This window comes from Motilibacter deserti (assembly GCF_011250635.1).
In the GTDB taxonomy this organism is placed as follows: Bacteria; Actinomycetota; Actinomycetes; order Motilibacterales; family Motilibacteraceae; genus Motilibacter_A; species Motilibacter_A deserti.
Map to the genome: position 1 here is coordinate 229 of NZ_JAANNP010000005.1, position 43,344 is coordinate 43,572.

At 75.5% G+C, this 43,344-nt stretch carries 42 protein-coding genes, 1 tRNA gene and 1 rRNA gene; 29 read left to right on the top strand and 15 right to left on the bottom strand.

Going from position 1 to position 43,344, the window contains the following annotated elements; all coding sequences use genetic code 11:
- Window positions 1–59 precede the first annotated feature (59 nt).
- The 5 genes from rrf to G9H71_RS10595 all read left to right on the top strand — a co-directional run bounded on the left by rrf (window position 60) and on the right by G9H71_RS10595 (window position 4,831).
- A 5S ribosomal RNA gene (rrf, locus tag G9H71_RS10575) occupies window positions 60–176 on the top strand.
- A gap of 1,122 nt (window positions 177–1,298) precedes the next feature.
- Complete coding sequence (locus G9H71_RS10580; RefSeq protein WP_231134599.1) at window positions 1,299–2,450, top strand: tetratricopeptide repeat protein; 1,152 nt, start codon at window positions 1,299–1,301, stop codon at window positions 2,448–2,450.
- A 106-nt stretch (window positions 2,451–2,556) separates the two neighbouring features.
- A complete protein-coding gene (locus G9H71_RS10585; protein ID WP_166281561.1) occupies window positions 2,557–2,925 on the top strand; it encodes a single-stranded DNA-binding protein in 369 nt (122 codons plus the stop codon).
- A 446-nt stretch (window positions 2,926–3,371) separates the two neighbouring features.
- Window positions 3,372–3,815: a tetratricopeptide repeat protein gene (locus tag G9H71_RS10590; RefSeq protein ID WP_166281563.1), complete on the top strand. Its 444-nt coding sequence runs from the start codon at window positions 3,372–3,374 to the stop codon at window positions 3,813–3,815.
- Window positions 3,812–4,831, top strand: coding sequence for an HAD-IIA family hydrolase (locus G9H71_RS10595; protein ID WP_231134600.1), 1,020 nt, complete (start codon window positions 3,812–3,814; stop codon window positions 4,829–4,831). The genes G9H71_RS10590 and G9H71_RS10595 overlap by 4 nt, the downstream gene beginning before the upstream one ends.
- 81 nt (window positions 4,832–4,912) lie before the next feature.
- On the opposite strand, the gene G9H71_RS10600 is transcribed toward G9H71_RS10595, so the two are convergent.
- A complete protein-coding gene (locus tag G9H71_RS10600; RefSeq protein ID WP_166281565.1) occupies window positions 4,913–5,251 on the bottom strand; it encodes an SCP2 sterol-binding domain-containing protein in 339 nt (112 codons plus the stop codon).
- A 147-nt stretch (window positions 5,252–5,398) separates the two neighbouring features.
- Here G9H71_RS10600 and G9H71_RS10605 point away from each other — a divergent pair, with 147 nt between their 5' ends.
- From G9H71_RS10605 to G9H71_RS10700, 20 genes are all read left to right on the top strand, one after another.
- A complete protein-coding gene (locus G9H71_RS10605) occupies window positions 5,399–6,259 on the top strand; it encodes a hypothetical protein (RefSeq protein ID WP_166281567.1) in 861 nt (286 codons plus the stop codon).
- Window positions 6,260–6,554: 295 nt separating this feature from the next.
- A complete protein-coding gene (locus G9H71_RS10610) occupies window positions 6,555–7,370 on the top strand; it encodes a TlyA family RNA methyltransferase (protein ID WP_166281569.1) in 816 nt (271 codons plus the stop codon).
- The gene (locus tag G9H71_RS10615) at window positions 7,367–8,287 is read left to right on the top strand and encodes an NAD kinase (RefSeq protein ID WP_331272896.1); all 921 of its coding nucleotides are present in this window, start codon (window positions 7,367–7,369) and stop codon (window positions 8,285–8,287) included. Before G9H71_RS10610 ends, G9H71_RS10615 begins: the two co-directional genes overlap by 4 nt.
- Window positions 8,288–8,296: 9 nt before the next feature.
- Window positions 8,297–10,060 carry a DNA repair protein RecN gene (recN, locus tag G9H71_RS10620; RefSeq protein ID WP_166281571.1) on the top strand — a complete coding sequence of 588 codons (1,764 nt, stop codon included), beginning with the start codon at window positions 8,297–8,299 and terminating at the stop codon, window positions 10,058–10,060.
- 183 nt (window positions 10,061–10,243) lie between these two features.
- Entirely contained in the window at window positions 10,244–11,431 is a 1,188-nt protein-coding gene (gene steA / locus G9H71_RS10625; RefSeq protein ID WP_166281573.1) for a putative cytokinetic ring protein SteA, read from the top strand.
- On the top strand, window positions 11,428–12,387 hold the full coding sequence (locus G9H71_RS10630) for a copper transporter (protein WP_166281575.1): 960 nt from the start codon (window positions 11,428–11,430) through the stop codon (window positions 12,385–12,387). Before steA ends, G9H71_RS10630 begins: the two co-directional genes overlap by 4 nt.
- Window positions 12,384–13,244: a hypothetical protein gene (locus G9H71_RS10635; RefSeq protein ID WP_196791967.1), complete on the top strand. Its 861-nt coding sequence runs from the start codon at window positions 12,384–12,386 to the stop codon at window positions 13,242–13,244. Before G9H71_RS10630 ends, G9H71_RS10635 begins: the two co-directional genes overlap by 4 nt.
- The gene (gene murJ, locus G9H71_RS10640) at window positions 13,241–14,860 is read left to right on the top strand and encodes a murein biosynthesis integral membrane protein MurJ (protein ID WP_166281577.1); all 1,620 of its coding nucleotides are present in this window, start codon (window positions 13,241–13,243) and stop codon (window positions 14,858–14,860) included. The genes G9H71_RS10635 and murJ overlap by 4 nt, the downstream gene beginning before the upstream one ends.
- Window positions 14,853–15,962: a glycosyltransferase gene (locus G9H71_RS10645; RefSeq protein WP_166281557.1), complete on the top strand. Its 1,110-nt coding sequence runs from the start codon at window positions 14,853–14,855 to the stop codon at window positions 15,960–15,962. The genes murJ and G9H71_RS10645 overlap by 8 nt, the downstream gene beginning before the upstream one ends.
- A 55-nt stretch (window positions 15,963–16,017) precedes the next feature.
- On the top strand, window positions 16,018–17,715 hold the full coding sequence (locus tag G9H71_RS10650) for a CTP synthase (protein ID WP_166281579.1): 1,698 nt from the start codon (window positions 16,018–16,020) through the stop codon (window positions 17,713–17,715).
- Complete coding sequence (locus G9H71_RS24480) at window positions 17,712–18,353, top strand: NUDIX domain-containing protein (protein ID WP_166281581.1); 642 nt, start codon at window positions 17,712–17,714, stop codon at window positions 18,351–18,353. The genes G9H71_RS10650 and G9H71_RS24480 overlap by 4 nt, the downstream gene beginning before the upstream one ends.
- Before the next feature lie 77 nt (window positions 18,354–18,430).
- Window positions 18,431–19,546 (top strand): alanine dehydrogenase, encoded by a 1,116-nt coding sequence (ald, locus tag G9H71_RS10660; RefSeq protein ID WP_166281583.1) that lies wholly within the window; start codon window positions 18,431–18,433, stop codon window positions 19,544–19,546.
- Between the two features lie 89 nt (window positions 19,547–19,635).
- Complete coding sequence (gene xerD, locus G9H71_RS10665; RefSeq protein ID WP_166281816.1) at window positions 19,636–20,538, top strand: site-specific tyrosine recombinase XerD; 903 nt, start codon at window positions 19,636–19,638, stop codon at window positions 20,536–20,538.
- A 230-nt stretch (window positions 20,539–20,768) separates the two neighbouring features.
- The gene (locus tag G9H71_RS10670; RefSeq protein ID WP_166281585.1) at window positions 20,769–22,136 is read left to right on the top strand and encodes a PP2C family protein-serine/threonine phosphatase; all 1,368 of its coding nucleotides are present in this window, start codon (window positions 20,769–20,771) and stop codon (window positions 22,134–22,136) included.
- A 180-nt stretch (window positions 22,137–22,316) separates the two neighbouring features.
- On the top strand, window positions 22,317–23,279 hold the full coding sequence (locus tag G9H71_RS10675; RefSeq protein ID WP_166281587.1) for a ParA family protein: 963 nt from the start codon (window positions 22,317–22,319) through the stop codon (window positions 23,277–23,279).
- A complete protein-coding gene (locus G9H71_RS10680; RefSeq protein ID WP_331272898.1) occupies window positions 23,276–24,196 on the top strand; it encodes a segregation and condensation protein A in 921 nt (306 codons plus the stop codon). Before G9H71_RS10675 ends, G9H71_RS10680 begins: the two co-directional genes overlap by 4 nt.
- A 25-nt stretch (window positions 24,197–24,221) precedes the next feature.
- Window positions 24,222–24,881: an SMC-Scp complex subunit ScpB gene (gene scpB / locus G9H71_RS10685; RefSeq protein ID WP_166281589.1), complete on the top strand. Its 660-nt coding sequence runs from the start codon at window positions 24,222–24,224 to the stop codon at window positions 24,879–24,881.
- A 34-nt stretch (window positions 24,882–24,915) separates the two neighbouring features.
- Entirely contained in the window at window positions 24,916–25,644 is a 729-nt protein-coding gene (locus G9H71_RS10690) for a pseudouridine synthase (protein WP_166281591.1), read from the top strand.
- A 111-nt stretch (window positions 25,645–25,755) separates the two neighbouring features.
- Window positions 25,756–26,118, top strand: a complete 363-nt coding sequence (gene aroH / locus G9H71_RS10695) for a chorismate mutase (protein WP_166281594.1) — start codon at window positions 25,756–25,758, stop codon at window positions 26,116–26,118.
- Window positions 26,119–26,146: 28 nt separating this feature from the next.
- Window positions 26,147–27,226, top strand: coding sequence for a prephenate dehydrogenase (locus G9H71_RS10700; protein WP_166281820.1), 1,080 nt, complete (start codon window positions 26,147–26,149; stop codon window positions 27,224–27,226).
- A 45-nt stretch (window positions 27,227–27,271) separates the two neighbouring features.
- Here G9H71_RS10700 and G9H71_RS10705 read toward each other — a convergent pair whose 3' ends face one another.
- From G9H71_RS10705 to G9H71_RS10720, 4 genes are all read right to left on the bottom strand, one after another.
- The gene (locus G9H71_RS10705; RefSeq protein ID WP_166281596.1) at window positions 27,272–27,862 is read right to left on the bottom strand and encodes a DUF4142 domain-containing protein; all 591 of its coding nucleotides are present in this window, start codon (window positions 27,860–27,862) and stop codon (window positions 27,272–27,274) included.
- A gap of 112 nt (window positions 27,863–27,974) precedes the next feature.
- Entirely contained in the window at window positions 27,975–28,640 is a 666-nt protein-coding gene (locus tag G9H71_RS10710; protein WP_166281598.1) for an NUDIX domain-containing protein, read from the bottom strand.
- On the bottom strand, window positions 28,637–29,020 hold the full coding sequence (locus G9H71_RS10715) for a DUF4406 domain-containing protein (RefSeq protein WP_166281600.1): 384 nt from the start codon (window positions 29,018–29,020) through the stop codon (window positions 28,637–28,639). Before G9H71_RS10715 ends, G9H71_RS10710 begins: the two co-directional genes overlap by 4 nt.
- A 10-nt stretch (window positions 29,021–29,030) precedes the next feature.
- Entirely contained in the window at window positions 29,031–29,816 is a 786-nt protein-coding gene (locus G9H71_RS10720) for a DeoR/GlpR family DNA-binding transcription regulator (RefSeq protein WP_166281602.1), read from the bottom strand.
- Between the two features lie 117 nt (window positions 29,817–29,933).
- Between G9H71_RS10720 and cmk the strand changes: the two genes are divergently transcribed.
- The 3 genes from cmk (at window position 29,934) to G9H71_RS10735 (ending at window position 32,282) form a co-directional block, all read left to right on the top strand.
- On the top strand, window positions 29,934–30,650 hold the full coding sequence (gene cmk / locus G9H71_RS10725) for a (d)CMP kinase (protein WP_166281604.1): 717 nt from the start codon (window positions 29,934–29,936) through the stop codon (window positions 30,648–30,650).
- Complete coding sequence (gene der, locus G9H71_RS10730) at window positions 30,647–32,128, top strand: ribosome biogenesis GTPase Der (protein ID WP_331272901.1); 1,482 nt, start codon at window positions 30,647–30,649, stop codon at window positions 32,126–32,128. Before cmk ends, der begins: the two co-directional genes overlap by 4 nt.
- Before the next feature lie 80 nt (window positions 32,129–32,208).
- A tRNA-Pro gene (locus G9H71_RS10735) sits at window positions 32,209–32,282 on the top strand.
- A 55-nt stretch (window positions 32,283–32,337) separates the two neighbouring features.
- Here the strand turns inward: G9H71_RS10735 and G9H71_RS10740 are convergent.
- From G9H71_RS10740 to G9H71_RS10785, 10 genes are all read right to left on the bottom strand, one after another.
- Complete coding sequence (locus G9H71_RS10740) at window positions 32,338–33,600, bottom strand: hypothetical protein (protein ID WP_166281606.1); 1,263 nt, start codon at window positions 33,598–33,600, stop codon at window positions 32,338–32,340.
- Window positions 33,597–34,310, bottom strand: coding sequence for a lysophospholipid acyltransferase family protein (locus G9H71_RS10745; RefSeq protein WP_331272902.1), 714 nt, complete (start codon window positions 34,308–34,310; stop codon window positions 33,597–33,599). The genes G9H71_RS10740 and G9H71_RS10745 overlap by 4 nt, the downstream gene beginning before the upstream one ends.
- On the bottom strand, window positions 34,307–35,119 hold the full coding sequence (locus tag G9H71_RS10750) for a phosphatidate cytidylyltransferase (RefSeq protein ID WP_166281608.1): 813 nt from the start codon (window positions 35,117–35,119) through the stop codon (window positions 34,307–34,309). Before G9H71_RS10750 ends, G9H71_RS10745 begins: the two co-directional genes overlap by 4 nt.
- Window positions 35,116–35,730 carry a CDP-alcohol phosphatidyltransferase family protein gene (locus G9H71_RS10755; protein WP_166281610.1) on the bottom strand — a complete coding sequence of 205 codons (615 nt, stop codon included), beginning with the start codon at window positions 35,728–35,730 and terminating at the stop codon, window positions 35,116–35,118. The genes G9H71_RS10750 and G9H71_RS10755 overlap by 4 nt, the downstream gene beginning before the upstream one ends.
- Window positions 35,731–35,778: 48 nt before the next feature.
- Window positions 35,779–36,480, bottom strand: coding sequence for an SMI1/KNR4 family protein (locus tag G9H71_RS10760; protein WP_166281612.1), 702 nt, complete (start codon window positions 36,478–36,480; stop codon window positions 35,779–35,781).
- A gap of 58 nt (window positions 36,481–36,538) precedes the next feature.
- On the bottom strand, window positions 36,539–36,925 hold the full coding sequence (locus tag G9H71_RS10765; protein WP_231134601.1) for a MerR family transcriptional regulator: 387 nt from the start codon (window positions 36,923–36,925) through the stop codon (window positions 36,539–36,541).
- Window positions 36,925–38,421: a SulP family inorganic anion transporter gene (locus tag G9H71_RS10770; protein WP_166281614.1), complete on the bottom strand. Its 1,497-nt coding sequence runs from the start codon at window positions 38,419–38,421 to the stop codon at window positions 36,925–36,927. Before G9H71_RS10770 ends, G9H71_RS10765 begins: the two co-directional genes overlap by 1 nt.
- Window positions 38,422–38,534: 113 nt before the next feature.
- Window positions 38,535–39,686, bottom strand: coding sequence for a PP2C family protein-serine/threonine phosphatase (locus G9H71_RS10775; RefSeq protein WP_166281616.1), 1,152 nt, complete (start codon window positions 39,684–39,686; stop codon window positions 38,535–38,537).
- A gap of 108 nt (window positions 39,687–39,794) precedes the next feature.
- On the bottom strand, window positions 39,795–40,970 hold the full coding sequence (locus G9H71_RS10780) for a zinc-dependent alcohol dehydrogenase (RefSeq protein WP_166281618.1): 1,176 nt from the start codon (window positions 40,968–40,970) through the stop codon (window positions 39,795–39,797).
- On the bottom strand, window positions 40,967–41,389 hold the full coding sequence (locus tag G9H71_RS10785) for a hypothetical protein (protein ID WP_166281620.1): 423 nt from the start codon (window positions 41,387–41,389) through the stop codon (window positions 40,967–40,969). Before G9H71_RS10785 ends, G9H71_RS10780 begins: the two co-directional genes overlap by 4 nt.
- A 183-nt stretch (window positions 41,390–41,572) precedes the next feature.
- Between G9H71_RS10785 and G9H71_RS25050 the strand changes: the two genes are divergently transcribed.
- Window positions 41,573–43,344 (top strand): IPT/TIG domain-containing protein (locus G9H71_RS25050; protein ID WP_196791968.1); only part of this gene is annotated, 1,772 nt, incomplete at its 3' end.

A 43,344-nucleotide genomic window follows, 5' to 3' on the forward strand; every position in this document is an offset into this window, starting at 1 on the left:
GCGCCCGGGCGACCGGGCAACACGCGGGGGCCGCGAGGGGTGTGTGTGTCTCGCCGTGTTACGGCGGCCATAGCGGCAGGGAAACGCCCGGTCCCATCCCGAACCCGGAAGCTAAGCCTGCCAGCGCCGATGGTACTGCCCGCGACAGCGGGTGGGAGAGTAGGACGCCGCCGGACGTCTTTGATAAGACGGCTGTGCCCCCGCACCCCCCTAGGGTGACGGGGGCACAGCCATATCACCCCCCACACCACATGCCGGCTGACGAACCGGGAATCCTCGACGTCAGAGCAGCGTCGAACGAAGGGCACCCCACGATGGCTGGGTTCGAGGACCGTGGCGAGCAGGACCGCGCTGGCGACGGGCAGGGTGGCCGTCCGACCGGGCGCGGAGGCCAGCCGCGGGACGGCCGCGACGGCCGCGGCGGCCGCGGCGGCCGCGACGGCCGCGGCGGAGCGGGCTCGGGCGGCGGACGACCCGGCGCCGGGCAGGGGTGGCCGCGGGGACGCGAGTCGTCGGCGGGCGGGCCTGTGGCCCGTGGGGGCTCCCGCTCGTCCGACGGCCAGGCGCCCAGTGGCGGCGCCGGCCGTCGGACCGACAGGGACGGCTCGGGTAGGGGCGGCGCCAATCGTGATCGCTCCGGCGGCGCCGGCTACCGGGACCAGCCTTCCGTTGGTGGTTCCTCCCGGCAGCGGGGCTCGGATGGCGGGTCGTACCGTGACCGGCCTTCGGGTGGTGGCGGGTCGTACCGTGACCGGCCCTCGGGTGGTGGCGGGTACCGCGGCCGTTCCGACGATTCGCGCCCGGGGCGCGACCGCGCCGAGGGCTCCGGGCCCTTCCGCTCCGGTGGTAGCAGCTTCGGGACAGGCGGGTACCGCGGCCAGCAGGATTCCGGACGTGGTCGCGCCGAACGTCCGGAGACTGGTGGGCGCGGTGACAGCCGCCCGTGGGGACGGAGTGACCGGCCGTCGCGCTCAGGAGAACGTCAGGACGAGGCCCGAGGGCCACGCGAGCGTTCGCCGCGGCAGGCTGCACCGCGTGACGGTGCGCCGGGCGAGCAGCGCGGGTACCGCGACCGCGGGCTTCGCCAGGGGAGCGGCCGGCCTGACCGCAGTGGGGCTGACCGCAGTGGGACTGACCGCGGTCGTGCGGCCAGCGGAAGCGGCCGCCGTCCCCAGCCGTCCTCGGGGCGCCCGAACAGGGACTCGACGGCGGACCGGCCTCGGGTGCAGCGGCGTACGACAGCGCCGCCGCCCCCTCCGCTGCCTGACGACATCACCGGGCAAGAGCTGCCGCGTCCGGTGCTCGCCGAGCTGTCGACCCTGCCCTCCGGCGTCGCGACGACCGTGGCGCGCCACTTGGTGGCCGCCGGCCAGCTGCTCCACGAGGACCCCGAGACGGCGTACGCGCACGCCGTCGCTGCCCGCGAACGTGGCTCGCGCGTCGCGGCCGTTCGTGAGGCCGCCGGGCTGGCGGCGTACGCGGCGGGACGCTACGCCGAGGCGATGCCCGAGCTGCGCACTGCCAAGCGGCTGACGGGCCTGCCCGACCTGCTCCCGGTGATCGCAGATGTCGAGCGCGGGCTCGGCCGCCCCGAGCGGGCTCTCGAGCTCGCGGTCAGCCCGGAGGCGGACCGGCTGGACGCCGCGGGCCGGATCGAGCTGCGCATCGTCGCGGCGGGCGCACGCCGCGACCTCGGGCAGCTCGACGCGGCGGTGCTGACTTTGCAGGTGCCGGAGGCGCTGCGGTCGACGCGGCTTGCCTACGCCTACGCCGACATGCTGCTGAGCGCGGGGCGGCGTGACGAGGCGCGGGACGCGTTCGCGCGAGCCGCCGCCCTCGACACCGAGGGGGCGACCGACGCTGCCGCGCGGCTCGACGAGCTCGACGGCGTGGACTTCATCGACGTGCTCGATGAGGACGCCGACATCGATGACGCGGGTGAGGCGGCTGCTGGTCCCGACGACGCCGAGCGCCCGTCCTCGGAGGTGGCGCCGGCCGTCGGTCCGGGGGCGAGTGCTGCCCGTGACGCGGCACCGGCGCTCCGCGAGACGGCGTCGGACCTCGGCGAGGCGGCGTCGGGCCTCCGCGAGACGGCGTCGGACCTCGGCGAGGCGGCGTCGGACGTCGGCGAGGCGGCGTCGGGCCTCGGCGAGACCGACGAGGCGGCCTCGGACGACGATGTCCTCGACGCTACGCCGGAGCGGCCGGTCGACGTCGCACCAGAGCGGCCGGTCGACGCTGTGCCGGAGCCGTCGGTCCCTAGCATCGAGGCGTCCTTCACTGAGCCGCCGGCAGCCGCGGTGCTCGAGCCGGTGCCGGGCGAGGACGACGCGCTGCCGACGGGGTCGTCGCCGGAGGACGCTGAGGGGACGACCCACCAGCCGGAGACCGCCTCCGGTGAGGCGGACGACGACGGGCGCCCCGCAGCCTTCCGCTCGCCCTTCGGCTGACGGGTGCCTGTGGATCCGCGACGCGGGCCCACAGATCGTGGTCGCGGCACCCCGGCAGCTGCTCGCGGCCGCGATGCTCGTGCCTCCGCCGACGCAGGAGGCACAGATGCCAGCAGACCCCCGTCCCTCGCTCGCTCACCGCAACGAGATCCTGCTCGTGGGCCGGCTGGCCGACGCGGCCCAGGAGCGTGAGCTTCCGAGCGGCGACGTCGTCGTGACGTTCCGGCTCGTGGTGGACCGGCCGCCGCAGTCGCGAGCGCGCTCGCGAGCGGCCGTCGACGCGCTCGAGTGCTCGGCGTTCCGCGCGGACGTGCGTCGCCGGGCCCTGGCCTGGTCGGCCGGGGACGTGGTCCAGGTCGAGGGCGCACTGCGTCGGCGGTTCTGGCGGTCCTCGACCGGGCCGGCCAGCCGTGGCGAGATCGAGGTCGAGCGTGCACGCAGACTGGCTGTCGAACGCGATGCGACGCCCGCCTAGTCATGCGAGTGCGCGGCTGGCCCGGCGGGCCCCGGTGGCGCGGGTGGCCAGAGTTGCCTAAGAGGCGCGGGTGCGACGGGGCGGCCGGGTGCCCTGACAGGTGCACGGTGCTGGCGAGTGCCAGCGCCGCGTGGTGCGCTGGCCGCGCAGGTGGGCGAGTGGGGGCGCCTCGAGCGGGTGCGATCCCCTCGGGGGCCGTCGCGTTGCCCCGGGGGCCGTCGCCATGCCCGAGCCGTTTTGGCGGGTGCCACTCGCCAGGACGCTGGCAGCCTTGACGCAAGGAAGCGTCGCCGAGAGCGTCGTGACGGCCGCCCGTGGAAGGATGGCCGCTCGACGAAGCCCCGGCCGGCCAGGCGTCGGCCCTTCGTGCGCGAGCCGGTGGGGCACAGTGTCCGGGCCAGCCAGCGGCTCCGCGCCGAGGCAGCACGAGAGGCAAGGGCGAGAACATGAGCGAGGACGAGGACGCCGGCCTGCACCCCCAGGAGGCGGGCTCGGGCGCTGGGCAGCCGCCCGCCGGTGAGGTCTACGACTGGTACGTGCGCGGCCTCGCGCTGCTCGACGGAGGCAGCCCCGAGGCGGCGGCGCAGCTGCTCGAGCACGCGCACCTGCAGGAGCCGGGGTCCAACAGCATCCGCGAGGCCCTCGCTCGCGCGCTGTTCGACGCGCGGCGCTACGTCGCGGCGGGAGAACAGTTCGCCGAGCTGGCCGAGCGGGAGCCGGACAACGACTACGCCCGCTTCGGCCTCGGGCTCGCCCGCTACCGTCTCGGCGAGTTCGATGCGGCGGTGAGCCACCTGTCCATGGCGGTGGCGATGCGCCCGGGGCGCCCGGAGTACGTACAGGCCCTGCGCGAGGCGCAGGCGACGGTCAAGGCGAGGGAAGAGAGTTGACGGACGGACGATCGACGGGGCTGCTTGGCAGCGACCGCCCGCTGGCCGAGGTCTACGACGTCGCGCTGCTCGACCTGGACGGCGTGGTCTACGTCGGCGAGCACCCCGTGCCGGGCGCACCCGCTGCCCTCGGCGAGGCCCGCGAGCGCGGGATGCGGCTGGCGTACGTCACCAACAACGCGTCGAGGACCCCGCTGACGGTCGGCGCGCACCTGCGCACGCTCGGGGTCGACGCCAAGGACGACGAGGTCGTCACCTCCGCGCAGGCGGCCGCGCGCCTCGTCGCCGAGCAGGTGCCCGCCGGGTCCGCGGTGCTCGTCGTCGGCGGCGAGGGTCTCGTCGTCGCGCTGACCGAGCTCGGCCTGCGCCCGGTGTTCTCCGCCGACGAGGAGCCCGCCGCTGTCGTGCAGGGCTTCTCACCCGACGTCGGCTGGAAGCAGCTGGCCGAGGGCGCCTACGCGCTTGCCCGAGGCCTGCCCTGGGTCGCCTCAAACCTCGACCTGACGATCCCGACGCCGCGCGGACGCGCCCCGGGCAACGGCACCCTCGTCGGAGTGCTCGCGCAGGCGAGCGGCCGGCGGCCCGTCGCGGCCGGCAAGCCCGAGCTGCCGTTGCACGCCGAGGCCGTCCGGCGGAGCGGGGCGCAGCGGCCGCTCGTCGTCGGCGACCGGCTCGATACCGACATCGAGGGAGCGGTCCGCGCCAGCACGGACAGCCTGCTGGTCCTCACGGGTGTGACCACACCGGCTGAGCTCCTTCGCGCTGCTCCGCACGAGCGCCCGACGTTCGTGGCCGAGGGGCTCGACGGCCTGCTCGTCCCGCACCCGGCTCCGCAGCCGGTGGCGGCGGGCTGGAGCTGCGGGGGGTGGACCGCGTCCGTCAGCGACGGGGCTCTGCAGCTCGACGGCGACGGCGACCCGATGGACGGGCTCCGGGCCGCGTGCGCGGCCTCCTGGTCCGGCCCTGTTCCGACCGATGTCGCCGCGCTCGCGCGGCTCGGCTTCGCGGCCCCCTGAGGCCGCCGGCGGCCCGGTTCGTCCCGCTCGTCGACCGTGCTCCCGTCGTGGTGGGGTCCGCCGGCAGCAGCGGGACGGCGGTCAGAGCAGGGAGCGCAGCTTGAACAGGTCCCCGATGCTGGCCTCGACCTTGACCCGCCCGCTGGACCACGCCGAGGCGAAGGGGAGCTCGCCGTTCACGAGAGCCACCAGGTCGTCGCTCGCGGCCCGGAGCCGGATCTGCGCCTTCGGCGCGGGGTCGGTCGTGAGCCCGTCGATGCGCGCCTCGTGCAGCCGCCCCGAGAAGACGACGTCGAGGTCGGGCACCGTGACGCTGATGGTCCGATCCAGCCCGGCCGCTGCGCGCGAGCCGCCCTGTTCGCGCTGCATCTGCGCTGACAGGCTCTCGATCGCCGCCCGGCACTGCTCCACCGTCGCCACTGCTGCCTCCGCCACTCGACACCGGAGCCGGGCTGCCCGGCGTCGAACTGCGCGACGTGGGGGAGCCGACCGTGGCGGCGGACGTTACCCGACCCCGCACCCAGCCTCATACCCGACATCGTGTGCGGCGGTAGCGTTCGGGGCAGTGTGGAGGTGCCGCGGCAGACGGAGGACGAGGTGCTCGACGCAGTACGGGGAGTGCTCCAGGTGGCCGGGGAGGTAGGCGGCGCGGCCGCGCGCGCCGCGACGCAGGCGCTGCCGGAGTCCGTGCGCGGCTCGGTCCAGCTGGCGGCAGCGGTGGCCCCCGGCCTGGCTCGCACCGGGCTGGAGCGCGCGGCGCACCAGGTCGGCCTCGTCCCGGCCGAAGCCCTGGACCGCGCTGAGCGGCGTGCCGAGCAGCTCGAGCTGCGGATCCGCGACCTCGAGCGTCGGGTGGCTGCCGAGCGGGCCACGAGGAGCGCCGAGAACCACCCAGGCACGAGCAGATGGAGCGCGTGGCCCGCCGAGCAGGGCGAGGTCGGCGACGAGACGGTGCGGGAGAGCTCGCCAGGCGGCACGACAGCCGAGCGCGATGCCATGCTCGCCGCCGGTACTGAGGCCGCTGGCGGTACCGAGGTCGCCGGTACCGAGGTCGCCGGTACCGAGGTCGCCGGTACCGAGGCCGCCGGTACCGAGGCCGCCGGTACCGGCGCCGCCGAGACCGCCCAGCGCGGCGCCGCCCGCGCCGAAGCCGTGATCGGCCAGACCGAGGCAGCCCGGGACGTCGAGGCGGCTGTGCAGCATCCGATGGCGCCGCCGGCGCACGCGGAGCCGCCCGAGCCCGTCGTCGAGAGCGAGGACCCGGTGCACGCGGCACACCACGCAGCGCACCACGGGTCACACGCGGCGAGCACGCAGGACGTCGGAGCCTCGCTGAATGCGGCAGTGGATGCGCCAGCGGATACGGCGGTGGATGCGACCGAGCCGCGCGCCGGCGGCGTGGCGCCTACCGAACGGGAGCAGCCGTGACCGCGGGCCCGACGACCCCACCACCCACGGGTGACCCTCGGGTCGACGCCGCGCTCGCGCTGCTCGACGAGCTGGCCGACCGCCCCGCCACCGACCACGTGGCGGTCTACGAGGACGTGCACCGGCGGCTGCAGGACACGCTGACCGGTGCGGGCGAGGACGGTGACGGCCCCCGGCCAGGCCCGCAATCAGGCCCGCAATCAGGCCCGCAATCAGGCCCGCAACCAGGCGCGCAGCCTGGCGCGCACCAAAGCCCCCGACCGGGCCCCGGCCGGTGAGCGCGGCGACGCCCCGGATGCCCGCTCGCGCACGGCTCGCCCGGCTCGACGCCGAGCTCGTCCGGCGTGGCCTGGCCCGCTCGCGCGAGCAGGCCGCCTCGCTCGTCGCCGACGGCCGCGTGACCGTCGCCGGCCGCCGCGCGGAGAAGCCGGCCACCCAGGTGGGCGCCGACGCGGCCATCGTGGTCGCCGAGGCGGCGGAAGGCCCGGACTACGCCAGCCGGGGCGGGCACAAGCTCGCCGGCGCGCTGGCGGCGTTCGTGCCCGCCGGGCTCCTCGTCGAGGGGCGGCGCTGCCTCGACGCGGGCGCCTCCACCGGCGGCTTCACCGATGTGCTGCTCCGCGCGGGCGCCGCGTCGGTGCTCGCCGTGGACGTGGGCTACGGGCAGCTGGCGTGGGCGCTGCAGACCGACCCCCGGGTCACCGTCCGCGACCGGACCAACGTCCGCGACCTGCAGGCCGACGACGTCGCCGAGCCGGTCGAGCTCGTCGTCGGGGACCTGTCGTTCATCTCCCTGACGCTCGTGCTCCCGGCGCTGCGCCGCGTCGCCGTGGCCGACGCCGACTTCGTGCTCATGGTGAAGCCGCAGTTCGAGGTCGGGCGCGAGCGGCTCGGCGCGGGAGGCGTGGTGCGCGACCCGGCCCTGCGGGCGGACGCGGTGCGTACGGTCGCCGCCGCTGCCGCGACGGAGGGGCTCGGGGTGGCGGGCATCGTGGCCAGCCCGCTGCCCGGGCCGAGCGGCAACGTGGAGTACTTCCTCTGGATGCTCGCCGGAGCACCGGCGCTGGACGACGAACGACTCGAGCACGCGATCACGGAGGGCCCGCAGTGACCGCAACCCCGTCGCGGACCGTGCTGCTCGTGGCGCACACGGGCCGGGCGTACGTCCACGACGCCGCCGAAGAGGTCGTGTCCCAGCTGCGCGCGGCCGGCCTGCAGATCCACGTCCTCGCCGACGAGGCCGCCGAGCTCGAGCTCCAGGGCACCCGCCGGGTCGGGCCCGCGGACGCGTGCGCGCCCGGCGTCGAGCTGGTCGTCGTCCTCGGCGGCGACGGGACGATCCTGCGCGGCGCAGAGCTCGCCCGCGACGGCGGCATCCCGGTGCTCGGGGTCAACCTCGGCCGCGTGGGCTTCCTGGCTGAGGCCGAGCGGGCCGACCTGCACTCGGTCGTGGAGGCGATCGCGGAGCGCCGCTACACGGTCGAGGAGCGCATGACCCTCGACGTCACCGTGCGCCGCGACGGCAGCGTCCTCGCCCACCAGTGGGCGCTCAACGACGTGAGCGTGGAGAAGGCCGACCGCGGCCGGCTGCTCGACATCGCGCTCGAGGTCGACGGACGCCCGCTGTCGACCTGGGGCTGCGACGGCGTGGTCGCCGCCACGCCGACCGGCTCCACGGCGTACGCGTTCTCCGCCGGTGGCCCCGTGGTCTGGCCCGAGGTGGAGGCGCTGCTGCTCGTCCCGCTCAGCGCGCACGCGCTGTTCGCCCGCCCGCTGGTGGCCGCGCCGACCTCGACCATCGCGGTGGAGATCCTCGAGGTCGGGTCCGAGGAGCCGTGCGCGGTCATGTGGGCCGACGGCCGCCGCCGCGTCGACCTGCCGGCCGGCTCCCGCGTGGAGGTACGCCGCGGCGAGGTCCCCGTGCGCCTGGCCCGGCTGAAGCAGGCCCCGTTCACCGACCGGCTCGTCGCGAAGTTCCAGCTCCCCGTCCGGGGATGGCGCGGCCCCCCGAACGGCTCGTCCGCATAGCCTGGGCGCGTGCTGGAGGAGGTTCGGATCCGCGCCCTGGGCGTGATCGAGGACGCGGTGCTCGAGCTCGCGCCCGGGCTCACGGTGCTGACCGGCGAGACCGGTGCGGGCAAGACGATGGTGGTGACGAGCCTGGGCCTGCTGCTCGGCGGCAAGGCCGACCCCGGGGCGATCCGCACCGGCTCCGCCAGCGCGGTGGTCGAGGGCTCGGTCGTGCTGCCCGCCGGCCACCCCGCGCTGGCGCGTGCGGAGGAGGCCGGCGCGGAGCTCGACGACGGCGTCCTGCTGCTCGGGCGCACCGTCTCGGCCGGACGGTCGCGCGCCCACCTCGGCGGGCGGTCCGTCCCCGCGGCGGTCCTGTCCGAGCTCGCCGAGGACCTGGTCGCCGTCCACGGGCAGTCCGACCAGCACCGGCTGCTCCGGCCCGCCCGACAGCGCCAGGCGCTCGACCGCTACGCGGGCTCCGCGGTCGCCGACCTGCTCGAGCGCTACCGCAGCCGGTGGTCGCGGCTGCGCGAGGTGGAGGACCGGCTCCACGAGCTGACGACGCGCGCCCGCGAGCGCGCCCAGGAGGCGGACCTGCTCCGCTTCGGGCTCGGCGAGGTCGAGGCGGTCGACCCGCAGCCCGGCGAGGACGTGGCGCTGCGCGAGGAGTCCGACCGGCTCGGTCACGCCGACGCGCTGCGCACCGCCGCTCTCACCGCGCACGCCGCCATCCTCGGCGACGCGGACGCCTACGACGACGCCCCCGACGCGGCGGGCCTGCTGTCCGCGGCTCGCCGGGCGCTGGAGGCCGAGCGGGCGCACGACCCTCAGCTGGCGGGGCTGGCCGACCGGCTGGGCGAGGCGGCGTACCTCCTCACCGACCTCGGCGCGGACCTCGCGGCCTACGCGGCCTCGGTCGACGCCGACCCCGGCCGGCTGGCCCAGGTGCAGGAGCGGCGGGCCGCACTCGCCGGGCTGACGCGCAAGTACGGCGAGACGGTGGACGCGGTGCTCGAGTGGTCTCGGCAGGCGGCCGAGCGGCTGACCGGGCTGGAGGGCGACGACGACGCGATCGCCGGCCTGGGCCAGGAGCGGGCGGCGCTGCGCGAGGAGCTCGGCACGCTCGCCGCGGCGCTGTCGGCGGCCCGCACCAAGGCCGCGGTGCGGCTGGGCGAGGAGGTCACCCGCGAGCTCGCCGCGCTCGCGATGCCGCGGGCCCGGGTCGAGGTGTCGGTCACCCAGCAGCCCGCCGACGGCCGGCCCGCCGACGGGCCGGGCGCGGCCCAGACCGTCCTCACGGTGGACGGCCGCGACGTGGTCGCCGGGGCGTACGGCGCGGACGCGATCGAGCTGCTGCTGGCCGCCAACCCGGGCAGCCCCGCACGGCCGCTCGGCAAGGGCGCCTCCGGGGGCGAGCTGTCGCGCGTGATGCTGGCGCTGGAGGTCGCCCTGGCCGGCGCCGACCCGGTCCCGACCTTCGTCTTCGACGAGGTGGACGCCGGGGTCGGGGGCAAGGCGGCGGTCGAGGTGGGCCGCCGGCTCGCCCGGCTCGCCCGCAGCGCGCAGGTCGTCGTCGTCACCCACCTGCCCCAGGTCGCCGCCCACGCCGACCGCCACCTCGTCGTGGTGAAGGACGCCGACGGCTCGGTGACGAAGTCCGGGGTCGTGGCCCTCGACGACGAGGGCCGGGTGCAGGAGCTCTCCCGCATGCTCGCCGGCTTCGAGGGGTCGGGCACGGGACGCGCCCACGCCCAGGAGCTGCTGGAGGCCGCCCGCTCCGCGGGCTGACGGGCGCTCGCAGCTCCCGTCCGCGTCGCGCCCGGCCGCCCCGACGAGCCACCCGACGAACCGGCCGCCCCTGAACGAGCGGCCGACCGGGGCCGTGCCGTGCCCATACCGTGACGTGAACGACCAGGACCCGCCACGCCGGCTCCTCGGCACCGGCGGCGCGCTCTGGCACGATGGCGGGCGATGAGGATTGCCACCGCTCGTCGTCGGTCCCGGGCGCCGGAGCTCCCGGGCATCACGGCAGCGACCCGGGTGGACCGCCGGACGAAGAACCTGACCAAGCGCGTACGCCCCGGCGAGATCGCGGTCATCGACCACATCGACCTCGACCGGGTCAGCGCCGAGGCGCTGGTCGCCTGCCGCGTCGCCGCCGTGGTGAACGCCGCGCCGAGCACGAGCGGCCGCTACCCGAACCTCGGCCCCGAGATCCTCGTCGGCGCCGGCATCCCGCTCGTCGACGGCTGCGGCCAGGCCGTCATGAACGACCTGTCCGACGGCGACGTGCTGCGGCTGCACGAGGGCGTGGTCTACCTCGACGACCGCCAGCTCGCGGTCGGGACCGAGCAGACGCCGGAGACCGTCGCCGCCGCGATGGCGGAGGCGCGGGCCGGCCTCGCCCTGCAGCTCGAGGCGTTCGCCGGCAACACGATGGAGTTCCTGCGCCGCGAGCGCGAGCTGCTCCTCGACGGCGTCGGCGTGCCGGACATCCGGACCCAGATGGAGGGCCGGCACGCGCTCGTCGTCGTCCGCGGCTACCACTACCGCGAGGACCTGCGCACGCTGCGCCCCTACATCCGGGAGTACCGCCCGCTGCTCATCGGCGTCGACGGCGGGGCCGACGCGCTGCTCGACGGCGGCTACATCCCCGACCTCATCGTCGGGGACATGGACAGCGTCTCGGACAAGGCGCTCACCTGCGGCGCCGAGCTCGTCGTGCACGCCTACCGCGACGGCCGCGCCCCCGGGCTCGCCCGGCTCGAGCGCATGAACCTGCAGTCCGTGCTCTTCCCCGCCGCAGGGACCAGCGAGGACGTCGCGATGCTGCTCGCCGACGACAAGGGCGCGAGCCTCATCGTCGCCGTCGGCACCCACGCCACGCTCGTCGAGTTCCTCGACAAGGGGCGCTCCGGCATGGCCAGCACGTTCCTCACCCGGCTGCGCGTCGGCGGCAAGCTCGTCGACGCGAAGGGAGTCAGCCGGCTCTACCGCAGCCGCATCTCCAACCTGCAGGTCGCGCTGTTCCTGCTCGCCGGCATCGTCGCGCTGCTCGTCGCGGTGGCCGCCACGCCCGGCGGCCAGGTCTTCTTCGAATATCTCCGGGACCGCTGGGCCGAGGGCCAGTTCCGGCTGGAGGAGCTCTTCTCGTCGTGATCGACTTCCGCTACCACCTGGTCTCGTTGATCGCGGTGTTCCTCGCCCTTGCCGTCGGAGTCGTGCTCGGCGCCGGCCCGCTCGACGACCCCATCGGGCAGACCGTCGAGAGCCGGGCCGACGCCCTGAGCCAGTCCAACAACGAGCTGCGCGACGACAAGGCCGAGCTGGCCGACCAGATCAGCGGCTACGAGGACTTCATCACCCGCACCACCCCCGCGCTCGTCGGCGGCCGGCTCGAGGGCACGACCGTGGCCCTCGTCGGGATGCCCGGCGTGACGGAGGGGCAGGCCGAGACCGCGCGCGCCGGCCTCGAGGCGGCGGGGGCGGCCGTCCCCGGCAGCGTCCTGCTGACCGATGACTGGACGGCCGAGGACCGCGCCACCGAGCTCGACGACGCGCTGACCCGGCTGATGCCGCCCGACGTGTCGTTCCCGGAGGACACCAGCAGCGCGGCCCGGGCCGCGCTGGTGCTGGCGCGCGGCATCGTGACCGCCGACCCGGCCGCCGCCGGCGCCGCCGACCCTGCGGCCAAGACCCTGCTCGAGGGGCTGCGCGAGGACGGGTTCCTGACCGCCGAGGACGAGCCGTGGAAGCGCGGGAGCCTGGTGGCGGTCCTCGCGCCGCTGCCGGAGGAGCCCAAGCCGGGCGAGGACACGACCCGGGAGCGCAGCGTGCTCCTGGCCGTGCCGCGGATGCTCGCGACCGCCGGCGCGGTCACGGTGGTCGCCGGGCCGACCGGCAGCGCCGAGTCCGGCGGGCTCGTGGCCGACGTCCGCTCGGACTCGGAGGTCGCCGCGACGGTCTCGACCGTCGACGACGTCGACACGCCGGCCGGGCGCGCGACGCTCGCGCTCGCGTTCGTCGCCGCGCGCGCCGACGACCCCGGCCACTACGGCGACGGCCCCGGCGCGGACGAGCCGCTGCCGGACATCGAGGGCGTCACCAACAAGTGAGCGGGCGCGCCTCCGGCAACGCGCGGCCCGCCGGGCCTGCAGAGCGCGCCGCCGCCGTGGCCGCGGGGGCGGCGGCCGCGTACGCCGCGTTCAGCGGCCTTCTCGCCCGACCGCCGGGCGGGCACGAGGCCTGGGGCCGGCGCAACGCCCGCGACCTTCCCGTCACCCTGCTCGAGGGCCCGGCGTACGCCGCGGCTGCGGCGCTCGGCGTGGCGCTCGCCCCGGGGGTCGCCCCGCGGGCGCGGGCGGCCGGGCTGCTGGCCGTCGCCAGCGCCGGAGCGTTGGGGGCGTACGACGACCTGGCCGGCTCCGGCGACGACCGGGGGCTGCGCGGGCACCTCGCCGCGCTCCGCCGTGGGCGGGTGACGACCGGCGCCGCCAAGTTGGCCGGGCTCGGCGTGGCCGGCCTGGGCGCAGGCGCGCTGCTGCGCGCAGGGCGCGACGGCAGCGCCGTGGACGCCCTGCTCGCCGGTGGCGTGATCGCGGGGACCGCCAACCTGGCCAACCTGCTCGACCTGCGCCCCGGCCGCGCGCTGAAGGCCGGGCTGATCGCGGGCGCACCGGCGCTCGTGCGCGGCGGCGCGCCCGGTGCCCTGGTGGCGGGGCCGCTCGGGGCCGCGCTCGCGATGCTCCCGGCGGACCTGGGAGAGCGCTCGATGCTCGGCGACGCCGGGGCCAACGCGTTGGGGGCCGCGCTCGGGCTGAGCGCGGCTGCGGGGGCGTCGCGGCGCAGCCTGGGCGTACGCCTCGCCGTCGTCGCGGGCCTGACGCTCGCCAGCGAGAGGGTGAGCTTCACCCGGGTCATCGCCGCGACGCCGGGCCTGCGCGAGCTCGACGCGCTCGGTCGCCGGGCGTGAGCCGCCGGCTGGCCTCGGGGCTCGCCGGCGCCGCCGCCCTCATCGCGGTCGCGACCCTGCTCAGCCGGGTGGTCGGCTTCGGCCGGTCGTTCGTGTTCGCCGCGACCGTCGGGTCGAACTGCCTCGGCAGCGCCTACAACACCGCCAACCAGCTGCCCAACGTCGTCTTCGAGGTCGTCGCCGGGGGAGCGCTCGCGAGCGTCGTGGTGCCGTTGCTGGCGCGCGCCTTCGCCGACGGGGACCGGGAGCAGGCGGCGCGCACCGCCTCGGCGCTGCTCACGTGGACGCTCGCCGTGCTGGTGCCCGTGACGGCGCTGGCCCTGCTGCTGGCCGAGCCGGTCGTCTCGCTCCTCATGGGCGACGCGGGCGGTGCGGGCAGCGCAGCGTCGTGCGACCGCGACGAGTCGGTGCGGACGGCCACCCGGATGCTGCAGGTCTTCCTCCCGCAGATCCCGCTCTACGGCGTCGCCGTGGTCTGCGCCGGGGTCCTGCAGGCACAGCGCAGGTTCCTCGCGCCGGCTGCGGCCCCGCTCGCCTCGAGTGCTGTCGTGGTCTTCGCATATCTCTGGTTCGGTGAAGCGTTCGACGGCAATCCGCGGGACCTGGCCGCGGTGCCGCCCGGGCCGGAGCTCGTGCTCACGCTGGGGACGACCGCCGGCGTCGCCGCGCTCGCGCTCTCCACCCTGGCCCCGTTGCTCCGCACGGGGCTGCGGCTGCGGCCGTCGCTCGCCTTCCCCCCGGGCGTCGCCGGCCGAGCACGTGCCCTGGCCGGCGCCGGGCTCGCCGCGCTGCTCGCCCAGCAGGCGTCGACGCTCGTGGTGATCCGGCTGGCCAACGACCGGGCCGGGGACGGCGGCCTCACGGTCTACGGCTACGCCTGGGCGGTCTTCCTGCTGCCGTACGCCGTCCTCGCGGTCCCGCTGGCCACCAGCGCCTTCCCGACCCTGTCGCGCCACGCGGAGCAGGGCGACCTGCGCGCGTACGCCGCGGTCGGGGCCGTGACGACCCGCGCCGTGCTGCTGGCCGGCGGCCTCGGCGCCGCCCTGCTCGTCGCGACGGCGTCGCCGGTCGCCCAGTTCTTCAGCTCCGGCCCGGACGACGCGCCGCCCCAGTGGCTGGCCCGTGCCCTCGTGGCCTTCGCCCCGGGCCTGCTCGGCTACGGGCTCGTCGCCCACCTCGGCCGCGCGCTCTACGCAGTCCATGCCGGGCGGGCGGCGGCGGTCGCGACGGTGCTCGGTTGGGGGGTGGTGATCGCCGCCGACGTGGCGCTGGTGGCCGCGCTGGGCCAGGGCTGGTCCGTCGCCGCGCTGGGGCTGGGGAACACTCTGGGCATGACGATCGCCGGGGTGCTCCTGCTGGCCGCCGTACGCCGCGCGGCCGGGCCTGCGACGCTGGCCGGCGTCCCGCGCGCGGCGGGTGCCGCGCTCGCCGCCGGCCTGGCCGGGGCCGCGGCGGGAGGCGGGCTCTCCCTCGCCGTCGATGCGGAAGGAGTCGCAGCCGGGGCAGGCTCCGCGGTCGCGTGCGCGGCGGCGGCCACGGCGACGTACGCGGCAGCGGTTTTGCTCGTCGACCGCGCCGGCGCGCGCGACCTCGCGCGGGGGCTGCGCCGTGGGTGAGCCGCTGGACGTCCGGCTCGTGCTGGCGACGAGCACCGGCGGGGTCGGCGCGCACGTGCGCGCGCTGGCCCGCGGGCTCGTCGAGCGCGGCGACACCGTGACCGTCCTCGGCCCCGCAAGCACCGAAGCGCAGTTCCGGTTCACCGAGACGGGCGCGGCCTTCCGCCCGGTCGAGGTGAGTGTCGTCCCGCGCCCGGCGTCCGACGTCCGGGCCGTCCTGCGGCTGCGCCGGGAGCTGCGCGGCGCGGACGTGGTGCACGCCCACGGGCTGCGGGCGGGCCTGGTCGCCGGCATGGCACTCCGAGCCGGCGTGCCCTACGTCGTCACCTGGCACAACGCGCTGCTCGCCACCGGGGCCAAGCGCGCCGTGCTCGAGCGGATGGAGCGCTACGACGCCCGGCGCGCTACCGTCACGCTCGGCGTCTCGCCCGACCTGGTCGAGCGCGCCCGCGCCATGGGCGCGCGCGACGCCCGGCTCGCCAACGTCGTCGCGCCCGCGCCACAGCCGTCCACGCGTGAAGGGGCGGACCGGCGGGCCGAGGTCCGCGCGGAGCTGGGGGTGGGGGCGAGCCCGCTCGTCGTCGCCGCCGGCCGGCTCGCGCCGCAGAAGGCCTATCCCGTCCTGCTGCAAGCCGCGCGCACGTGGCGGGACCGACCGGACCGCCCGTTGACCGTGATCGCCGGCGAGGGGCCGCTGCGCGCGGAGCTGCAGCGCCGCATCGACGACGACGGGCTGGCCGTACGCCTGCTGGGCCACCGCGACGACGTCCCCGACCTGCTCGCCGCCGCGGACGTGGCCGTGCTCCCGTCGCGCTGGGAGGGCCGACCGCTCGTCGTCGAGGAGACGCTGCGCGCCGGTGCGCCGCTCGTCGCGACCGCGGTCGGGGGAGTGCCGGAGATGGTGGGCGACGCGGCGCTTCTCGTGCCGCCGGACGACCCTTCGGCGCTCGCCGCGGCCGTCGTGCAGCTGCTCGACGACCCGGCCGAGCGGGTCCGGCTCTCGGCCGCCGCGCGCGAGCGGGCGGCCGGCTTCCCGACCGAGGACGACACGGCCGCCGAGGCACGCCGCCTCTACGTCGAGCTGAGGAATTCGCTAGGCTAGAAGCCCGTGGACAGGTGGGTGTTCCCACCGCACACGGAACAAACGGGAGCGCCCCTTGGCCGGACCGCAGCCGCCCAAGCACATCTTCGTCACCGGCGGCGTCGCCTCCTCGCTCGGCAAGGGCCTGACGGCCTCGAGCCTCGGCAACCTCCTCACCGCGCGCGGGCTGCGGGTCACGATGCAGAAGCTCGACCCCTACCTCAACGTCGACCCCGGCACGATGAACCCCTTCCAGCACGGAGAGGTCTTCGTCACGGACGACGGCGCCGAGACCGACCTCGACGTCGGCCACTACGAGCGGTTCCTCGACACCGCGCTGCACGGCTCGGCGAACGTGACCACCGGCCAGGTCTACTCGAACGTCATCGCCAAGGAGCGGCGCGGGGAGTACCTCGGCGACACGGTCCAGGTGATCCCGCACATCACCAACGAGATCAAGGACCGCATCCGCCGCGTCGGCCAGACCGGCAAGGTCGACGTGGTCATCACCGAGATCGGCGGCACGGTCGGCGACATCGAGTCCCAGCCCTTCCTCGAGGCCGCCCGCCAGGTCCGGCACGACGTCGGCCGCGACAACGTGTTCTTCCTGCACGTCTCGCTGGTGCCCTACATCGGCCCGTCGGGCGAGCTGAAGACCAAGCCCACCCAGCACTCGGTGGCCGCGCTGCGCAGCATCGGCATCCAGCCCGACGCCATCGTCTGCCGCTCGGACCGGCCGATCCCGCAGGGCGTCAAGAAGAAGATCTCGCTCATGTGCGACGTCGACGAGGAAGCCGTCGTCACCGCCATCGACGCGCCCTCGATCTACGACATCCCCAAGGTGCTGCACGCCGAGGGCCTCGACGCATACGTCGTGCGCCGGCTCGACCTCGCGTTCCGCGACGTCGACTGGAAGCGCTGGGACGACCTGCTGCACCGGGTCCACTCGCCGAGCCGGTCCGTGACCGTCGCGCTCGTCGGCAAGTACATCGACCTGCCCGACGCGTACCTCTCGGTCACCGAGGCGCTGCGCGCGGGCGGGTTCGCCCACGACTGCAAGGTGTCCCTCAAGTGGGTCGCCTCCGACGAGTGCGAGACCCCGGAGGGCGCCGCCCGCCAGCTCGGCGACGTGGACGCCATCTGCATCCCCGGCGGCTTCGGCGTACGCGGCATCGAGGGCAAGCTCGGGGCGATCCGCTGGGCGCGCGAGCACCGCGTACCCCTGCTCGGGCTCTGCCTCGGCCTGCAGTGCATGGTCATCGAGACGGCGCGCAACCTCGCCGGCCTCGAGGGCGCGAACTCGCTGGAGTTCGACGAGCAGACCCCGCACCCCGTCGTCTCCACCATGGCCGACCAGCGCGACGTGATCGCCGGCGAGCGCGACATGGGCGGCACGATGCGGCTCGGGCTCTACCCGGCCAAGCTCGCCGAGGGCAGCATCGTGCGCGAGGTCTACGGCGAGCCCTACATCGACGAGCGCCACCGCCACCGCTACGAGGTCGCCAACGGCTACCGCGAGCAGCTCGAGGCGGCCGGGCTGGTCTTCTCCGGCACGTCGCCGGACGGGCGCCTCGTCGAGTTCGTCGAGCTGCCGCGCTCGGTGCACCCGTACTTCGTCGGCACCCAGGCCCACCCCGAGTTCCGGTCGCGCCCGACCCGGCCGCACCCGCTCTTCGCCGGGCTGATCTGCGCCGCGCTCGACAGCCGCCAGGAGCAGCTGGACATGCTCGAGCGCGAGACCGTCGACGCCGGCGTCAACGGCCAGGGCGCGTGACCGCCCCGCAGTGGGAGGGAGAGGTCACCGACGCGCGCGAGCGCCGCGAGGTCCTCTCCTCCTCCCGCGAGTTCACCGGCCGCGTCTGGCACGTGCGCCGCGACGTCGTCGACCTCGGCAGCGGCGAGCCGGTCACCCGCGAGGTGGTCGAGCACACCGGTGCGGTCGGGGTGCTCGCGCTCGACCGCCAGGAGCGCGTGCTGCTGCTGCGCCAGTACCGCCACGCGGTCGGCGCGCTGCTGTGGGAGGCCCCCGCGGGCCTGCTCGACGTGCAGGGCGAGGACCCGTTCGAGGCGGCCAAGCGCGAGCTGTGGGAGGAGTCGGGCTACCGCGCCCGGCAGTGGAACGTCCTCGTGGACTTCTACAACAGCCCCGGCGGCAGCACCGAGGCCTTCCGCTGCTACCTGGCCCGCGACCTCGAGCTCGCTGCCGAGGACGACCGGCACGAGGGCGAGGACGAGGAGCGGGACATGCCCCAGGCGTGGGTCCCGCTCGACGAGGCCGTCTCGCTCGTGCTCGGCGGCCACCTGCACAACCCGACGTCGGTCAGCGGGATCCTCGCCGCTGCGGCGGCGCGGGCGCGCGGCTGGGACACGCTGCGGCCGGCGGACGCGCCGTGGGAGTGGCGGCGTACCTGACGCCCGGGTGACCGGCGCACGGGCCGCCCCCGCGTGGCGGCCCGGCGAACCCGCCTCCGGCTCGTAGGCTGCCGCACATGCGCGTCGGAGTCGTGCGGGAGGTCAAGGACGGCGAGTTCCGGGTCGCCGCCACGCCTGCCGGTGCCCACGAGCTGGTCCGGGCCGGGCACGAGGTGCTCGTGGAGGCCGGGGCCGGGGCCGGGTCCGGGCTGCCCGACGTCGACTACGAGCGGGCCGGGGCGCGGGTGGTCACCGGGCCGGACGCGGTGTGGGGCGAGGCCGAGCTCGTGCTCAAGGTCAAGGAGCCGATCCCGGAGGAGTACCCCCGGATGCGCCCGGGGCAGGTGCTCTTCACCTACCTGCACCTCGCCGCCTCCGCGGAGTGCACGCAGGCGCTGCTCGAGCGCGAGGTCACGGCGGTGGCGTACGAGACGGTCGAGCTGCCCGACGGCAGGCTCCCGCTGCTCGCCCCCATGTCCGAGGTCGCCGGGCGGCTCGCGCCGCAGGCGGGGGCGTACCACCTGACCCGCCACGGCGGCGGCCGCGGGGTGCTGCTCGGTGGCGTCCCCGGCGTGCCGCCCGCCAACGTGGTCGTCATCGGGGCGGGCGTGTCCGGGATGAGCGCCGCGGCGATCGCGCTCGGCATGCGCGCCCGGGTGTCCGTGCTCGACCGCGACGTGGACAAGCTGCGCGCCGCCGACCGGGACTACTCCGGGGCCATCGAGACGGTCGCGTCGAACGCCCACGAGGTCGAGCGGGCGTGCCTGGAGGCCGACCTCGTGATCGGGGCGGTGCTCGTCGCCGGGGCGCGCGCCCCCAAGCTCGTCAGCGACGACCTCGTGTCCCGCATGAGGCCGGGGACGGTGCTCGTCGACATCGCCGTCGACCAGGGCGGCTGCTTCGAGAGCACGCGCCCCACCACCCACTCGGACCCGGTCTTCGAGGTGCACCGGTCGGTGTTCTACTGCGTCGCCAACATGCCGGGCGCGGTGCCGCGGACCTCGACCTTCGCGCTCACCAACGTGACGCTGCCCTACGTGCTCGCGCTGGCCGGCGCCGGCTGGAAGGAAGCCTGCCGTGCGGACCCGGCGCTCGCGCGCGGGCTCAACACCCTCGGCGGCCGGGTCGTCCACCCCGGGGTCGGGGAAGCGCACGGCCTGGACGTCCTGCCGCTCGCGGAGGCGCTGCGGTGACCGCGGTCGCCGAGGCCGGACCGGTCGGGCCTGCCGAGGAGGCCAGCGGGCCCACGTCGGCGGCGCCGTCGGCGGAGCTCACCGCCCTGCTGCGGGCCTACCTCGACCACCTGGCCGTGGAGCGCGGCGTCGCCGCCAACACGCTCTCCTCCTACCGGCGCGACCTGCGCCGCTACCTCGCCCACCTCGCCGCCACCGGCCGCTCCGGGCTGGCCGAGGTCGCCGAGAGCGACGTGGCGGCCTTCCTGCGCGCCCTGCGCGAGGGCGACGACACCCACCCGCCGCTCGGGGCGAGCTCGGCCGCCCGGGCCGTGGTCGCCGTCCGCGGCCTGCACCGCTTCGCGCTGCGCGAGCGCATCGTGGCCCAGGACGTGGCCCGGACCGTACGCCCGCCCGCGCCGCCGCGCCGGCTGCCGAAGGCGATCGGCGTGGACCAGGTCGAGGCCCTGCTCGCGGCCGCCGGCGCCGACGGCTCCCCGCGCGCGCTGCGCAACCGCGCCCTGCTCGAGGTCCTCTACGCCTGCGGGGCGCGGATCTCCGAGGCCGTGGGGCTGGACGTGGACGACCTCGACCTCGAGGGCGGCACCGTCCGGCTGTTCGGCAAGGGCAGCAAGGAGCGGATGGTCCCCATGGGCCGCTACGCCCGCGAGGCCCTCGACGCGTATCTCGTGCGGGCGCGGCCGGAGCTGCTGGCCGCCGGGCGCGGCACTCCCGCCCTCTTCCTCAACGCCCGCGGCGGCCGGCTCACCCGGCAGAGCGCCTGGGTCGTGCTGCGGGCGGCGGCGGAGCGCGCGGGCATCGACGTCCAGCTCTCGCCGCACACGCTGCGCCACTCCTTCGCGACGCACCTGCTCGACGGCGGGGCGGACGTGCGCGTCGTCCAGGAGCTGCTCGGGCACGCCTCCGTCACGACCACGCAGGTCTACACCCTGGTCACGGTCGACCGGCTGCGCGAGGTCTACGCATCCAGCCACCCCCGGGCGCTCGCGTAGCGGTCCTGCCCCCGCCCGCTCCCACGGGCCCCGCCGACAGGCACGGGTCGGCCCTCCCGTTGCTGCGCCGTCCGGATGACTTGCGGCGACGACATGGGACGTTCGGTATCCGAGCGCCCGCTCAGCGCTCCTACCTCGACGACACTTGTAGTAGTTGCGTGGTGACATGCATGCAACGCTTATGGGGAAAGACCCGCTTTGCGGGCGTCTGACCGAGGAGGGGGCACGGCGTGGGGAAAGCCTTGTCCGCGAACGGGGTCCCGCCCAAACCCGAGGCCGGCAGCGGCCCGTCCGGCCCACTCGCGCGCTCGGGGCAGGACGCGCTGGAGGACCCGGGCCGGCTCGACGCGCTGGCCCGCACCGGCCTCGACTCCGTCGCCGACCCGCGGTTCGACCGGGTCGCCCACCTGGCCCGCCGGCTGCTCGGCGTCCCGCTGGCGCTGGTCTCGCTCGTCGAGGTCAAGCGCCAGTTCTTCCCCGGCCAGTCGGGCCTGTCAGGCGTCGACGCCGACGCGCGCGAGACCGACATCTCGCGCTCGCTCTGCCGCTTCGTCGTCGAGTCCGGCCGCCCGTTCGTGGTCGCCGACACCCTCGCCGACCCCATGACCCGCACCAGCCGGGCCGTGGTCGAGGACGACATCGGCAGCTATGCCGGCGTGCCGGTGACCGACGACGACGGCCACGTCCTCGGCGCGCTCTGCGCGGTGGAGCGCGCCCCCCGGGTCTGGACCGAGGACGACGTGACGCTGCTGGCCGAGCTCGCCGAGCTCTGCTCGGCCGAGCTGCGGCTGAAGATCCTGCACGGCCGGCCGCCCGCCGACGACGGTGACGCGTTGGCCGCGCTGTCGGTCGACGAGCTGCAGGACGTCCATCGCTTCACGGCCGAGGCGCTGCAGCGCAGCCTGCTCACCGACCTGCCGCGCGAGCCGCTCCCGGGCGTACGCCTCGCCGGGCTCTACCGCCCCGCGACCGAGGCGCTCCAGGTCGGCGGCGACTGGTACGACGCCTTTCTCCTGCCCACGGGCCGCGCCGCGCTCGTGGTCGGCGACGTCGCGGGCCACGACGTGACGGCCGCAGCGATCATGGGGCAGCTGCGCACGCTGCTGCGCGGAGTGGCGTTCCACGAGCACGGATCCCCGTCGGAGGTGCTCGCACACGTCGACCGTGCCTCGGTCGGCCTCTCGCTCGATGCGCTGGCCACGTGCGTCTACGCCGAGGTGGAGCGGCGGCCCGACGGCGGCCTCCGGCTGCACCTGTCCAACGCCGGGCACCTGCCCCCGCTGATCGTCTGCTCCGACGGCAGCACGGCCTCGCTCGCGGCGCGCGACGCGGACCTGCTGCTCGGGTTCGCCGCCGACGGGCTGCGCCAGGACCTGTCGCGGCCGCTGAGCTCCGGTGACCTGGTGCTGATGTTCAGCGACGGGCTGGTCGAGACCCGGGAGGAGTCCCTGGAGCGGGGGCTCGCGCGGTTGCACGCGGTCGCTGCGGCAGCCCGCGGCACCGAGGACCTCGACGCGTTCTGCGCGCACGTGGTGTCCGAGCTGACCGGGGACGACCGGCGCGACGACGTCGCGCTGCTCGCGCTGCGGGTGTCGTAGCGCTCGGCTCCTCCGCCCCCGTTGCCCGAGCCGGCCGGGCCCGGCGCTGCGCCATGCACGCCGCGCCGACGAGCGGCTGGGGCGGGGCTTCCTTGAGGTCGTCAGGGGGACCGCGTAGGGTCCGCGCACGGGTGGCGGCGTCGCGGCGCCGCGCACGCGCGTACGGAAGGAGGAGCTCGCATGGCACGCCAGCCTCGGCACGAGCAGCCCTCTCTCCTTCCCGGGGGCGACGACGCGCTCATCGACCTGCGGTCCGTCGACGGCGGGCGCGGAGCGACGAGCCGACGGCCCGCGCGGGAGTTCCCCGACCCGGCGCCGCTGCTCGAGCACGGCGGCGGCCGGGTGCTCGCCATGTGCAACCAGAAGGGCGGGGTCGGCAAGACCACCTCGACGATCAACCTCGGGGCCGCGCTGGCCGAGTTCGGCCGCCGGGTCCTGCTCGTCGACTTCGACCCGCAGGGCGCGCTGTCGGTCGGGCTCGGAGTCAACGCCCTCGACCTCGAGGCGACGGTCTACAACCTGCTGATGGACCGCCGGTGCACCGTCGACGAGGTCCTGCTCAAGACCGACGTGCCCGGCCTCGACCTCATCCCGGCCAACATCGACCTGTCGGCGGCCGAGGTGGCGCTGGTGACCGAGGTCGGCCGCGAGCAGGCGCTCGCGCGCCAGATCGACGAGGTCGTCGACGACTACGACGTCGTCCTCATCGACTGCCAGCCCTCGCTCGGCCTGCTGACCATCAACGCCCTCACGGCCGCCGACAGCGTCATCATCCCGCTGGAGTGCGAGTACTTCGCCCTGCGCGGCGTCGCCATGCTCGTCGACACGATCACCAAAGTGCGCGACCGGCTCAACCCGGACCTCGCCATCGAGGGCATCCTCGCGACGATGTACGACGCCCGGACCACCCACAGCCGCGAGGTGCTCGCGCGGCTCGTCGAAGCCTTCGGCGACAAGGTCTTCCACACCGTCATCAACCGGACGGTCCGCTTCCCCGAGACCACCGTCGCCGGCCAGCCGATAACGACGTACGCCCCGAGCTCGGTGGGCGCGGAGGCCTACCGCCAGCTGGCGCGCGAGGTCCTCTCCCGCTGGCCGAGCTCCGACGAGCCGGCCGGGAGCGCCCCGCACGGCGCGCGGTGACCGGGGGCTCCGGCCCGCACGCGGTCGCCGACGAGGCGCCCGCTAGCGCCCCCGGTAGTGCGCTGGACGGCGGGACTCCGGGCGACGCGGAGCCGCGGGCAGGTGGCTTCGCGGTCCGGCTCGACGTCTTCGAGGGGCCGTTCGACCTGCTGCTGTCGTTGATCGCCAAGCACCAGCTCGACGTCACCGAGATCGCGCTGTCGAAGGTCACCGACGACTTCATCGCGCACATCCGGGCCGCAGGCGCGGAGTGGGACCTGGGCCAGACCTCGGAGTTCCTCCTCGTGGCGGCGACGCTCCTCGACCTCAAGGCAGCCCGGCTGCTCCCGGCCGCGGAGGTCGAGGACGAGGAGGACCTCGCCCTGCTCGAGGCCCGGGACCTGCTCTTCGCCCGGCTGCTGCAGTACCGCGCCTACAAGCAGGCCTCGACCGTGCTCGCCGGCATGCTCGGCGACATGGCGCTGCGCCACCCGCGCAGCGTCAGCCTCGAGCCGCGCTTCGCCGGGCTGCTGCCGGAGGTGCTGCTCGGCCTCGGGCCCGAGGAGTTCGCCGCGCTCGCCGCGCGGGCGATGGCGCCGCGGCCCGTGCCGACGGTGGCGACCGAGCACGTGCACGCGCCGCGGGTCAGCGTCCGCGAGCAGGCCGCGCTGGTCGTCGCCCGGCTGCGCGGGAGCGGCCCGCTGAGCTTCCGCGACCTGGTGGCCGACGCCGACGAGACGCTCGTCGTCGTCGCGCGGTTCCTGGCGCTGCTGGAGCTGTTCCGCGACGGGAGCGTCGCGTTCGAGCAGCCGACGGCCCTCGGCGAGCTGCACGTGCGCTGGACGGGGAGCGCCGAGGAGTCCGCAGTCGTGACCGGGCCGTCCGACTTCGACGAGGCGGAGGAGAACAGTGCAGACGGACCATCAGCCTCAACCTGAGGTCGAGGCTTCTGATCGGCCGCCGGTGGCCCACGAGGTGGGGGCGGACGGGCAGGCGCAGCCCTCGGACGGGGACGCCGGAGGCGACGGGGCGGCGGCCGGCGACGGGGACGCCGGTGCCGGCGGTGCGGCACCGGCCGTGCCGCTGCGGGCCGCGCTCGAGGCCGTCCTGCTGGTGGCCGACGAGCCGGTGCCCGAGACCGTTCTCGCCCAGCTGGTCGAGCACCCGCCTGGCATGGTGGCCGACACCGTCCGCGCGCTCGCCGCGGAGTACGCCGAGCAAGCGCGCGGCTTCGAGCTGCGCCAGGTCGCCGGCGGCTGGCGCTTCTACACCGCGCCGCACTGTGCACCTGTGGTCGAGCGTTATGTCCTCGACGGGCAGCAGGCCCGGCTGACGCAGGCCGCGCTGGAGACGCTCGCCGTCGTGGCGTACCGGCAGCCGGTGTCGCGCGGCCGGGTGGCCGCGGTGCGCGGCGTCAACTCCGACGGGGTCATGCGCACCCTGGTCTCCCGCGGTCTGGTGGAGGAGGCAGGCGCGGACACGGAGACCGGCGCGACGCTCTACCGCACCACGGCGTACTTCCTCGAACGGCTGGGCCTGCAGTCGCTGGAGGAGCTTCCGTCGCTGGCTCCGTACCTGCCGGACGTAGAGTCGGTAGCCGAGGAAGCGGGCACGAGACGGTGACCCGGCACTGAGACGTGAGGTTGAGGTCGAGGGTATGGACGAGGGCATCCGGCTGCAGCGCGTGCTGGCCGCGGCGGGGCTCGGCTCCCGACGAGCGTGCGAGGTGCTCATCGAGCGGGGCCGGGTCGAGGTCGACGGCAAGCGGGTGCGTGAGCAGGGCATGCGCGTCGACCCCGACAAGGCCGTCATCAAGGTCGACGGCAAGCGCATCGGCTCGGCGCCCGGCAAGGAATACCTCGTGCTGCACAAGCCCACGGGGATCGTGAGCGCCATGTCGGACCCCGAGGGCCGGCCCCATCTGGGTCAGTTCCTCGGGGAGTCGCGCCGGCTCTTCCACGTCGGCCGGCTGGACTTCGACACCGAGGGCCTGCTGATCATGACCAACGACGGCGACCTGGCCCACCGGCTGACCCACCCGTCGTACGGCGTGCAGAAGACCTACCTCGCCGAGGTGCCCGCCCCGGTGGCCCGCGACGTCGGCAAGCGGCTCCGGGCCGGGATCGAGCTCGAGGACGGCGTCGTCAAGGTCGACTCGTTCCGGCTGATCAGCGCCAGCGGCAACCGGGCGATGGTCGAGGTGATCGTCCACGAGGGGCGCAAGCACGTCGTCCGCCGCCTGCTCGACGCGGTCGGGCTGCCGGTGCAGCGGCTCATCCGCACCCAGGTGGGCCCGATCAAGCTCGGCGACCTGCGCCCGGGCAGCATCCGCCCGCTCAACCAGAAGGAGATCGGCGAGCTCTTCGCCGCCGTCGAGCCGAAGTGACCGGCATGCGGGCAGCACGGCGGCCGCCCGCCGATAGGCAGTAGCGTCTGCCTGCTCCTGCACGGGCCTGCTGCCCGTGCCGTACCACCTGCCAGACGTCGGAGGATCCCCGTGCCCGTGCGCGCAGTCCGCGGAGCCGTCCAGCTCGACCGCGACGAGTCCGAGCACATGCTCTCCTCGGTCGAGGAGCTGCTGAGCGAGATCCTGACGCAGAACTCCCTCGAGCTCGAGGACCTGATCAGCGTCATCCTCACGGCGACCCCCGACCTGGTGAGCGAGTTCCCCGCGGTCGCCGCCCGGCGGCTGGGCATGGGCGACGTCCCGCTGCTGTGCGCGCAGGAGATCGACGTTCAGGGCGCGCTGCCCAGGGTCGTGCGGGTCATGGCCCACGTGGAGACGGCCAAATCGCGCCAGGAGGTCCGCCACGTCTACCTGCGCGGGGCGCAGGCGCTGCGCCGCGACCTCGCCCAGTGACCCCGCAGTGACGCTCGACGGCGCGTCTCTGCACAGCGTCGCCATCTCCGGCGCCGGCCTCATCGGCACCTCGATCGGGCTGGCGCTGCGCCGCACCGGAGTCCGGGTGCACCTGTCGGACGCGGACCCGGAGGTGGCCCGCCGCGCGGCCGAGCTCGGCGCCGGCACGCTGGAGGAGCCGGCCGGGCCGGTCGACCTCTTCGTCGCCGCGGCCCCGCCGTACGCCGTCGCCGGCGTCCTCGGCGCCGCGATCGCGGCCGGGACGGCCCGGACCTACACCGACGTCGCCGGGGTCAAGGAGGCCCCGCTGCGCGAGGTCTCGCGGCACCACCCCGGCCTCGCCACGCTCGTCGGCGGGCACCCGATGGCCGGCCGTGAGCGCAGCGGCCCGGGCGCAGCGCAGGCGGACCTGTTCGAGGGGCGGCCGTGGGTCGTCACGCCGCTGCCGACGTCAGGCGCCGAGCACGTGGCCCGCGTCGAGGAGCTGGCCCGGCTCTGCGGCGCCACCGCGGTCCGCATGGGCCCGGCCGCGCACGACCGCGCGGTCGCGCTGGTGTCGCACGCGCCGCACCTGCTCGCCGCGCTCGTCGCGTGCCGGCTCGCCGCCGGGGAGGAGGCGGCGGTCGCGGTCGCGGGGACGGGCGTACGCGACATCACCCGGGTCGCCGGGTCCGACCCCGCGCCGTGGGTCTCCCTGCTCGGGGCCAACGCCCGCCCGGTGGCCGACGTCCTCGCGCAGCTGCGGGACGACCTGGACGTCGCGCTCGGTGCGCTGAACGCGCTCGCGACCGACCCGGCGGACGCCGGTGCCGGTGAGCGGATGCGCGCCCTGCTGGCCGCGGGCGTGACGGGCCGGGAGCGGCTTCCCGGCCGTCACGGCGGCCGCCCAGAAGCACTGGCCGTGGTCCCGGTGGTCGTGCCGGACCGGCCGGGGGAGCTGGCCCGGCTGCTCGCCTTCATCGGCGAGGCAGGGGTCAACGTCGAGGACCTCGGGCTGGAGCACTCGCTCGGCCAGCCGGCCGGCCTCGCGCTGGTGTCCGTACGCCCGGAGGCCGCCGCTCGGCTGCGCGAGGTCCTCGCGGCCGGCGGCTGGTCGGTCCACGCCTGACGCCGCCCCACGCGGCGGGCGCCGGTCGCGCCCGCCGGCCCGGGCTCAGCGCCCGGTGACGAGCCGGGTGGCGGTGGGCACGAGCGCCGCGTAGTGCTGCTCGATGTAGGGAGCCGCCTCGGCCGCGAGGGCGCGCACGGCCGGCTCCTGGCCGGTCGCGAGCTCCAACTGCCCGGCCTTCATCGCCCGGCCGTGGGAGTTGAGCTGCTGCACGCTCCACATGCGGTCGAACACCGGCCCCGCCGGCAGGGACCGGAGGAAGTCGAGCTCGCGCTGCGTCTGCGGCGTCAGCTGGTCCGGGATCGTCACCCCGAGCGCGGCCGCCACGGCCGCCCCGCGCTGCTCGAGCATGGTGTGGTGCTCGATGAACAGGGCGGCCAGCTGACGCACCTGCGGGTCCGTGGCCTTCTCCAGGGCCAGCCGGCCCGCGGTGATCTCGTTGACGTTGCCGTCGTGCGCGGCGAGGAGGAAGGCGAGGTCCGGGGCCGGGACGGCCGCCACCGCCACCTGCGAATGCGCCGCCCGGTCAGCGGGCGGGGCGGCCTGGGCGGCAGGGGCGAGCCCTGTCACGGTCGTGCAGGCCAGCGCCAGGCCGGCGGCCAGGCTGCCGATGCGTACGGTCGCGTGCTTTTGCATGAGAGAGAACCCCCGAGGTCGGTGCGCCCTGGTTCCGGACGGCAGGGGGATGCCCACCTCGCGACGTATTAGCCCGATCTGATCAGGAATGTCGAGAACGTTGCCGCGGCCCTCACGACCGGCGGAACGGCCCGTCGAGCGCCGCCCACTGCAGCGCGAGGATCGTCTTCGCGTCGACGATCTCGCCGCGCCGCACCATGTCGAGCGCGGTGTCGAAGGGCAGCTCGACGACCTCGATGTCCTCCTCGTCGTCGACCCCGCCGCCCGCGCCCACCCGGTCCGCAGGGGAGTACGGCGCCGCGTAGACGTGCAGCGTCTCGGTCACCGAGCCCGGGCTCATGACGACGGCGAACAGCTCCTGCACCTCGCCGACCCGGTAGCCGGTCTCCTCCTCGACCTCGCGGCGTACGGCGTCCTCCGGCCCGTCCTCGTCGAGCAGCCCGGCCGGCAGCTCGAGGAGCATGCCGTCGGGATGCCCGTTGACGTAGGCCGGGTAGCGGAACTGGCGCACCAGCACCACGCTCCGGCTCGCGACGTCGTGGAGCAGCAGGGCGGCTCCGTTGCCCCGGTCGTAGGTCTCCCGGCGCTGGGCGGACCAGGTGCCGTCGCGGCCCTCGTAGTCGAACGTCGTGCGCCGCAGCACGCCCCAGTCGTTCGCGAGCACCTCGACGTCGATGACCTTGACCCGCGGGTTGCGGTCCAGCCCGAGGCCGGTGCGGTGCAGGCCGACGCGGCCGCGGGCGTCCGGCACGTCGATGCCGGGCCTGCCGGCGCTCATCGGGCGGCCGTCGCAGCGGTGGGGACCTCGTCGACGGACAGGTAGACGAGCTTTCCCTCCGCGCGGGCCTGGGCGACCATCGCGTCGGCGCCGGCCGACGGCCCGCCGATGCGCAGCACCGCGTCGCACCGGCTGAGCAGGCGCTCGGCGACCGGGTGGAAGACCTCGTCGAACGCTGCGTCCCCGACGCGCGTCGAGCCGGCGGCTTCGGCCATCGGCAGGGCGAGGGCCTCGCCGGTGACCGCGAGGTGCCCGGCACGGAACAGGTGCAGCGCCACGTCGGTCATCGCCCGCACGTTGGCGTCGAGCTTGCCGGGGTCGTCCCCGGTGCCCGACCGGTAGGGGCCGGCGACGAGGATCATCAGCGGTTGCGGGTTCATGGTTCTTCCTTCAGCTGTAGGTGATGTCGACGCCCGCGTCGGTGAGGGCGGTGAGCGTGTCGCGAGCGGCGTCCCCGACGTCCGGGTCGCGGGCGCCCGCGTCGGTGACCAGCACGTCGGCGACGTCGAGCGGCGCGACGTGCACGAAGGCGCGGACGCCGAGCTTGGTGGCGTCGGAGACGACGACGACCCGGCGGGCGCGGGGGAGGGCGGCCTGCTTGACGGCCGCGTCCTCGAGCGCGAACTCGGACCAGCCGTCGATGGCGGAGATGCCCCCGATCGACATGACGAAGGTGTCGAACGAGAAGCCGGTGATGGCCCGGTGGGCGAGCGGCCCCACGAGCGAGCGCTCGCCCGGGCGGGACTCGCCTCCCAGCACGAGCAGCCGGACGCCGGGCACGTCGGCGAGGGCGGCCGCCGCCTGCAGACTGAGCACCGCCACGGTGAGCGGGGCCCGGGCCGCGAGGTGCGCGGCCACGTGCACCGTGGTCGTGCCGGCGTCCAGCAGCACGGTCTCGCCGGGCTGGACGAGCGCGGCCGTCGCCGCGCCGAGCCGGTCCTTGACCGCCGACTGCCAGCCGAGGCGGGCCGTGTAGCCCGCCTCCTCGCGCCGCTCGCGGGTCGCGACGGCACCGCCACGTACGCGCTGGACGAGGCCTTCGGCCTGGAGGGCGTCGAGGTCCCGGCGCACCGTCATCTCCGACACCCCCAGCCGCCGGGCGAGCTCGGCGATGGACGCGCGCTCGGCGCCCTGGACGAGGCGCAGGGTGAGGTCGAGACGCTCCCGGGTGGCCATGGAGTCAATCTAACAGAACCGCTGTGAAGTTGATAGGAGTTTGTGAGCGCGCTGCGCGGCTAGTCTGGACACCGGCGGAGCCTCCGCCCTTCCCGCCGAGCCCTTGCTAGGAGAGCCTTGCCTGCGACGAGCAGCCTCGACCGGATCGTCATCGCGATCGACGGCCCCTCCGGCTCGGGCAAGTCCACGGTCTCCCGCCGGGTCGCCGCCCGCCTCGGGCTGGGCTACCTCGACACCGGCGCGACCTACCGCGCCGTGGCGTGGGCCGCCCTCGACCGCGGGCTGGACCTCGAGGACGGCGCTGCCCTGACCGCCCTGGCGACCTCCGCCGTGATCGAGCAGTCGCCGGACCCGACGCAGGACTCGGTGCGCATCGACGGCGCCGACGTCACCCAGGCCATCCGCGAGCAGCGCATCTCCGCGGTCGTGAGCAAGGTCGCGGGCAACCTCGACGTCCGCAAGGAGCTCGTACGCCGCCAGCAGGAGGTCGCCGCCCGCGGGCGCGTCGTCATCGAGGGCCGCGACATCACGACCGTCGTCGCGCCCGACGCGCCGGTCCGCATCCTGCTCACCGCCGACGAGCGCGCCCGGCTGGAGCGGCGCGCCCGCGAGCTGCACGGCACCACCGACGACGCCGCCATCGCCGCCACCCACGACTCGATCGTCCGCCGGGACGCCGACGACTCGAAGGTCGCGAGCTTCCTCACCGCCGCCGAGGGGGTCGTGGAGGTCGACACCTCCGCCCTCGGCCTCGACGAGGTCGTCGCGGAGGTGCTCCGCGTCGTCGCCGAGCGCGTCCCGGCGGCCGCAGACCTGCTGGAGCGCACACCGTGACCGACCCGACCACGCCCGACGACGGCGCCCGACAGGCGCTGGAGGAGGCCGCGCCGCTCGGCGCGAGCATCGAGGACGCCGTCGACGCGGCGTACGACGACGAGCAGGACTTCGTCGACTGGGAGATCGCCGAGTCCGGCGACGACGCTGCGGTGATGACCTACGAGGTCCCCGTCCTCGCTGTCGTCGGCCGCCCCAACGTCGGCAAGTCGACCCTGGTCAACCGCATCCTGGGCCGCCGCGAGGCCGTCGTCGAGGACGTGCCGGGCGTGACCCGCGACCGCGTGGCCTACGACGCGTCCTGGAACGGGCGGCCGTTCACGCTGCTCGACACCGGCGGCTGGGAGCGCGACGCGCGCGGCCTGGCCGCCCGGGTCGCCGCCCAGGCCGAGCTGGCCGTCGAGGCCGCCGACGCGGTGATGATGGTCGTCGACGCGACCGTCGGGCCGACCGACACCGACGAGGCCGTCGTGCGCGTGCTGCGGCGGGCGAAGAAGCCGGTCGTGCTCGTCGCGAACAAGGTCGACTCCGAGCGGCTCGAGTCCGAGGCCACCTCGCTGTGGAGCCTCGGGCTCGGCGAGCCGCACCCGGTCTCCGCCCTGCACGGAAGGGGGAGCGGCGACCTGCTCGACGCGGTCCTCGCCGCGCTGCCCGAGCCGCGCCAGGTCGAGGCGCCCGCGCCCGGCGGCCCGCGGCGGATCGCCCTCGTCGGCCGGCCGAACGTCGGCAAGTCCAGCCTGCTCAACGCCCTCGCGGGCGAGGAGCGGGTCGTCGTCGACGCGACCGCTGGCACCACCCGCGACCCGGTCGACGAGCTCATCGAGCTCGGCGGCCGCGACTGGCGCTTCGTCGACACCGCGGGCATCCGGCGGCGGGTGCACCAGACCGCGGGCGCGGACTACTACGCCAGCCTGCGCACCCGGGCCGCGATCGAGAAGGCCGAGGTCGCGCTGCTCCTGCTCGACGCCAGCCAGCCGCTCGCCGAGCAGGACGTCCGCATCGCCTCGATGGTCGTCGAGACCGGGCGCGCGCTCGTCCTCGCGTTCAACAAGTGGGACCTGCTCGACGAGGACCGCCGGCTGCTGCTGGAGCGCGAGATCGAGCGCGACCTCGGACCGGTGCGCTGGGCGCCGCGGGTGAACATCTCCGCGAACACCAAGCGCCACCTGGAGAAGCTCGTCCCGGCGATCGACGCGGCCCTCGACGGCTGGGAGACCCGCGTGCCGACGGCGAAGCTCAACGGCTTCCTCGGCCAGCTGGTCGCCGCCACCCCGCCGCCCGTGCGCGGCGGCAAGCAGCCCAAGATCCTGTTCGCCACCCAGGCCTCGGTCCGGCCGCCGCGGTTCGTGCTGTTCACGACCGGCTTCCTCGAGGCCGGCTACCGGCGCTTCATCGAGCGCCGGCTGCGCGAGGAGTTCGGCTTCGTCGGCAGCCCGGTCGCGGTCTCCGTGCGGGTCCGGGAGAAGAAGAAGCGGTGAGCCGCGCCGCCGCTCCGGGTGCGGGGCGGTGGGAGCGGTTGAGGTAAGGTCTACGCGTCCGGACAGCGTGCCGGACGGCCCGGGACGTGGCGCAGCTTGGTAGCGCACTTGACTGGGGGTCAAGGGGTCGCAGGTTCAAATCCTGTCGTCCCGACGGGCAGAAGCCGCAGGTCAGCGAGGTGCTGGCCTGCGGCTTCGCTGTTTGCGGACTACCCGTCGGCGAGCCGCTGCGCCATAGCGCGCAGCAGGCCGGTCTTCCACACGGTCGACCGCTTGCGGGCGGCCGGCGACAGGCCGACGATCGCGACGGTGTCGCCGCGGCGTACGACCAGCTGGTGGGTCTGCCCGGAGACGCCCTTCGCCGCGCTGAGCAGCAGCGCGTCGTCGCCGATGCCGCGCAGCTGCGCCGACGGCACCATCTCCTGCACGCTGGCGCAGCCGGCCCGGATGTTGCGGCGCACCTGCGCCATGTAGCGCGGGCCGGAGCCGGGGAAGAGCCGGAACACCGACTCCCATGTCGCGAGGCTGCGCGGGGCCTCGCCCGGGCCCCGGTAGCTCTCGGTGCGCAGGCCGGCGATCGCGATGTCGGTCTCGGGAGAGCACGGGCCGCTCCGCCCGAAGGCCGAGACGCCGCCCGAGAACCCGGTCCAGCCGCCGTCCGGCACCCGCGACCAACCGGTGCCGAAGTCGGCCGGGCGCAGCGTCGCGGACGCCGGCGGTGCCTGCCGCGCCGGGTTGGCGTAGACCTGCAACGGGGCCGGCGCGGCGCCGGCCAGGCGCGTGGTGACGGTGCCGCGCAGGGCGGCGGCGACGGCTGCCCGGTCGATCGCGCGCAGCTCGGCCGGGACCGCCGTGAGCTCGAGCCGGACGTGCGTGACGAGGTCGCCGGCACGGGCGACCAGCTGCCACGAGGTGCTCCAGTACGTGCGGGACCCCAGCGCGCGCGCCGGTGCGGCCTCCAGCACGACGACGGCGGACTCGTCGTCCACCTGCTCGGCGCGCACATTCCACGACCGGCCGGACGTCGGCCCGTTGCAGAGCGCCTGCTGCCGGACACCGGCCCAGCCCGCGGCTGCCGACGACGGGTCGAGCCGCCACACGTCCTGATAGAGCGTCCAGGCCGGCGCCGCCGACACGCGCTGGGCTCCGACGCTGGACCGCTCGCGGACCGCCTGCAGCACGCCGGCGCGCTGCAGCCCGCCCTCGCCGCCGTTCATCGCGCCCAGCCGACCGGGCCACTGCCGGGCCTGCCAGCCGCCGCGCAGGTCCGCCTCGGTCAGCAGCACCCGGCCGCTCACCTCCGGCACCTTCGCCGGCCGCTCGTACGTCGGGGTCGGCGCGGCGCACGCCGGGCCCGGGCCCGGGGCGGCGACCGCAACTGCCGGAGCGGGAGCCAGCACCAGTGTGGTTGTGAAAGCGGCGGAGAGGATGCGGGCTGCGGTGCTGGATCGGTGGCGCTGGACGCCGCTCATGTCTTCCCCCGTGGCTCGACGTTGAGCCGGAGACTAGGGCGTCGGAGACGGACGCGGAAGGGGCGCGAGAGTCGCGGTGAGTGGTGCGCACGCGGGCGAGCCGGCCCGGCGCTGAGGCCGGCGACCCGGTCACGCGCCTGCGCGACCAGGGCGAGCGACCGGCCCGTGGTGGGCAGGGCCTCGCCGAACGCGACGACGACCGGCCCGGGGCGCAGCCCGCCCGACACCGGCAGCAGCGCCCCCGTGCCGGTCAGCCCGACGGGGACCACGGGCACTCCTGCCTCGGCCGCCAGCCGGAACGCGCCCGACCGGAACTCGCCGAGACCGCCGTCCCGGGACCGCGTGCCCTCGGGGAACACCACGACGGCCCGCCCGGCCCGCAGCGCGGCCCGTGCCGCCATCAGGTCGGCCGACCCGCCGCCCCCGCGCCGGACCGGGAACGCGCCGAGCAGGCCGCGCGCGACCGCACGGCGCGACGGCTTCTCGAACCAGTGGTCGCGCGCGGCGGCGACGACCGGTCGGCACGCCGCCGGCAAAGCGGCCAGCAGCGCGGGCGCGTCCGCGTGCGAGGAGTGGTTGGCGACGACGACGCAGGCGCCCGCAGGCAGCGGGCCCGTCACCCGCAGGCCTCCGGTCACGGTGAACCCGGACCGCCACAGCAGCCGCCTCGCCGCCGCGGCGCACGGGGGCCGCCGCGTACGCGACGTCACGACAGCACCCAGGCGAGCGGGAGCGTCAGCAGCAGGCTGTCGACCCGGTCCAGCAGCCCGCCGAAGCCCGGAAGCCAGCTTCCGGCGTCCTTGACGCCGGCGTGGCGCTTGAGCAGCGACTCGACGAGGTCGCCCAGGACGGCGCCGAGCCCGACCGCCAGCAGCAGCCCCGGGTGCAGCTGCCCGGTGACCGCCAGCGCCGCTCCGGCCCCGGCCGCCGCCCCGAGCACGCCACCGCGCGTCTTGGCCGGCGACACCGCGGTCAGCCGCGCCGCGGCCCAGCGGAAGCGCCGCAGCGACCGGCCTGCGCACCACGCCGCCACGTCCGCCACCGCCACCGCGAGCACCACCGGCAGCGCGAGCTCGTCCAGCAGCACGAGGTGCGCGAGCCCCCAGCCGATCCAGAGCACCCCGAAGGCGGTGTACGCCGTCCGCCGCGACCCGTCGGCGGTGTCCCCTTGCAGCAGGGGCGCCAGGGCCGCGGCGAGCGCGAGCAGGGGGGCTGCGGACAGCAGCCCGGGGGCCAGGAGCGCGGCGGCGGGGCCGCCCACGGCTGCGGCCGCCAGCAGCCACCGGTCCGGGCGTGGGAGCCGGGCGAGCGCGGCGTACTCGCGGGCCGCGACGGCTCCGAGCGCGGCCGCGAGCAAGGCGGCGCCGGCTGGGCCGAGCCAGAGCGGGAGCAGGACGGCAGGAGCGATGACCGCCCAGGAGGCCCAGCGTCGGCGCAGCTCCTGGTGGCCGCAGACCGCGACGGCCACGCCGGAGACGCCCAGGGCGACGGGGGCCACGGCGTACACGGACATGCTCATCGGCCGGCCCCCACGGCGGCGAGCGCCCGGCAGCCGGTCACGAGCCGGACGGCGGCGGTGACGACCGACCCGATGGTGAGGAGCGCCAGCACGGCCGGCCAGAGGGCGGGGACGACGGCTCCGACGGCGACGAGCACGCAGCGCTCGGTCTTGCCCAACGGGCCACCGTTCGCCCGTGGGCCGCCGGCCGCAGCGACCGCCAGCGAGGCGAACGTCGGCAGCATCGCCGCCGCCAGCGCGACGAGGGCGAGGCCCGCGGGCGCGACGAGGGCCACCGCGGCCATGACCAGCAGGTCCGACGCGCGGTCACCGACCTCGTTGAGCACCGCGCCGACCGGGCGCTCGACGTCGCGCTCGCGGGCGAGCGCGCCGTCCAGGTTGGCGCCCGCGAGCCGGGCGGCCAGCAGCGCCGGGACGGCCCATCCCAGCACGGGCCACGTGCCGGAGAGGGCGACCGCCGCCGCGGCCGCCCCCGCGGCGACGACACCGGCCGCCGTCACCGCGTCCGGCGGGACGTCGCGGGCGACGGCCCAGCTCAGGGCCCGCGAGAGGCGACGGGTGTACCAAGGCTTCAGCGCGTAGAGGCCTGCGGGGGCCGACGAGGAGCTCATGGCCCCACGGTCGCCGCCGCGGCCTGCTCGGCGCGCGTGCCCGGCTACTCAGGCGGGGTGAGTACCCGGGCTCAGGTCCGGCAGGTCCGTGACGCGGCGCAAGCCCAGGTCCGGGTCGGCGAGCAGCTCCTCGTCCGCGAAGCCGAGCCGGCCGTGCACGTCGACCACCGGGAACTGCGCGAAGTAGTGGCCCGGCACCGGCTCACCGGTCTCGAGCGCCCGGGCGACCTGCGCGAGGCGGGCGCCCAGCCCCGGCGCGACCGGCTCGTCCGGGCACCCGAACTCCCAGATCCACTCCCACAGGCAGCCCGACATCGGCCCCGGCCGCAGGTCGACCAGCAGGCTGCCCCCGTTGGTGTTGCCGACCGGGAGCAGCTGCGGGACGTATCTCTCCAGGGGCGTGCCCGCCGGCTGATCCTCGTCCCGCGGCTCCTCCGGCCCGAAGCCCGCGTCCTGCAGGTCGCCGAAGGAGGCCTCGACGTCGGCCTGGATCCGCAGGTTCATGTGCCAGTGCTCGACGATCTGGCGGGCGCTGAGCGGGCTCGCCTCGACGAAGGCCTCGACGTCGATGCTCACGCCGTCGTGGGCCCGGAGCGAGGCACGGACGTCCTCCGGCCAGGCGAGCCCGGTCTCGAGCTCGGCCTGCCGCAGCTCGGCCTCCGGGCACGGCGGGCGCAGTGCCTCCAGCGTCGCGGGGGAGTAGCGCGCTGCCCACCGCTCCACGGCCTTCCAGGCCTCTGCCACCTGCATCCAGCCGACCCTAACGAGGCGGGCGGCCCGACGCAGCCGCCCGCCCCGGCCCGCGCGGTCAGGAGCTGTGCCGCTCCAGCGAGCGCGCGAACTCCTCCGCCACGCCGAGCTGCGCGCGCAGCGCCCGCACGCGGGTCGCGACGATCTCTCGGTACGCCGCCAGCCGCTCGCGCGCGTCGGCCACCGCGGCCGGGTCGGCGCCCGTGCCGTCGAGGACGTCCAGCAGGGAGAGCAGCTCGCGCATCTGCTCGAGGGTGAACCCGAGCGGCTTCATCGGCTTGACGAGCGCGAGCCGGGCGAGGTCGTCCGCGGTGTAGAGCCGGAAGCCGCCGTCACTGCGCGCCGAGGGCCGGACGATCCCGACCTCCTCGTAGTGGCGAAGCGTCCGGATGCTCAGCCCGACCCGCTCGGCGGCCTCGCCGATCTGCATGAGCACCCCGGCCATCAGTGCGCCCCTGCCAGCCGGCCCGACAGCGAGCCGTGGCGCGCGGCGCTGTGCTCGTCGAGGCCGACCAGGGTGACGGCCTTCCCGCGCTGGGCGTACTTGTGCGTGATCGCGTCGAGCGTCGCCACCGACGAGGCGTCCCACACGTGCGCCCGGGACATGTCGATCACGACGTGCTCGGGGTCGCCCGCGTAGTCGAACTGGTAGACGAGGTCGTTGCTGGAGGCGAAGAAGAGCTCGCCCTCGACGGTGTAGGTGCGCGTGCTCCCGTCCTCGTCGAGCGCGGCGGTGACGGTCGCGAGGTGGGCGACCCGGCGGGCGAAGAGGACGCAGGCCACGACGACGCCGACGACGACCCCGATCGCGAGGTTCTCGGTCGCCACGACGACGGCCACCGTCGAGAGCATCACCGCGGTCTCGCTGCGGGGCATGCGGCGCAGCGTGCGCAGGCTGTGCCAGTCGAAGGTCGAGACCGAGACGAGGATCATCACGGCGACCAGGGCGGCCATGGGGATCCGTGCGACGACGTCGCCCAGCGCGACGACGAGGACGAGCAGGAAGACGCCGGCGAGGAAGGTGGACAGGCGGGTGCGGGCGCCGGACGCCTTCACGTTGATCATCGTCTGCCCGATCATCGCGCAGCCGCCCATGCCGCCGAAGAAGCCGGTGACGACGTTGGCGACGCCCTGGCCCCAGGACTCCCGGGTCTTGTCCGAGTGCGTGTCGGTGATGTCGTCGACGAGCTTGGCCGTCATGAGCGACTCCATGAGCCCGACCAGGGCGATGCCCAGCGCGTAGGGCGCGATGACCTGCAGCGTCTGCCAGGTGTAGGGCACGTCCGGCAGGCCGAGCGTGGGCAGGCTCGAGGGCAGCTCGCCCTCGTCGCCGACCGTCGGCACGGCCAAGGAGGCGGCGGCGGTGAGCACGGTGAGCACGACGATCGCCACGAGCGGCGCGGGGACCGCGGTCGTCAGCCGGGGCAGCCCCACGATGATCGCGAGCGCGGCCACGACCAGCGGATAGACCAGCCACGGCACGTCGACCAGGTGCGGCAGCTGCGCCAGGAAGATCAGGATGGCCAGCGAGTTGACGAAGCCGACCATGACGCTGCGGGGCACGAACCGCATGAGCCGCGCGACGCCCGCGAGCCCGAGGACGATCTGGAACGCGCCGCCGAGGACGACCGCGGCGACGAGGTGGCCCAGGCCGTGCTCGCGCACGAGCGGCGCGACGACCAGGGCGACCGCGCCCGTCGCTGCGCTGATCATGGCCGGGCGCCCACCCGTGAAGGCGATGACGACGGCCATGGTGAAGGACGCGAAGAGCCCGACCTTCGGGTCCACCCCGGCGAGGATGGAGAACGAGATCGCCTCCGGGATCAGCGCGAGGGCGACGACCAGGCCGGCGAGGGCCTCGGTGCGCGCCACCCGCGGGCTGAGCCAGGCCGGCCGGGCCGACGACGTGCCCGCGAGGGCAGGGGCAGGGGATACGGGCATACGGGCCTTCCGGTACGCCGCGGCGGCGGCGAGAGTGCGAGGACGCCGCGGCAACGCTGCCGGACAGCAGGAGACAACTCTACCCTTCCGAAAGAGGAGAGTTGTCTCCTGCGTCAGACCGGCGACAGCTGCTTCTCGCGGCCCGACCGCCACTCCACCAGCAGTTGCGTCGCGTCGTCCTGCACCCTCCCGGCCTGGTGCCCGAGCACGCGCAGGGTCACCTGGCGCAGCGTCTCGGGCACCGGCAGCCCCGCGCCGGCGGCCTCGGTCAGCGCCATGACCAGCCGCTCGACCCCGAAGAAGCGGCCCTGCTCGTCGCGCCCGTCAACGACGCCGTCCGTGTAGGCGAGCACCGAGTCACCCGGCTCCAGGGTCGTCTCGCCGACGCGCAGCGCGTCGGCGCCGAGGTGGAGGAGGCCGAGCGGGGGGTGGGGCTCGACCGCGAGCGTGCGCTCGACGCGGCCCTCGTGCAGCACGAGGGGCGCTGGGTGGCCGGCGAGCACCCAGCGCAGCCGCCCGGCCTCGAGGTCGAGGTCGGCGACGACGGCCGTCACGTACTGGCCGCCTGGGAAAGCCTGCGAGACCGCGGCGTCCATGTGCCGCACGACGTCGGGCAACGGAGCACCGATCCGCCGGGCGTTCCGGTACGCGGCGACCGCGGTGGTCGAGAGCAGGCTCGCCTGCAGCCCGTGGCCCTTCGCGTCCAGCACCGCGAAGCGCAGGCACGAGCCGTCAGCCGCGTAGTCGAAGGAGTCCCCGCCCACCTGGTAGCTCGGCTCCACGGACCCCGCGACGACGAGGCCTTCGGTGGCGAACGTGAGGGGCGGCAGGCACTGCCACTGCACCTCGGCCGCGAGCGACATCGGCTGGTCCCGGGCCGCTCGCGAGAGCGAGTCGCCGTACTGCCCCTTCGTCGTGACGAGCTCCGCGGCGGCGGAGGCGAAGGCGGTGAGCACGTGCATGGCGGCCCGGTCGAGGGACGTCTGCCCGGGCAGCGTCAGCGCGAGCGCCCCGAGCCGCTCGACGCCGTCGAGGAGAGGGAGCGCCACCCGTACGCCGCCCGCTCGCTCCTCGACCTGCGGCTGCATCAGCCGGAACGCCGTGCCGGGCAGCGAGTCGTCGAGGTCCAGCGCGGGCCCGTCCGCCGGCGGCAGCGGCCGCAGCCCGCGCTGGGCGTAGTCGACCAGGTAGACCACGACGTCGTGGGCACCGGTTGGTGCCAGCGCGTCCGCCACCAGCGCCGCCACGCGGTCCGGAGTCGCCATCCGCGCAGACTCGACGAGCCGCTGGAGGGTCCGGGGGCCGAGGGGCTCCATACCGTCTGTCGTGCGCATGACTGCACTGCGTACCCGTCCGAGGCGACGGCCACCCGGTCAGCCACCCGGCAGGAACACCGGGCGCACGCACCCCTCCTTCTTGTCCTTGAACAGCTCGTAGCCCTTGGGCGCCTTCGACAGCGGCATCACGTGGGTCCCGAACTGCGCGGTCTTGAGCTCTCCCTTGGCGATCCGGTCGAGCAGCATGGGGATGTAGCGCTGCCCGTGCATCTGGGCTCCGCGGATCGTCAGCCCCTTGTTCATGGCCGCGCCAAGCGGGAACTTGTCGACGAGCCCGGCGAACACCCCGAGGACGAAGACGCTGCCACCCTTGCGGACGGAGTAGATCGCCTGCCGCACCGCGGTCGGGCGGTCGGTCTGCAGCCGCAGCTGCTGCTTGGCCTGGTCGTAGGGGAACTGAACCCCGGTGCTGTGCGCCTCCATCCCGACCGCCTCGACCGCCACGTCGGGGCCGCGGCCGCCGGTCAGCTCGCGCAGCGCGGCGTCGACGTCCACCGCGGTGTAGTCGAGCGTCTCCGCACCCGCGAGCTCCTTCGCCATGGCCAGCCGCTCCGGATAACGGTCGATGACCACCACGCGAGACGCACCGAGCAGCGCGGCCGCCTGCGCCGACACCTGGCCCACGGCACCGGCGCCCCATACGGCGACGACGTCGCCGGGCTGCACCCCGCCGAGGTCGGCACCCATCCACCCGGTCGGGCCTGCGTCCGAGGCGAAGACGGCCGCCTCGTCCGAGACCCCCTCCGGCACCGCGAAGGCGCCGACGTCGGCGTACGGGACGCGGACGTACTCGGCATGGCTGCCGGCGTTGCCGCCCATCGCGTGGGAGTAGCCGAAGCAGCCGCCGGGGTTCGACCCCCAGAGGAACTCGGTGAGCGCCGGGTTGGTGTTGCCGTTGTCGCAGAGCGAGTAGAGCTCCTTGCTGCAGTACCAGCACTTGCCGCAGGCGATGAACGAGCTGACCACGACGCGGTCGCCGACCTTGTGCTTGCGCACGGACGGCCCGACCTCGACCACCTCGCCGAGGAACTCGTGGCCGAGCACGTCGCCCTTCTCCATGGCGGGGATGTAGCCGCCCAGCAGGTGCAGGTCGGAGCCGCAGGCGGCCGAGCGGATCACTCGCAGGACCACGTCGTGGCTGTTCTGGATGCCCGGGTCGGGCACCTTCTCGACCGAGAGCTTGTTGACGCCCTGCCAGGTCAGCGCCTTCACAGGTGGCCCAGCCTCTCCGCCCGGCGGGTGGCGGCCCGCAACGGCAGGTTGAGCAGGGTGGCTTTCGTCGTCCCGGGCCGGTCGGCCTGCAGGACCTCGCCCGCCTCGAGCTCCATCTTCGCGTGGCGCAGCGCCTGTCGCAGGTCCGCTGCCTCGATCTTCGACCGCTCGGCCGGGCGCGCGGCCAGCTCCATGCCCTTGTCGCCGGGGGCGACGGACCAGCGGGTCTCGACCGCGCTCCCGAGCGCGGCCAGCGGCCCGGGGAGAGCCGCCGGCTGGGTCGGCAGGAAGACCGTGACGGCCTGCCAGCCGGACGTGGCCGACGCTCGCTTGCGCCGGTGACGGGCGAGGGCGAGGACGGCGGCGCCCCCGGCCGCGAGGGCGAGCGCGGGGCCGGGCCGCGTGGGTGCGGAGCTCATGCAGACACCTTCCGGTTCGTGGGTCCTGTCCGCTCTACCCGTGCAAACCGGGAGTGAACGGACGTATTCGGTCACCCGGTCGGACGCGTGCGGACGCACCAGAGGTTTTTTCTAGAGTTCGGCGCTTTCTGGGCCGAAGGGCCTATTGGGCCTTGAGAGACAGGGCCCAGGAAGGCGAAGATCGTGAGACATCTCTACGGGGGACGATCCGTCCGTTCGGTCGCCGCGGCCGCTGCCACGGCATCCGTCGTCGCCGCCGGCATCGTCGCCGCACCGGCGGCCCGCGCGGCCGCCGCGCCAGGGTCGGCGCGGGCCGTAGCAGCCAAGGTCGACCTGGGGCTCGGCGTCCTGGGCATCCCGCTCCCGCTGGTCGCCCTGGGGCTCGGGCAGGTGAGCGCTCCGCCCAACTCCTCGTCGAGCGCTGCAACCCTGAACAGCGGTGCTCTCGGCGGCGGCCTCGCCCCGCTCAACCTGGTGGCGGCCAACGCGGCGTCCACGTCCGCGGAGGTCACCGCGTCGATCGCGAAGGCGTCGAGCAGCCTTGCCGGAGCCACGGTCAACGTGCCGGGCCTCGCGAACCTGCTCGAGGTCTCCGCGCTCTCGTCCTCCGTCACCTGCCCCGCGAACCCGGCCCTGCCGATCACGAGCGAGGTCACCCTCCCGACAACCGTCAAGGTCGCGGGCCGCACGGTGGACGTGAGCGCAGGGGGCACCGTCGTCGTCCCGCTCCTCGTCGGCTCGGTCACCCTCGGCCTGCGCAGCACCGGCGTGACCGGCCAGACCGGGACGGCACGAGCGCTGCTGCTGCAGGTGGACGTCAACGTCATCGGCGTCGCGCGCACCGCCGGCACGGTGGCCCTCGGTGACGTCTCCTGCACCCGGCCGGGGCTGCCCGCCCCGGTGTCCAGCGGGCTGTCCTCCACTGCCGGGCCGGTCGCGGGGGGCGGCACCGTCACGCTGCGGGGGCACGACCTGTCCGGCACGACCGCGGTGACCTTCGGGGGCGTGCCCGCCGGCGACGTCACCGTCGTCGACGACGGCACGGTGACCGTCACGGTGCCGCCGCACGCGCCCGGCACGGTGGACGTCGTCGCGACGTCTCCCGGCGGCACGACCGCGCCGCTCAGCTACCGCTATGCGGCCCCGCCCGTGGCTGCCGGCGTCAGCCCGGCGCACGGTCCCGTGGGCGGCGGGCCGGTCACGATCCCGGGCTCCGCGCTGCAGGGCGCTCGCGTGACGTTCGACGGCGTTCCTGCCACGGACGTCACGACCGCTCCGGACGGCTCCAGCCTCACGGCCGCGGCCCCGCCGCACGCCGCCGGGCCGGTCGCCGTGACCGTGACGACCGCCGGCGGGACCGCGGGGCCGCTGGCGTACGTCTACGACGCTCCGCCCGTGCCCGCTCCCGTCCTCACGGCGATGGCGCCGGCCGTGGGCCAGGCCAGCGGTGGGACCTCCGTCACCGTGACGGGCACCGGCCTCGCCGGCGCCTCCGGCGTGACGGTCGGCGGCGTCCCCGCGACCCAAGTGGCGGTCGTCGACCCCATGCACCTGACCTTCGTCACCCCGGCCGGCCAGGCCGGGCCTGCTCCCGTCGTCGTCACGACGCCCGCGGGCGCGTCGAACCCGCTGACGTTCACGTACTGGGCGCCGGTCGTGTCCGCCGTCGCCCCGGCGGCCGGCCCCGAGGCCGGCGGCACGCCGGTGACCGTGTCCGGCGCCGGCCTCGGCCTCGCCACGGGTGTCAGCATCGGCGGCACGCCGGCGACCGGCGTGACCGTGGTCGACGGCACGACGGTCACCGCCACCGCTCCCGCCGGCACCGGGACGGCCGACGTGGTCGTCGAGCTGCCCGGCGACGACGCAGTGCTGCCGGGCGCCTACACCTACCTGCCGGCGCACACCCCGACGAGCCCGACGGACCCGACGCCGACGGACCCGACGCCGACGGACCC

Coding starts and splice junctions, on each gene's coding strand:
- G9H71_RS10590 (WP_166281563.1), top strand. CDS start 3,372: ATGAGCGAGGACGAGGACGCCGGCCTGCACCCCCAGGAGGCGGGCTCG.
- G9H71_RS10720 (WP_166281602.1), bottom strand. CDS start 29,816: ATGGCCACCCGGGAGCGTCTCGACCTCACCCTGCGCCTCGTCCAGGGC.
- G9H71_RS10715 (WP_166281600.1), bottom strand. CDS start 29,020: ATGAACCCGCAACCGCTGATGATCCTCGTCGCCGGCCCCTACCGGTCG.
- G9H71_RS10710 (WP_166281598.1), bottom strand. CDS start 28,640: ATGAGCGCCGGCAGGCCCGGCATCGACGTGCCGGACGCCCGCGGCCGC.
- G9H71_RS10760 (WP_166281612.1), bottom strand. CDS start 36,480: ATGCAGGTGGCAGAGGCCTGGAAGGCCGTGGAGCGGTGGGCAGCGCGC.
- G9H71_RS10690 (WP_166281591.1), top strand. CDS start 24,916: ATGGACGAGGGCATCCGGCTGCAGCGCGTGCTGGCCGCGGCGGGGCTC.
- ald (WP_166281583.1), top strand. CDS start 18,431: ATGCGCGTCGGAGTCGTGCGGGAGGTCAAGGACGGCGAGTTCCGGGTC.
- G9H71_RS10705 (WP_166281596.1), bottom strand. CDS start 27,862: ATGCAAAAGCACGCGACCGTACGCATCGGCAGCCTGGCCGCCGGCCTG.
- G9H71_RS10765 (WP_231134601.1), bottom strand. CDS start 36,925: ATGGCCGGGGTGCTCATGCAGATCGGCGAGGCCGCCGAGCGGGTCGGG.
- G9H71_RS10740 (WP_166281606.1), bottom strand. CDS start 33,600: ATGAGCGGCGTCCAGCGCCACCGATCCAGCACCGCAGCCCGCATCCTC.
- G9H71_RS10770 (WP_166281614.1), bottom strand. CDS start 38,421: ATGCCCGTATCCCCTGCCCCTGCCCTCGCGGGCACGTCGTCGGCCCGG.
- G9H71_RS10750 (WP_166281608.1), bottom strand. CDS start 35,119: ATGAGCATGTCCGTGTACGCCGTGGCCCCCGTCGCCCTGGGCGTCTCC.
- G9H71_RS10755 (WP_166281610.1), bottom strand. CDS start 35,730: ATGAGCTCCTCGTCGGCCCCCGCAGGCCTCTACGCGCTGAAGCCTTGG.
- steA (WP_166281573.1), top strand. CDS start 10,244: ATGAGGATTGCCACCGCTCGTCGTCGGTCCCGGGCGCCGGAGCTCCCG.
- G9H71_RS10675 (WP_166281587.1), top strand. CDS start 22,317: ATGGCACGCCAGCCTCGGCACGAGCAGCCCTCTCTCCTTCCCGGGGGC.
- G9H71_RS10785 (WP_166281620.1), bottom strand. CDS start 41,389: ATGAGCTCCGCACCCACGCGGCCCGGCCCCGCGCTCGCCCTCGCGGCC.
- G9H71_RS10610 (WP_166281569.1), top strand. CDS start 6,555: ATGCCCGCTCGCGCACGGCTCGCCCGGCTCGACGCCGAGCTCGTCCGG.
- G9H71_RS10775 (WP_166281616.1), bottom strand. CDS start 39,686: ATGGCGACTCCGGACCGCGTGGCGGCGCTGGTGGCGGACGCGCTGGCA.
- G9H71_RS10585 (WP_166281561.1), top strand. CDS start 2,557: ATGCCAGCAGACCCCCGTCCCTCGCTCGCTCACCGCAACGAGATCCTG.